56 protein-coding genes and 1 pseudogene (2 of these 57 cut by a window edge) are annotated in these 57671 nt (G+C 55.5%); 31 read left to right on the top strand and 26 right to left on the bottom strand.

Features of this window, described 5'->3' with window-relative positions; translation table 11 throughout:
* The 4 genes and pseudogenes from ACYVHB_RS22260 to ACYVHB_RS22245 all read right to left on the bottom strand — a co-directional run.
* Positions 1-280, bottom strand: a pseudogene (locus ACYVHB_RS22260) (putative sulfate exporter family transporter) (its annotated part extends 314 nt beyond the left edge of the window); the annotation flags it as partial.
* 90 nt (positions 281-370) lie between these two features.
* Positions 371-1687, bottom strand: a complete 1317-nt coding sequence (locus ACYVHB_RS22255) for an APC family permease (protein ID WP_461054005.1) — start codon at positions 1685-1687, stop codon at positions 371-373.
* 151 nt (positions 1688-1838) lie between these two features.
* The gene (locus ACYVHB_RS22250; RefSeq protein ID WP_461054081.1) at positions 1839-2228 is read right to left on the bottom strand and encodes a molybdopterin-binding protein; all 390 of its coding nucleotides are present in this window, start codon (positions 2226-2228) and stop codon (positions 1839-1841) included.
* A 339-nt stretch (positions 2229-2567) separates the two neighbouring features.
* The gene (locus ACYVHB_RS22245) at positions 2568-3122 is read right to left on the bottom strand and encodes a TspO/MBR family protein (protein ID WP_461054004.1); all 555 of its coding nucleotides are present in this window, start codon (positions 3120-3122) and stop codon (positions 2568-2570) included.
* A 118-nt stretch (positions 3123-3240) separates the two neighbouring features.
* Between ACYVHB_RS22245 and ACYVHB_RS22240 the strand changes: the two genes are divergently transcribed.
* The 5 genes from ACYVHB_RS22240 to ACYVHB_RS22220 all read left to right on the top strand — a co-directional run bounded on the left by ACYVHB_RS22240 (position 3241) and on the right by ACYVHB_RS22220 (position 5876).
* Complete coding sequence (locus tag ACYVHB_RS22240) at positions 3241-3894, top strand: MarR family winged helix-turn-helix transcriptional regulator (RefSeq protein WP_461054003.1); 654 nt, start codon at positions 3241-3243, stop codon at positions 3892-3894.
* Positions 3895-4065: 171 nt separating this feature from the next.
* Positions 4066-4536, top strand: a complete 471-nt coding sequence (locus ACYVHB_RS22235) for a hypothetical protein (protein WP_461054002.1) — start codon at positions 4066-4068, stop codon at positions 4534-4536.
* On the top strand, positions 4533-4745 hold the full coding sequence (locus ACYVHB_RS22230) for a hypothetical protein (RefSeq protein ID WP_461054001.1): 213 nt from the start codon (positions 4533-4535) through the stop codon (positions 4743-4745). Before ACYVHB_RS22235 ends, ACYVHB_RS22230 begins: the two co-directional genes overlap by 4 nt.
* Before the next feature lie 39 nt (positions 4746-4784).
* Entirely contained in the window at positions 4785-5231 is a 447-nt protein-coding gene (locus ACYVHB_RS22225) for an alpha/beta hydrolase (RefSeq protein WP_461054000.1), read from the top strand.
* Between the two features lie 15 nt (positions 5232-5246).
* Positions 5247-5876: a hypothetical protein gene (locus ACYVHB_RS22220; protein WP_461053999.1), complete on the top strand. Its 630-nt coding sequence runs from the start codon at positions 5247-5249 to the stop codon at positions 5874-5876.
* A gap of 148 nt (positions 5877-6024) precedes the next feature.
* On the opposite strand, the gene ACYVHB_RS22215 is transcribed toward ACYVHB_RS22220, so the two are convergent.
* From ACYVHB_RS22215 to ACYVHB_RS22185, 7 genes are all read right to left on the bottom strand, one after another.
* Complete coding sequence (locus ACYVHB_RS22215; protein WP_461053998.1) at positions 6025-7065, bottom strand: alpha/beta fold hydrolase; 1041 nt, start codon at positions 7063-7065, stop codon at positions 6025-6027.
* Entirely contained in the window at positions 7062-8099 is a 1038-nt protein-coding gene (locus tag ACYVHB_RS22210; protein WP_461053997.1) for an alpha/beta fold hydrolase, read from the bottom strand. Before ACYVHB_RS22210 ends, ACYVHB_RS22215 begins: the two co-directional genes overlap by 4 nt.
* Entirely contained in the window at positions 8096-8740 is a 645-nt protein-coding gene (locus ACYVHB_RS22205; RefSeq protein ID WP_461053996.1) for a hypothetical protein, read from the bottom strand. Before ACYVHB_RS22205 ends, ACYVHB_RS22210 begins: the two co-directional genes overlap by 4 nt.
* A 79-nt stretch (positions 8741-8819) precedes the next feature.
* A complete protein-coding gene (locus ACYVHB_RS22200; protein ID WP_461053995.1) occupies positions 8820-9956 on the bottom strand; it encodes a helix-turn-helix domain-containing protein in 1137 nt (378 codons plus the stop codon).
* 181 nt (positions 9957-10137) lie between these two features.
* Complete coding sequence (locus tag ACYVHB_RS22195) at positions 10138-10968, bottom strand: oxidoreductase (RefSeq protein WP_461053994.1); 831 nt, start codon at positions 10966-10968, stop codon at positions 10138-10140.
* Between the two features lie 82 nt (positions 10969-11050).
* Positions 11051-11404 carry a SnoaL-like domain-containing protein gene (locus ACYVHB_RS22190; protein ID WP_461053993.1) on the bottom strand — a complete coding sequence of 118 codons (354 nt, stop codon included), beginning with the start codon at positions 11402-11404 and terminating at the stop codon, positions 11051-11053.
* Positions 11405-11476: 72 nt separating this feature from the next.
* A complete protein-coding gene (locus ACYVHB_RS22185) occupies positions 11477-12379 on the bottom strand; it encodes an AraC family transcriptional regulator (RefSeq protein WP_461053992.1) in 903 nt (300 codons plus the stop codon).
* Between the two features lie 306 nt (positions 12380-12685).
* Between ACYVHB_RS22185 and ACYVHB_RS22180 the strand changes: the two genes are divergently transcribed.
* Complete coding sequence (locus ACYVHB_RS22180; RefSeq protein WP_461053991.1) at positions 12686-13186, top strand: Rrf2 family transcriptional regulator; 501 nt, start codon at positions 12686-12688, stop codon at positions 13184-13186.
* Positions 13187-13249: 63 nt separating this feature from the next.
* Positions 13250-14197, top strand: a complete 948-nt coding sequence (locus ACYVHB_RS22175) for a zinc-binding dehydrogenase (protein WP_461053990.1) — start codon at positions 13250-13252, stop codon at positions 14195-14197.
* Between the two features lie 28 nt (positions 14198-14225).
* On the opposite strand, the gene ACYVHB_RS22170 is transcribed toward ACYVHB_RS22175, so the two are convergent.
* Genes ACYVHB_RS22170 through ACYVHB_RS22150 form a run of 5 tightly spaced genes read right to left on the bottom strand, consistent with a single transcriptional unit; the run spans position 14226 to position 21204 of the window.
* The gene (locus ACYVHB_RS22170; protein WP_461053989.1) at positions 14226-14762 is read right to left on the bottom strand and encodes a hypothetical protein; all 537 of its coding nucleotides are present in this window, start codon (positions 14760-14762) and stop codon (positions 14226-14228) included.
* 32 nt (positions 14763-14794) lie between these two features.
* Positions 14795-15433, bottom strand: coding sequence for a response regulator (locus ACYVHB_RS22165; RefSeq protein WP_461053988.1), 639 nt, complete (start codon positions 15431-15433; stop codon positions 14795-14797).
* Entirely contained in the window at positions 15409-17292 is a 1884-nt protein-coding gene (locus ACYVHB_RS22160; RefSeq protein ID WP_461053987.1) for a sensor histidine kinase, read from the bottom strand. Before ACYVHB_RS22160 ends, ACYVHB_RS22165 begins: the two co-directional genes overlap by 25 nt.
* Before the next feature lie 50 nt (positions 17293-17342).
* The gene (locus ACYVHB_RS22155; protein ID WP_461053986.1) at positions 17343-19286 is read right to left on the bottom strand and encodes a sensor histidine kinase; all 1944 of its coding nucleotides are present in this window, start codon (positions 19284-19286) and stop codon (positions 17343-17345) included.
* A 1-nt stretch (position 19287) separates the two neighbouring features.
* Complete coding sequence (locus ACYVHB_RS22150) at positions 19288-21204, bottom strand: sensor histidine kinase (RefSeq protein ID WP_461053985.1); 1917 nt, start codon at positions 21202-21204, stop codon at positions 19288-19290.
* A 262-nt stretch (positions 21205-21466) separates the two neighbouring features.
* Between ACYVHB_RS22150 and ACYVHB_RS22145 the strand changes: the two genes are divergently transcribed.
* Positions 21467-22042 carry a DUF4142 domain-containing protein gene (locus ACYVHB_RS22145; RefSeq protein ID WP_461053984.1) on the top strand — a complete coding sequence of 192 codons (576 nt, stop codon included), beginning with the start codon at positions 21467-21469 and terminating at the stop codon, positions 22040-22042.
* Between the two features lie 146 nt (positions 22043-22188).
* Here the strand turns inward: ACYVHB_RS22145 and dnaK are convergent, their stop codons facing one another.
* The 3 genes from dnaK to ACYVHB_RS22130 all read right to left on the bottom strand — a co-directional run bounded on the left by dnaK (position 22189) and on the right by ACYVHB_RS22130 (position 25518).
* Positions 22189-24120: a molecular chaperone DnaK gene (dnaK, locus tag ACYVHB_RS22140; RefSeq protein WP_461053983.1), complete on the bottom strand. Its 1932-nt coding sequence runs from the start codon at positions 24118-24120 to the stop codon at positions 22189-22191.
* A gap of 308 nt (positions 24121-24428) precedes the next feature.
* Complete coding sequence (locus tag ACYVHB_RS22135; protein WP_461053982.1) at positions 24429-25025, bottom strand: superoxide dismutase family protein; 597 nt, start codon at positions 25023-25025, stop codon at positions 24429-24431.
* Between the two features lie 34 nt (positions 25026-25059).
* Positions 25060-25518: a hypothetical protein gene (locus ACYVHB_RS22130; RefSeq protein ID WP_461053981.1), complete on the bottom strand. Its 459-nt coding sequence runs from the start codon at positions 25516-25518 to the stop codon at positions 25060-25062.
* A gap of 123 nt (positions 25519-25641) precedes the next feature.
* On the opposite strand from ACYVHB_RS22130, the gene ACYVHB_RS22125 reads away from it, so the two are divergent.
* The 7 genes from ACYVHB_RS22125 to ACYVHB_RS22095 all read left to right on the top strand — a co-directional run bounded on the left by ACYVHB_RS22125 (position 25642) and on the right by ACYVHB_RS22095 (position 34143).
* Positions 25642-26082 carry a nuclease A inhibitor family protein gene (locus ACYVHB_RS22125; RefSeq protein WP_461053980.1) on the top strand — a complete coding sequence of 147 codons (441 nt, stop codon included), beginning with the start codon at positions 25642-25644 and terminating at the stop codon, positions 26080-26082.
* Positions 26083-26304: 222 nt separating this feature from the next.
* Positions 26305-29949, top strand: a complete 3645-nt coding sequence (locus ACYVHB_RS22120) for a metallophosphoesterase (RefSeq protein WP_461053979.1) — start codon at positions 26305-26307, stop codon at positions 29947-29949.
* Between the two features lie 172 nt (positions 29950-30121).
* Complete coding sequence (locus tag ACYVHB_RS22115; protein WP_461053978.1) at positions 30122-30949, top strand: LamG domain-containing protein; 828 nt, start codon at positions 30122-30124, stop codon at positions 30947-30949.
* Positions 30946-31395, top strand: a complete 450-nt coding sequence (locus tag ACYVHB_RS22110) for a hypothetical protein (RefSeq protein ID WP_461053977.1) — start codon at positions 30946-30948, stop codon at positions 31393-31395. The genes ACYVHB_RS22115 and ACYVHB_RS22110 overlap by 4 nt, the downstream gene beginning before the upstream one ends.
* Positions 31359-31706 (top strand): hypothetical protein, encoded by a 348-nt coding sequence (locus ACYVHB_RS22105; protein ID WP_461053976.1) that lies wholly within the window; start codon positions 31359-31361, stop codon positions 31704-31706. The genes ACYVHB_RS22110 and ACYVHB_RS22105 overlap by 37 nt, the downstream gene beginning before the upstream one ends.
* Before the next feature lie 10 nt (positions 31707-31716).
* Entirely contained in the window at positions 31717-32841 is a 1125-nt protein-coding gene (locus tag ACYVHB_RS22100; RefSeq protein ID WP_461053975.1) for a caspase family protein, read from the top strand.
* Between the two features lie 3 nt (positions 32842-32844).
* Entirely contained in the window at positions 32845-34143 is a 1299-nt protein-coding gene (locus ACYVHB_RS22095) for a caspase family protein (RefSeq protein ID WP_461053974.1), read from the top strand.
* A gap of 22 nt (positions 34144-34165) precedes the next feature.
* Here ACYVHB_RS22095 and ACYVHB_RS22090 read toward each other — a convergent pair whose 3' ends face one another.
* Positions 34166-37897: a metallophosphoesterase gene (locus tag ACYVHB_RS22090; RefSeq protein WP_461053973.1), complete on the bottom strand. Its 3732-nt coding sequence runs from the start codon at positions 37895-37897 to the stop codon at positions 34166-34168.
* A gap of 214 nt (positions 37898-38111) precedes the next feature.
* Between ACYVHB_RS22090 and ACYVHB_RS22085 the strand changes: the two genes are divergently transcribed.
* From ACYVHB_RS22085 to ACYVHB_RS22070, 4 genes are all read left to right on the top strand, one after another.
* Complete coding sequence (locus ACYVHB_RS22085) at positions 38112-39164, top strand: hypothetical protein (RefSeq protein WP_461053972.1); 1053 nt, start codon at positions 38112-38114, stop codon at positions 39162-39164.
* Between the two features lie 76 nt (positions 39165-39240).
* Entirely contained in the window at positions 39241-40137 is an 897-nt protein-coding gene (locus ACYVHB_RS22080) for a hypothetical protein (RefSeq protein WP_461053971.1), read from the top strand.
* A gap of 88 nt (positions 40138-40225) precedes the next feature.
* Entirely contained in the window at positions 40226-40687 is a 462-nt protein-coding gene (locus tag ACYVHB_RS22075; protein WP_461053970.1) for a hypothetical protein, read from the top strand.
* A 4-nt stretch (positions 40688-40691) separates the two neighbouring features.
* Positions 40692-41195, top strand: a complete 504-nt coding sequence (locus ACYVHB_RS22070; protein WP_461053969.1) for a CsgE family curli-type amyloid fiber assembly protein — start codon at positions 40692-40694, stop codon at positions 41193-41195.
* 21 nt (positions 41196-41216) lie between these two features.
* Here ACYVHB_RS22070 and ACYVHB_RS22065 read toward each other — a convergent pair whose 3' ends face one another.
* Entirely contained in the window at positions 41217-43295 is a 2079-nt protein-coding gene (locus ACYVHB_RS22065) for a PKD domain-containing protein (protein WP_461053968.1), read from the bottom strand.
* 238 nt (positions 43296-43533) lie between these two features.
* On the opposite strand from ACYVHB_RS22065, the gene ACYVHB_RS22060 reads away from it, so the two are divergent.
* From ACYVHB_RS22060 to ACYVHB_RS22050, 3 genes are read left to right on the top strand one after another with little or no spacing between them, the layout of a single operon-like run.
* Complete coding sequence (locus tag ACYVHB_RS22060; RefSeq protein WP_461053967.1) at positions 43534-43971, top strand: curli production assembly/transport component CsgF; 438 nt, start codon at positions 43534-43536, stop codon at positions 43969-43971.
* A 49-nt stretch (positions 43972-44020) separates the two neighbouring features.
* The gene (locus ACYVHB_RS22055) at positions 44021-45436 is read left to right on the top strand and encodes a CsgG/HfaB family protein (RefSeq protein ID WP_461053966.1); all 1416 of its coding nucleotides are present in this window, start codon (positions 44021-44023) and stop codon (positions 45434-45436) included.
* A gap of 36 nt (positions 45437-45472) precedes the next feature.
* Positions 45473-46981 carry a carboxypeptidase regulatory-like domain-containing protein gene (locus ACYVHB_RS22050; protein WP_461053965.1) on the top strand — a complete coding sequence of 503 codons (1509 nt, stop codon included), beginning with the start codon at positions 45473-45475 and terminating at the stop codon, positions 46979-46981.
* Between the two features lie 148 nt (positions 46982-47129).
* Here the strand turns inward: ACYVHB_RS22050 and ACYVHB_RS22045 are convergent, their stop codons facing one another.
* The 3 genes from ACYVHB_RS22045 to ACYVHB_RS22035 are packed head-to-tail and all read right to left on the bottom strand — an operon-like array spanning position 47130 to position 49470.
* Positions 47130-47972, bottom strand: a complete 843-nt coding sequence (locus tag ACYVHB_RS22045; RefSeq protein WP_461053964.1) for a C1 family peptidase — start codon at positions 47970-47972, stop codon at positions 47130-47132.
* Entirely contained in the window at positions 47969-48784 is an 816-nt protein-coding gene (locus tag ACYVHB_RS22040) for a hypothetical protein (RefSeq protein ID WP_461053963.1), read from the bottom strand. The genes ACYVHB_RS22045 and ACYVHB_RS22040 overlap by 4 nt, the downstream gene beginning before the upstream one ends.
* 2 nt (positions 48785-48786) lie before the next feature.
* Positions 48787-49470, bottom strand: coding sequence for an RNA polymerase sigma factor (locus tag ACYVHB_RS22035; RefSeq protein WP_461053962.1), 684 nt, complete (start codon positions 49468-49470; stop codon positions 48787-48789).
* A gap of 225 nt (positions 49471-49695) precedes the next feature.
* On the opposite strand from ACYVHB_RS22035, the gene ACYVHB_RS22030 reads away from it, so the two are divergent.
* The 5 genes from ACYVHB_RS22030 (at position 49696) to ACYVHB_RS22010 (ending at position 53708) form a co-directional block, all read left to right on the top strand.
* Positions 49696-50577 (top strand): sterol desaturase family protein, encoded by an 882-nt coding sequence (locus ACYVHB_RS22030; RefSeq protein WP_461053961.1) that lies wholly within the window; start codon positions 49696-49698, stop codon positions 50575-50577.
* Between the two features lie 207 nt (positions 50578-50784).
* Complete coding sequence (locus ACYVHB_RS22025; protein WP_461053960.1) at positions 50785-51204, top strand: hypothetical protein; 420 nt, start codon at positions 50785-50787, stop codon at positions 51202-51204.
* A gap of 307 nt (positions 51205-51511) precedes the next feature.
* The gene (locus ACYVHB_RS22020; RefSeq protein ID WP_461053959.1) at positions 51512-52294 is read left to right on the top strand and encodes a DUF3667 domain-containing protein; all 783 of its coding nucleotides are present in this window, start codon (positions 51512-51514) and stop codon (positions 52292-52294) included.
* A 263-nt stretch (positions 52295-52557) separates the two neighbouring features.
* The gene (locus tag ACYVHB_RS22015; protein WP_461053958.1) at positions 52558-52797 is read left to right on the top strand and encodes a hypothetical protein; all 240 of its coding nucleotides are present in this window, start codon (positions 52558-52560) and stop codon (positions 52795-52797) included.
* A gap of 62 nt (positions 52798-52859) precedes the next feature.
* Positions 52860-53708 (top strand): ThuA domain-containing protein, encoded by an 849-nt coding sequence (locus tag ACYVHB_RS22010; RefSeq protein WP_461053957.1) that lies wholly within the window; start codon positions 52860-52862, stop codon positions 53706-53708.
* A 127-nt stretch (positions 53709-53835) separates the two neighbouring features.
* On the opposite strand, the gene ACYVHB_RS22005 is transcribed toward ACYVHB_RS22010, so the two are convergent.
* The gene (locus tag ACYVHB_RS22005; RefSeq protein WP_461053956.1) at positions 53836-54162 is read right to left on the bottom strand and encodes a GNAT family N-acetyltransferase; all 327 of its coding nucleotides are present in this window, start codon (positions 54160-54162) and stop codon (positions 53836-53838) included.
* A 99-nt stretch (positions 54163-54261) separates the two neighbouring features.
* On the opposite strand from ACYVHB_RS22005, the gene ACYVHB_RS22000 reads away from it, so the two are divergent.
* The 4 genes from ACYVHB_RS22000 (at position 54262) to ACYVHB_RS21985 (ending at position 57452) form a co-directional block, all read left to right on the top strand.
* Entirely contained in the window at positions 54262-55215 is a 954-nt protein-coding gene (locus tag ACYVHB_RS22000; protein ID WP_461053955.1) for a helix-turn-helix transcriptional regulator, read from the top strand.
* 170 nt (positions 55216-55385) lie between these two features.
* Positions 55386-55799, top strand: coding sequence for a DUF3224 domain-containing protein (locus ACYVHB_RS21995; protein WP_461053954.1), 414 nt, complete (start codon positions 55386-55388; stop codon positions 55797-55799).
* 4 nt (positions 55800-55803) lie between these two features.
* Positions 55804-56181, top strand: coding sequence for a VOC family protein (locus ACYVHB_RS21990; RefSeq protein WP_461053953.1), 378 nt, complete (start codon positions 55804-55806; stop codon positions 56179-56181).
* A 155-nt stretch (positions 56182-56336) separates the two neighbouring features.
* On the top strand, positions 56337-57452 hold the full coding sequence (locus tag ACYVHB_RS21985; protein WP_461053952.1) for an alpha/beta hydrolase: 1116 nt from the start codon (positions 56337-56339) through the stop codon (positions 57450-57452).
* 128 nt (positions 57453-57580) lie between these two features.
* Here the strand turns inward: ACYVHB_RS21985 and ACYVHB_RS21980 are convergent, their stop codons facing one another.
* Positions 57581-57671: the final stretch of an HD domain-containing protein gene (locus tag ACYVHB_RS21980; RefSeq protein WP_461053951.1), read on the bottom strand. The gene runs 539 nt beyond the window's last position; the window shows 91 of its 630 coding nt (coding positions 540-630); the start codon falls outside the window, past its right edge — the gene reads right to left on this strand; the stop codon is at positions 57581-57583.

Raw genomic sequence — 57671 nt, 5'->3', positions numbered from 1 at the left:
GAACGGGTTTACCGCTGACCCACGTCCCCAGCAGGGCAACCGCGTAGGTGAAGGCAAATTGCCCGGCAATGGCCGTCAGATTGGCCCCAGTGAAGACTTTTGTGAGTAATTCATCGGCGTTTTTCCAACCGAAAGCGGGCGTCGGGATAAGTACGCCCGTCAGGGAAACGGCAATGATGAGTAAGCCAAGTACCACCACGGTCCAGTCTTCGGTGAGGGCCGGGCGGTGTTTGGGGGCTGCCAATTGAGGGTGGTCTGTGGGGGTTGTGCTGGGAGTCATAAACGAGTCAACCGTTAGGCGTCAGTTAAGGGTAAAGATACGTTTTTTTGGCGGTCGCGCCGGGCGACGCAGCCCGCGTCGGGGGAGAGATCAGTCGGGAACGGGCTGCGTTTGGGGCTGACTGGGCGTTCGGTTCGGCGGCTTGATCCAGTAGGTGGCTCCGCCCGCCAGCACAATGCCCACGCCAATCAGACTTTCGACGGGCCGGTCGCTGATGATGAAGCCCAGTACACCTAAACTAAAGACAATGTACGTCCATTGGAGATAAGGCCGCCACGGACTCGGAAAATCATCGGGTCGACGCGGAGTGCGCAGTAAACTCGCCACGGCCAGCGTTCCCAGCAGTTGCAACACGAACGAAGTGCAGAGCAGCACCTGTTCGAGCGTACCCGAAAACAGGAGCAGCAGCGTCACGCCCACCTGTAGCCAGATGGCCCGCACTGGAATCTGGTGCGGGTTCAGCCGACAGAAAAACTGCCAGAGCGGAAAATCAGCGGCCATCCGGCTCGTGACCCGCGCCCCAATCCAGACGTATGAACTCATGGTGGCGACCAACTGAAGGGCGATGCCTGCGCTGACCCACTTCCCCACCGACGGGCCAAACCGATTTCCGAACGCAATGACGGCCACGTCGGCCTGATTGCGGAGCTGTTCAGCACCGGCAAACCGTAGGAAAACAAGCTGCAGGGCTACGTACAACAGCGTCACCACGCCCGTACCGAATAGCAGTGCCCTCGGCAGATTCCGGCGCGGGTCGCGGATTTCGGCCACGATGTAGGCAGCCGCGTTCCAGCCCGTGTAGGCGTAAGTCACGTAGAGCAGCGATACAGCAAAGCCCGACGTAGCGATTTCGTCCAGTCCGTCGGCGGTGAGCCGAAGCGCGTTCGGCACGGCGGGCGCCACCGCGAAGCCAACGGCCAGCACCAACCCCACAAACGCGATTTTGAGCAGGGTTGCTCCGTTCTGAAACCGGCTGCTGTGCCGTAGCGTCAGAGAATGAACTAAGCCAATTGCCAGCACGAGGGCTACCGTCAGCCAGCGGCCCTGCGTTAGACCAAAGGGCTTTAGGTACACTTCCATGGCTTTGCCCGCAATGGCCACCGGAGCCGCAAACCCGCCCACCAGCGACACCCAGGCCGATAGATACCCCAAAAATGGGTGCAGGCCGCGCGAAATAAATATGTAATCACCCCCGTTTTCGTCGCGGTAATGGGTACCCAGTTCGGCTAAGGTAAACGCGCCAATCAGGGCCAGTACCCCGCCCAGTACCCACAGCAGCAGAATCGACCAGGTGTTCTGGACGGCCGCCAACTGAAAGCCGACGCTCGTGAACACGCCCGTGCCGACCATGTTGGCAATAACCAGCGAGGTGGCGGTGCGCCAGCCGATTTTATGGGACTTGTTCATTCGATGGGGTAACAGCAGGCCAATTAACCACGCAGTGCTGAGAAGAATTTCGTGTTTCGTTGATACTATACGTTCTATTTTCTCACCCCGAATCACGCCTATTTTTTGTTTTTTACCTAACGACACCGGCCGAATTAGCGGTCAAATACGTTCATCGGCCGTTTTCCGGGCGGTTCAGTACGCGTCCGTCGGATTTTATCTGCCAGACGGTAATCGGATTCAGATGGTAGCCCCCCGTGTCGGCTCCCCGCGCGTCGATGAGTTGGGCAAACGTGGGCTGCACGTAGCCCGTTTCGTCGGTAACACGGCTCATAATTTCTCCGCCCCGTTCCAGTGCCACAGGTGCCGAAATCGCACGTGTGGCACTGGAACGGGGCGGCTCCTGCAACTCGGCTCGCTGCCAGCTTTTGCCCGCGTCGGTGCTAACCTCAACGCGTGACACCTTGCCGCGTCCGCTCCAGGCCAGCCCACGAATCTCGATCCAGCCGCGTTCCACCTGCGCCGGATACGCCGGAAACGTGATGATGCTCCGGGCGTCGATGTCGAAACTAAACTGCCGAATGCGGCCGCCTTTGATACCTTCGCTGTATTTTGACGTTTCCTCGCGGGTTTGCCAGGGAAATAAACCGGGATTTAATTTTATCTGGAAAACAACCGGTTTATCCGTTACTGACGTAGCTTAAGTCGTAACTATAATTCCGCAAGACAGTCGAATAGTGTCATCCGGTTTCTGTAAGAAACGGAGTGAAGCCGTAACCAAACCGGTTCGCCCCGGAGCGGTTTCAGCTTAACCGTGCGTTCAACCCGGCGGTGGTCGCTTACCGATAATCTGTTGGTAAGCGACCACCGCCGGGTAGTCAGTCAACGGGTGACCCTTGCTTCACTGACCCAGAAAAGGTCCAATACCAAAGAACACGTCCCGGTTGTAGAGGGCCACGTAGGCCGACACGTAAGTAGCCAGTATCAGCCACAAAAACCGGGGCAGAATATTGAGCGCAGCAACGCGGTCGATGCGGTAGCTAACGAACAGGCTGAGTCCCGTAGCAATCAGGCCAAGGGCGGTATCGACTGCCCCCAAAATCGGACTCTTCAAGCCAAAATAGAGCAGGGTAAAAATAGCAAACAGCACCCAGTTCACGGCTTCTAAGCGGATAAACGCGCTTCGACCCGGCGTGGTGGTGGGCCGGTTGGCAATGCGCCACAGGGCATACAGCGAGGTAGCATTGTTGAAAAGCCAGGCGGGCGCAAAAGCCCAGTCGGGCGGAGCAAGGGCGGGTTGAACAAAGTTGTTGTAGAAGGCTTCTTCGCCATTGTAGCCCGCCGGAGCCGCGCTGATTGCATTGGCAATCACAAAAATAAGAGCTGCGTGCCACCACCGGAATGGTTGCCCACTAACCCGATCAGCAGCCGCTACTTGTGTTCCAGACTGATTCATAAAAGCTGTGTTTAAATAGTAAATACTTATTTATCAATCACAATAACTATTTAAAAACAGTAAATGTTTTAAGGAAACTCAAGTTTATTATTTTTACATAGCTTTTCAATCAGTCCGTATGAGTAGCCAGTTACTCGTTGCCTTAGTAAACCAGTGGGCCGCCTACGAACAGCAGCAAGCCAGCCCGTCGCTGCGTGATTTTTGCCTGTGGTACCTCACTAACCAACCGCTTGCGTTACCCGACCAGGCCGACATTTTTGACGAAACGCCCATCAATGGCCTGCTCGGAAAACTGATGGGCCGGGTGAGCCAGTACGACCATTTGTATACGAAAAAAGCCCTGAGTGAACTGGGCTTCAGCAACGTGGACGACATGATGTACATGCACATGATTCACTACCTGAAGGAACCCCGCAAGGCCGAGCTTATTAACTCGATGCTGTCCGAATTTCCATCGGGCATCGAAATCATCCGGCGGCTCCTTCGGCAGTCGCTCATTGCCGAACTACCCGACGAAACGGACAAACGCTCCAGTCGGGTTCGGTTAACCGAGGCTGGTGAACAGTTGCTGCTGGCGAGTTACGCGCTGTTGCACCAGGCAGGCGAAATGACGTACGACCTACTGTCGGAGCCAGAAAAATTATTACTGGTGCATCTGCTGGGTCGTCTGGACGATTTTCACGTTTCTCACCACAAGCGGGTCCGGGCCGAATCATTCAAAAACGCTTACGAGCAATTGATGAGCGAATTGCAACGGCCTACCGGTCGATGACAAAGGAATGACCCACGATCCAGACCGGATGAGTCGCCCGTATTTATAAACCCACCAACAATGCTGACTATCTACGGAATGGCGATTGCCAACGCGCTGTTTTTGGCGTTCCTGCTCGTTGCTCGATACAGAAATACAAACCCGACCGCCAACCGCTAGCTGGCCGGGTTTGTGCTGACGGTGGCGGGTCTGATGGCCGATGACTTTCGGGATACGGCAGGCGTTCAGGCAGGTACGTTCTTAGCGGTTTTTGGGTTTTCCAATGCGTTTCTGCTGGCCGTGGGGCCTTGTCTGTATTTCAGCGTACTGAGTTTTACGCAGGTCCGGTATCGTTTCCGGCTCCGGCATGGGCTGCATTTTCTGCCCTGGCTGGCGAATGGACTGGTGCTACTGATTTGCGGGTGGACCATCGACGTCGACAATCTCATTACCATCACCCCCCAAACGGCCCGGTTGTTCTGGCTGCTGGAGTCGTTCAGCTATGTAGCCCTGGTGCAGAATGTGGTCTACCTGGTGGTCATGCTCCGCCGATTAGCCGACCACAATCGGAATATCCGGCTCTTTTCCTCGGCTACCGACCTAATTGATCTACGCTGGTTGCAGCGGTTCATCGTCGGCGTTTCGGTGATGCTGCTCGTTTGATCTGGGCAAAAGCCGACGTGGGGCCGTATCAGAATCTTCGGGGCTACATTAGTCAGAGCGAGGGCGTCAATGCCCAGATGTTCTACGACCCGGTCAGCAAAGCCGGCGCGATTGTGCTGGTTAACCAGGATTTTACGAAGCCGGAAGATGCCGAAAGTCTTCTCGGCGTCATCACCAACCTGCTGAATGTAGCCCAGAATGCTCCGTAAACTATTCATAGGCAGCCACTCACCTCAACCACCAAGCGCATGAGAAAAGTTTGTTTCACGGCCGTAGCGTGGCTGATTGCCTGTCTGGCGGGGTGCCAACCGGAGGCCGTTACCCGCAGCGAAACCGCTGACGAGACCTTTTACGTACAAAACGCCGGAGCCGCCATGCGGGTCAGTGTCAAAGGCAACACAGCGAGCAACACGTTTATGATTGTCGTACACGGCGGACCGGGCGGCTCGGCGTATTTTTACCGAACCGATGCCATGAAGACGATTGTCGAATCGGAGTTTGCCGTGGTGTATTGGGATCAGCGCTCGGCCGGGGCGTCGCAGGGGAGAGCCATCGGCACGTTGACCCTGATTCAATACGCCGATGATCTGAAGAAGGTCATTCAAACCCTGACCCACCGCTACGGAGCATCGGCGCGGGTCTTTATCATGGGTCACAGTTGGGGCGGGTTGCTAACGTCGGCCTTTCTGAGGTAGGGCGATAACCAGCGTTTGGTAAAGGGGTGGTTGTTTGTTAACGCGTCGCATAATTATCCGCTCAACGATGAACTGACCCGGCGAAAGCTGCTCCAATACGGCCGACAGCAACTTATTCTGGACCGCAACCCGGAGCCGTGGCAACGGATGGTGAATTTCAGCAGCGGGATAGCACCTCCGTATACGCTCCGTCAATCGCAGCAACTGAACGAATACGCCTACACGGCCATGTCGCTCATCGACGGCTTCACCCCCTTGAATGAGGACGATGTTGTGCGAAAAAATCTACTTGCCGAGCGCATCCCGTTCACGTCCGCTTTTTCTAATCTGATCGCGACTGGCCGCAGCCAATTACCCGCTTCGTTAGTGAACGTGGCCTTCTCATCGGCGTTGAGCCGGGTGACGGTTCCGGTGCTGGTGTGCCAGTGGTGCCTACGATTTTGTGTGCCCAAAAGAACTGGGCGACGACCTGCTGGCCCACATCGGTTCAACGAAGAAACAGCAACTTGTTTTCACCCATACCGGACACAATCTGGAAGAGCAGGAAGCGTATTGCCGGGCTATCGCAACCTTCATCCGAACAAACCAGTGACGCCCATTCCAACCATTATGCGACTCACTCGACTACTACTCACCCTGCTGTGACGCGGTGTTGGTGAAATATGTGAGGTCGCGCAGGAATTGGCTATGGTCATAGTGACCACCCCGAAGGAGACGACTATTCCCTGTTGTTCTACGACCAGCACGGCAGCTACACTGTCGCATCGCCAGTCATTGGCTGGGCGTTTGCCCCTTACCGGGCTGCCACAAATGCCCGCCAGTTGGCCCAGTAGCGGTCTGGCTCCTGCAAAAACGCGTTGTGACCACTCCGTTCCAGTAGCACTTTTCTCTTGATTGTGGACGCAACGGTTGCCAGCAGGCTGTCGGCCACGGCGGGCGGGGCGATAAAATCGTACTTACCCCACAGTAGCAGCAGTGGCACCCGAATTTTGGCAACTTTCTGCGCGTAGGACTTGTCGTAGGCCTGCCGCTCAACGCCATTCCAGCCGTTAGCCACCAAATTCAGCCCAAGTGCGGTTAAGGGTGCGTTGTTGGCGCTGGCTTCGCTTCTGAACACATTGATGGTGTTGAACTCGACGCGCGCAACGGTATCAATCAGGTATTCGGCATCGCCCAGCAGTTCATTCAGTTTCTGTGATACCGCGTAGTTGCCGGTGGGGTCGTTGGTCCGGCAATACTCCACAATCGCCCGCCAGCGGGCCACGTTCCGGCCCAGCAAAAGCTGTTCGGCACCAATGCGGATAGCCATGCGGATGATCTCGCGGTCCATGAGGTTGAAGTCGTGAGGACCATCCGAGTTGATCCAGCCCGCCACCAGCCGCTGGTTGTCCCCGGTGGTCAGGAAAGCGGTGGCGATGAGTCCGCCCCAGCTCTCGCTGTAGAGGATAATCTTTTTGGTGGAGCCGTAGCGGTGCTTTAACACGGCAATGGTTTTGCCAATGCTTCCGGCGATGTCGTCGATGCGGTAGCCAATCCGGTTCCCCTGCGAGGCTCCGGCCATGGGCTGGTCGAGGTAGGCTACGGTATAGGTCGGCTCCACCAACTGCTGCATTTGAGCGAGATGACTTAAGTAGTAGGACGACCCACCGGGACCGCCATGCACGGTTAGAATGATCTTGTCGGACTGCGTATTGCCCCGCACCTGAACCCGCAGGCTCGACCCGGCCTGCTCAACGTAGAATGTTTCATTGGTTCCGGTTGTCACCGAAATTTGCTCCGGCTGGCAACCCCAGCCGAGCCACAAAGCGATACTAAACAGAGCGTGTTTTTTCATTTGTTTTCCTGCATAAACGACACGAAAGCCTGGCAGTAGGCGGTCTGTTCTTCCAAATTATGACCCGTATTCAGGAAAAGAAGCCTGCGTTTTTTTGTTGATCGAATGCGGTTGAACAGGTCATCGCCCAGGCCGGGCGGGCAAATAAAATCGTACTGCCCCCCACAAATCAGTACCGGGAGGGTCACATTCCCCAGCCGGGACGAATAATCAAGATTCCGGGCCTGTTTATCTAACTTGTTCGTCGCAATCAGATTGACGAACGACGACGTGAAGGGAGGGTACTCATCAGTCGGCGGAAATATCTTGTTGTAAAACACCTTGTCTTCGTCCAATGGCGTAAAACCTTCTATTAATGTCAGCGCATTGCCCGCCAGCAGATTGAGCTTGTCGGCGGTCGGTTCATCGGCGGGCAGAATCACCGTTTTGCAGTAATCGACAATGGGTTTCCACTCCGGTACGTTGCGATTACGGGCAAGTTCGGCGATCCCGAACCGGATGAGCATGTCTTTGGTCAGGCTGTCGTTGAGCCGGTAGTTGTGCGAGGCATTAACGAACAACCAGCCGTTGACTAACTGCTGATTTCCCGGCTTCGTCACGAACTCGGTGGTGACGATACCCCCCCAGCTTTGTCCCATGATAAACAAACTCGTCGCTTGTCCGTAGCGGGTTTTAAGCACCTGAATTACCCGCTTCAGATCATCCCCGAATTGAGGAATCGTGAGCGCAGCGCCATTCCTCCCGCCCTGCGACGCGCCCGAGTTGCGCTGATCCCAATACGCCACCGCGTACTGCGATTCAATGATTCGTATTACCTCCGGCGTCCGGTACAGGTACGAATTCCCGCCCGGCCCGCCGTGCACAATGAGCAGGATGACCCGGCTGGCAGTATTGCCCCGAACGTTGACCCGCATGGCCGAACCGGCCTGCTCGACGTAGAACGTCTCGTTTGCTGCCGTTATGGTTGAAATTTGCTCGGTCTGGCAAGCCATTGCGCCCCATAGCAGGAATAATATCGACCCGTAGCGTATCATTTTGTGCTTGTTTTTGACCGGATGGCAAAGACCGTCAGCGATGGCAGTTTGTAGGTTAGCCCCAGTTCCAGCGTTGGCCGGACGTACACGAAACTGTTGTAAGGCAGCATCGTGAGCAGGCTTGCCCGCAGAAACGTCGTTACGGGCCGTGACTTCTTTACGGAAAAATCGAACCCCACTCCGCCCCCTACCGTGACCAGCGCGTAGCTGTATCCCGCTGCCTTTCGGATGGACACGTCGCCATTGTCGGCAACGCGGTAAGTGGTGCCACCCAGAAACGTACGGCTGAAACTCAGGCCGGGCGAAAACTCGGTGAACCAGCCCGTTGGTTTGGTCCGGCGTCGTTGCCACTCGGCAGTGAGGTACACGTTATCATGAAAATCCGGGTGGTGGTAGAACCCCAGATTGACAACGGCAAACCGGTCTTTGCGCACGTAGGCCTGTCGGTTCGGTTTCCAGCGGAGCCGTTGCTTCACGGGAAGGGCCAGCCCAACCTTCGCGCCGGGGTAGCTGACCGAACCGGCGTACGAGAGCCTGACTTCGGCCTTCGGCAACGCACCGGAAGCGGGGGGCGGGGTTTGCGCTAAGCTGGCCAGCGGCAGGATGCACAGGCACAGCGTGTTGAATGGGAACCGAATCATGGGGACAAATCGGGTGGTTGATGCCGCAAAAGTGCCCCATTCTACCGGTCCATCTGTTCCGATTTATCGAAGCGAACACCTATTCGGGCAAAAAACGCTGCCCCGTGCTTCGGTAGGCGGTGGGCGACAGACCCGTGCTGGCTTTGAAGGTGGTGTTAAAAACCGTCTTCGAGTTAAACCCCGCTTCGTAGGCAATGCCAACCATGCTCAGGTGAGCGTAGGCGGGGTCGGTCAGCAGCCGTTTGCTTTCCTCAACCCGGTAGGTGTTGACGAATTGGTAGAAGTTCATGCCTAAGCCCGTGTTAATGAGCGCCGACAGGTCATGGGTCGACAGGTTCATCATTCCGGCCAACTGGGGCAGATTCAGTGTATTGTCCAGGTACGGTTTGCGGGTCACCATCAACTGCGTGAGTTGCTCTTTCAGCCCGTCAGCCTGGGGAATCACCTTGAGTGGCTTCTGCTCGATAATGGCTGCGATGTCGTTGATAGCCTGGGGCGGATAGGGGTAGATAGCCGTTTGCTGGGTGGCATAATAGCCGATGTAGTAAGCCCCGGCCAGATAACCGATGGTGGCGATCTGCGAAGTCAGGGGATTGGGATACACCCCCTCGGTTAGCCAGACTAGCAGCAGCAACAGGACCCCGATCAGCACGTTCAGCAGCCAGTGCAGGTCGACCGTCTCGACGGAAGCGCTGATCTGACGGATAGTTCGCTGATGAGTGAGCAACTGATTGAACGACAGACCCCAGTACGTAAACAACTGAAGAAACAGGACGGCGATGAACAGTAGTTCGTACCAGGGGCCGTACGGATAGGGAGCCTCGTTCGTTAACCGACTGACTACCTGTTGCTTCGCCGTCGCGTCAGCTACGTACAGGGGCGAATTGAGCAGGACGAAAAGCAGGCTGGGCAAAAAATGGATGCCCGTTCCGACGTTTAGTTTCAGATTGGGATTGGTGAAATGGCGTATCGCTACGTACAGGCACGGAGCCACCGAAAAAACCACCCAGTCGAATGCCCCGAACAAGTGCGGCAACCGGCCATACAACTGCGCACGGGACAGCACGTCTTCGGCGAGCAACAGGCCCACCAACGCCAGAAAAAGACCTAACCACCGGTTAGCAGCGGTATTTTGGGTGCGGCTTTTGGCAAAAACCAAAAAACTCACCATCAGGAAACTGCCGCACGTGAGTGCCACTAAAGCCGTAGTAATCATCGCGGTGGGAGCCAGACCGGCTTAATCGTTCCACTCATTGATCAAGCTCGAATGTACCCGTATGGAACGAACGAAACCACCGAATGCGTACGGCCCCCTTTTTACTATGAACCACACGACCCGTCAGCCCCACAAACCCGATGCGCATCGGGTTTGTGGGGTTGCTGTTTCTTAGCTATGGTTAATACACCGCCCGTTCGGCCCGTTCGCTACCGGCGTCTAAGTCGGTTTGAATGCTGTCGATTTTTGCCCGGATGGTGGCGAGGGCTATTTTTCCCAGGGGTAGTCGCAGCGGTGGGTTGTCCGCGTTCGCGAGGTCGACGATGAATTGGGCGGCTTTAATTGGGTCGCCTTCCTGCTTGCCGTCAACGCCTTTGATTCGCTCCCGGAATACCCCGGCAGTCGCCTGATAATCGTCAATGACCGTGCGGGCCAGCCCAAATCCAGACCCGGCAAACTTGGTTCGGAAGGGACCCGGCTCCACAATCGTTACCCGAATGCCGAGGGGAGCCACTTCCTGCGCCAGCGCTTCGCTGAACCCTTCCAGCGCAAATTTGCTGGCGCTGTAAATGCCGAAACCAGCGAACGCTTTTACCCCGCTGTGGGACGAAATTTGGATAATATGTCCGCTGCGCTGCTGCCGGAAGTGGGGTAAAAAAGTCTGCGTCAGTTTTAATGCCCCAAAGAAATTAGCGTCAAAAACGGCTCTTGCTTCGGCCATACTGGTTTCCTCGATGGCCCCTGCAAAACCCACCCCGGCGTTGTTCACCAACACATCGATCCGGCCGAACCGGTCGATGACTTTCCCGACTACGTCGTCAATCTGCTCCTCGCGGGTTACGTCCAAGGCGTAAGCAAACGCGTTGGCTGGGGCGGTGGCGTTAAACCCATCAGCCTGGTGCTGATGCCGGAATGTACCCAGCACAATAGCGTCTTTTTCCAGCAGAGCCTGCGCCATCGCCTGACCCAGACCACTGGAGATGCCCGTGATAAACCATATTTTCTGTTCCATGCTGTTGTTTCTATTTGAGCAGGACTCGTCATTACGGGCAAAGCCGGTGGTGACAAGCCCTGCTTATTAGCGAATGAGGGACTTAGGCAAAATACCGTTCGCGAATGATTTTGCCGTCCTGCCAATCCTGGATGGCAACTTCCACCACCTTCAAAACCCCGCCCGTGTTGTCGAGGTCAATAGACCAGACAATAAAGCTGCGGTTGCCCTTTACCACCTTAGCCACGGCGCTGAAATCCCGTACCTGTAAAATGGTCGCGAGCTGTTGGTGACCCGTCTTTTCGATCAGATCTTTTCCCTGGTGAGTTACCCCATCCAGATCGGTTTTTTCAATGTCGTCGTGGTAAAACTTCTCGAAGGCATCCATTGGCTTTCCTTCGGCAACCAGCGCGATTATCTCATCCACTGCGGTTGCAATTTGTGCTTCCGTCATCATACAGTTTGTGCGTTTATCGTACGATGCAAAAGTGCGGCAGCGCGGGGCGGGGCGGTTAACACGAAACCGTGTTTATTCGGTAGGATTCGGAGACTGACCCTTGGCAATGGTCTGCGCCGATGCTTTAAACGCCATGGGGGCCATGCCTACTTCGGCTTTGAAGAGTTTGGCGAAGTAGGAGCCGTCGAAGTAGTTAAGTTGCGCGGCCACTTCCGAAACGGTTTGGTCAGTAAAGGTCAATAACCGTTTGGCTTCCAGCATACTACGCGCCCGAATAGCGTCGGTAGCGGTTTTTCCGGTTACCCGTTTGGTCACGTAGTTTAAGTGGTGCTGCGTGACGTTGAGCCAGGCTGCGTACTCGCCGACGGTGCGGTTTTCTGCGAAATGCGTGTCGACCAGCTTTTTGAAATTTTTATAGACAATCAGGTATTTTTTGGAAACAGGGTGCTCGTTTTTGGTATCGACTGACCGTTGAACCTGCTGGAGCAGAATGTGCAGTAGCGACTGGCAAATGGTTGGCGAACAATCGACCCGGCGGTGTTCGGCAAACAGCAGGTCGATGGTGTGTTTGATTTCGGAGTAGCTTTTCGGGTCGGGCTGAATGCAGGCGTTGGCGTAGAAATTATCCAGAAAGCTCAGTTCAAACAGCTTGTCGGGGTTGTTGTGATTGAGCAGAAAGAAGTCGGCCGTAAACATAATCGTGCCGCCCGTTACGGGTTTCCATTCTTCAAAGTAATGCAGTTGACCGGGTGAAATAAAGAACAAGGAATGGGCCTGAATTTCGTATCCTTTGTAGTCAATCACCTGCCGACTTTCCCCGGCTTCGATCCAGATAATTTCGTAGAACGTATGCTTATGCAGATCGTCGACGTCGGGTTCGTCCATCAGTTCAAACCGGGTAATTTCAAATTCCGTTTTGCTGGTTGGCTGATTGATGAAATGGCCAATGGAATAGGCAGGAAAAAGCGCTGTCACCGTGTCGACTGTTGATACGTGGAGAATTGCTTACTCAGCAAACGAATGAACGGCAGCCCGGCACCCTCTGGCAGGTTGCTTCTATCAGGCAGTTACCCGATTGCGTACAAAGGTATGGCCCGGCAGCGGAAGGCTGGTCGTGCCGGGCGGCTTTCCTGAGACGGTTGTAAGCCATATTGTTCATGCCCTGCCTACTCCGTCAGCTAATCCACAAAATGAGCAGGCAGACTACATTTCTGAAAATCGGACTGTAATTGAAACTTATTTTGTTACAATTCGCTTCCTGCCTTAGTTAGACGATTTACCATGAGCGGCAACTTCCTGACGGCGATTCACATTATGACGTATTTGGCTTATCCGGGCAATGCAGGCGCTCCCGCTGGCCACATCACGTCGTTTGTGAGCTACGCGGGCGGCACCGAAAAGCTGGTCACGTCCGACGAAATTGCCGGTGTGCTCAGCACCAATTCAGTGGTGATCCGGCGGCTGGTGCGCCAACTGCGGGATGCGGGCTTGGTGGTTTCGCTGCGCGGTAAAACCGGTGGTTATCACCTAAGTAAGGCCGCTGCTGCAATCACCCTGCTCGACGTATTTCTGGCTATTGAAGGCGACAAGGTCGATTTTTTTGCCCTGGCGAACCGCGACGACCGACCCGGCTGTAGCCCCATCGCCAACAGCATTCAGCAAACATTACACCCCATTTTTGCCCAGTCGCTGACCGCCCTGAAGCTGGACTTAGCCAGCTACTCCATTCAATCCGTGCTCGATACGTCCCTAACCCGGTTAGGCATGTCTGACTGCCAATGAAAATTTTGCCTTTTTTTACCTTTTAATGTAACAAAAATAGTTTCAATTTAATCAGATAAACGCATGAAAGCCATTCAGTTTTCCGAAACCGGCGCAGCCGATGTATTACAGCTTGTTGACCTGCCCACGCCCCGGCCACAAGCGGGTGAAGTGCTGATTAAAGTGGCCGCAGCGGGCGTTAATTACGCCGACATTCAACAACGCAAAGGGAATTACTTTGTGACGGTACCGCTGCCATTCGTGACTGGCTATGAGGTGGCGGGCGTTATCGAAGCCGTTGGTACCGACGTAACGCACCTGCAACCGGGTCAGCGGGTGATGGCCATGCTCCAGAACGGCGGGTATGCCGAATACGCAATCGCGCAGGCGGCCCAGGCGATTCCGGTGCCGGATGGGTTGGGCGATGCGGAAGCAACCGCGCTGCTGGTGCAGGGCATGACGGCCGTGGGACTGCTGCGCACGGGGCACTACGAATCGGTATTGGTGCTGGCCGCTGCCGGGGGCGTGGGATCGATGCTGGTGCAGTTGGCCAAAAACCAGGGTAAGCGGGTGATTGCCGCCGTGGGCAGCGACGCTAAAAAAGCCCAGGCGATTGACTTCGGGGCCGATGCCGCCGTGAGTTACGCCGATGCCGACTGGGTGCAGCAGGTGCGCGATGCCACCAACGGGGAGGGAGTATCGGCGGCTTTCGACGCCGTTGGTGGAGCCGTTGGCGTGGCTGCTCTGCAAACGCTCGGCGCGGGCGGAACGGGTGTGCTGTACGGCGCGGCCAGTGGCGAGCCCACCATGCTGGCCGGGCAGCAACTCATTGGCCAGACGCAGGTTGTGCGGGGGTACACGCTCTTTGCCGACGTAGCTAAGTTTAGCGACTACGCGGGCGAGCTGTTTGGTTACCTACAGGCGGGTAAGCTGAAGCTGCCGGTGCAAACGTATCCGTTCGCGGAGGTGCAAACTGCCCACCGTGACGTGGAATCGCGCCGAACCCAGGGCAAAGTAGCGTTGGTCTTTTAGGTACCGTTGCCTGGACAAGGGGCGATGGCTACGCGGTCGGTCTGGGCAGGAGCCGTCGGACCAGGCCCGCCAGTACCAGCGCGAGTAGCAGGCCTGCCACTACCCACTTCAGCAATTTAGCGACCTCGCACACCATCGCCACGAGCTGCGACTGGTCGGGGTAGGTGTTCAGCAACGTGACAATCATGGCGTTCTCCAGCAGATCGAGCAGCAGGGCGGCTACCGGAAGCAGTTGAATGCGGTGCAGGGCCGGGGCCGTGCGGTAAAGCATCGTGAGCAACACGGCAAACAGCAGCGAATAAATAAGCGGGTACGCCACGTCGAGGGTCATTTCGGTCGTGGCGTAATAGGCCCGCCCCGCCGGTCCGTAATCGGCGACCATCCGCAGCGTCCGCTCAGGGTTGATGCCGAACGTCAGGTCAATTGGACCGAGCGCTTTACCCGCGAGAGCGTTCATCCGCTGTTCAGCCTGGGGCAGCAAATAGCCTGCGAACAGACCGTATAAGGCCAGTAAAAATATCAGAACGCGCCAGTTGGCAATGCGGTCGAGGAGGTTTGAAAACATGGGTCGGGAACGTTTAGGGTTTAGGGTTGCTATCAGGCCAGGCCGTGCTCCAGTGCGAACTTAACGAGGTCAGCGGGTTTGCTGATGCCCAGTTTGAGGTTGATGTTGTTGCGGTGCGTTTTCACCGTCGCGATGCTCAAAAACAGCTTTTCGGCCATTTCTTCGTTCGTCATACTCTGCCCAACCAGGCCAATAATTTCAAGTTCACGCTTAGTGAGCTGAAACTGCTTCATGAACGAATCGTCGGCGTGGGGGTTTGCGCTGGCGCGCTGCGTCAGCTTCGGGTCGTAGTATTTTTTGTCGGCCTGGACGGTTTCAATCGCGGTAATCACTTCGTCGACCCCTGAGTTTTTCAGGATGTACCCGTGAACACCCATCTTTTTGCAATCGTCCACAAACGTACGGTCGTTGTACATCGTCAACATAATGATTCGGACGTCCGGGGCGCGTTTGAGCAGTTCGGCAGCCACGTCTAAGCCGTTGGTGTGCGGCATATTGATGTCGAGCAGGATGACGTGAGGACGCAGCCGGTTCACGGCATCGAACACGTCTTTGCCGCTGAACACCTGCCCCACAATGTGCAGGTCATCTTCGGCGGAGAGCATCATTTTTATGCCGTCGTTGAACAACTGGTGGTCGTCGGCAATCAGGATTTTTGTTGGTGTTTCCATTCGTCAGGTTCGTGGTAAGGAATTTCGACAACGGCCGTTACGCCCGTTTTCGTCGTATCAACGGCCAATGTCCCGTTTAAAAACTGAACTTTAGACGTCAGGTTGTTGTAAGCGGGCGTCCGGGGGGCGTCGTCCTCGGCCATCAGGCTCAGGTGATCATGGTTGTAGATGAGCTGAACCGTGGCCTGGGTGGCGGTTGAATTCTTCAGAATATCGTTGAGCAGCTCGGCCGCTATCCGGAAAATCTGCACTTCGGTGGCTGCGCTCAGCCGCCGTTCGGTGCCAACCACGACGTAGTCAACCGCAACGTCGCTCGTGTGGGCCACTTTGTCAATGGTTTCGGCCAGCGACTGGGACAGCCCCAACTGCGCAAAATTCTTGGGCATCAGGTTGTGCGAGACCGTGCGCAGATTCTCCACCGACCGGTCGAGCAGGGTACGGGCTTCAGTCAGCGCCGGAAACCGCTCCTTAACGTCGGGCTTTCGCAGGACGCTCGACACGTAACCAATGGCCGTGGACAGCATGGCTCCCACGTCGTCGTAGAGGTCTTCAGCAATCCGGTTGCGCTCCACTTCGAGGGCGTCGATAATCTTCCGGGATTGCTCCTGTTCGCTTTGGTGGAGCGCCGTCAGCAGCGTTTCGTTTTGCTGGCGGTAGGTTTGAAACCAGAAAAACAGGATACCCGACGACAGGATGAGCAGATCGAACAGGAAATTGATGACGATAACGACGTAGCTGTCGATTTGAAAGAGCGGCTCCTGACCCCGCGTGAACGCCAGATTGATGAAGAAAACGATCAGGTACCCAACGAGTTGAACCGAAAACGTGAAGGTGTAGAACAGCACCACATTTTCGCGCTGGCGGATGCGCTCGAAGATGGACCAGAACGCCAGCCCGATGCAAACGACGATCAGGGCCAGCGTCGTGTTGAACGTCCACCGGAAATGGCTCTGCGGAAATACGTCCGCCATGCGCAGCCCAATGGTCAGCACCAGCAGGGCCAGAACACCGTATTTGAAGACCTGCACCGCCCTAAATGCCCGGCTTTGTGCGGCCTTCTGACCAATGAACTGCTGCATAAACTGCAACTGGGCGAGCATGATGAGCCAGCCCGACAGCAGTTGCGAATCGAATCGGTTGAAGGCCGGACTGCCAGGCCAGAGATACTGAAAGCCCAGCCCGGACTGCGTCGAAATATGAAACGCAATGGCGAGGATCAGGGCACTGAACCAGAAATAAACCGTGTCCCGCGTGGCTAAGAACGCCACCATGTTGACAAGCAGAATCAGCAGGCTGAACCCGGCCAGCAGTCCCCAGAGCAAATACCGGTTGCGGTCGGTGGTTTCAAAGGCTGGGGCGTCCCATACCCGCACCCGGACGCCCAGCACCTCGTGCCGCTTGGCGACCATGACAAACACGTCCGTGGGCGTTTTGGCGTCGAGGGCAACGGGAAAAATCCAGTTGTACCCCGGAAAAGCCCGCGACCAAAACGGCAGGGCGTCGCCCGTAATCGTTTGCCGGACAACGCGCCCACGGGCTACCTGATAGCACCACAGGTTATTGATGCGCGGGTTGTCGATCTCCACGAAAGCGGTTTGGGGCGTTCTGGCATTCAGGCGCAGGCGGAGCCAGTGGTGCGAAGCCGTGTAGCCCCGGTTCAGCAAAGTGCCGTCCAGCGGCTTAAAACGGTCCAGCGCCACCACCTGCCCCATGGTGAGCCGGGCGGTCGTGTCCTCGTAGTGCGCGATGTAGTTACCCGGCGAGCGGCTTTCACCCGCTGACACCCAGTACGTTTTCTGGGCGTGAACCGGGCAAACCGTGAGCACGAGGGCAACGACTATGGACAAAAAAGATCTCAACGGCAGTGGGGTTTGGACAAAAGTAGCGCCACGGAATGCGTGGACACATACTAACTTGTTTGTATTTTATGGGCGATCCAAACGGATATGGTGGTGCCGTGTGCGCCTGAATCAATGGTTACGTCGGCACCCAGGTCCTGCGCCCTGGCGTACAGATTTTGCACCCCAATGCCGCCCCCACTTCCTCCCCTACTCGCGGTGAAGCCTTTGCCATTGTCGCTGACGAGGAGCGAAACAAAATCGGGGTCGCACGTCAGAGTCACCTGCGTCTGCGTAGCCTGGGCGTGTTTGAGCACGTTGTTAATCAGCTCCGTACCAATGCGGTAAACGTGCATTTCCTCCGCAACGGAAAGAAACGATTTGGGGCCGGTCACTGTGAAATCGAACCGCACCGACTGACTCCCATTAAGCTGCTCAACCAGTTCGGACAGGGAAGCCGATAAGCCTTTTTCGGCGAACTCGACGGGCAGGGCGTTCCGGGCAATTCGGTCTAAATCGGTACCGACTTTGTGAATCAGCCGGACCGAATCGGCCAGCCGGTCCAGCGAATGCGTGTCACGCCGGGCCATCCAGCCGGGGGCCAACGGTTGGCCGGACGGCTGTCTGGAGGGTCCCGGACTGGATGGTCCATTCAGTAGCTGCCGGGCTTCGGTCAGCCGTTGGCCCACGTCAGACAGCAGCCGGTCGTGGATGTGCTGGCGCTCGGATTCGAGCACGTCAATAATTTTCTGATTGGTTTCCTGCTGGGTTTGGGCTAAGCTGATGCGCAGCCGCTGGGTTTCGATAATTGACTGTCGGTAGCGGTAAGCCAGCAGGTAGGCAAAAACCAGCAAATCAACGAAAAATACCATGATTGTAATCAGATACCCATCAATCAAAACATAACTGTCGGGTTGATTTCGCAGTAGGTTCTGAACAATATTGACGAAATGGAGGACCAGTTGGATCAGGAGTCCCCCGGCGTAGAGCCGCTTCAATGCTTCGCCCGACCTGAACCCCGTAACGACTACCCACACAAGCAAAATCACCACTACGTTAACCAACGTGGCATGAACGCGCATAATCACGTAAGCCGTTTCGGAATACTGCCGGGATATACCGGTCAATTGCAGGATGATAAGGGTTAGAAACCCCACCCAGAACACGTACTTCATCACCTGCGTGGCCCGGAAAAGCCGGTTGTTCGCCTGGCGCAGATTCAGAAAGTACTGCTGAAATTGAAACATGGCGGGCAGGTACAGCCAGACTGCCTGAATGATAGGGTCGGGTCCATTGAGGGCCGGTATGTTCGGCCACAAATATTGAAAGGCCAGCCCCGAGTCGGCAAGCTGCCGCAACAGCAGGGCCGTCACGTAAACGGCGTACCACAGGTAGACCCGGTCGGTGGTGGTGACCCAGAAAATCAGGTTGAGCAAGACCACCAGCACGACCACACCCGCAAAAATCCCCCACAGCAAATACTCCCGCTGCTCTTTGTCTTCAAAGTCGGTGGTGAGCCAGAGGTTGATTTCAGTCGCCAGGTTCTCGTGCCGTTTGTCGAGCCGGAGGTAGTAGTCGGTGGGATGGCGAGCGTCGGGCAGTAGTGGAAACGCAAACGTTTTGGTTGGAATCAGGCGCTGGCCGAACGGCAACCAGTTTCCCGTTTTGCTGAGCGACGTCAGCCTGCCATTTCGCACCGTTGCGAATTCGACGGCGTGGAGACTGTGGTTGCGGATGTCGAGCGTAAACTCCCGGGGGCGGCCCGTAGGTTGCAGCCGAAACCGAAACCAGTGAATCGACTCGGTATACCCGAAATTGTGCCGACGATTCGGAACCGGCCTGAATCCATCGGCCCGAATAGCGGCTCCGAGCGTTGCGCGTCCGGTGGCATCCTCCCAATGAAACAGGGACAGTGACTGCGGGCTGATGGGCTGAACGGATTTGGTGTGATACCAGGCCAGGCCCCAGATGGCCAGCACCACCAGCACAAACAACCAGAGTAGATTGCGGACCATATCAGGATTGGAGAATGGGCACGCTCAGCATCACTGAGTTGCCCTGCTCGTTGGTGTCAATCAGCAGATCGGCCTTCAGGTATTCGGCTTTGATCCGCAGGTTCTGCCAGCCCGCATCGGCCCCGTTGTGGGTAGCTGCGGGTGGGCCGTTGTCTTCAACGGTCAGGTTAAGCTGGTCGGGGTGGTAGAGTAGCTGCACGGTCGCTTCGGTGGCCCCGCCCCGTTTCTGGACGTTGCGCACCAGTTCGGTCGTTATGCTGAAAATCAGCATTTCGGTCTGTTCACCCAGTCGTTTCACCTGGCCTGCGCTCACAAAGTCGAACTGAGTGCGCCCGCCCGACATTTTCCGGATGGTTTCTTCAATGGCTTTTGCCAGGCCGATCTGCTCAAACTGTTTCGGCATCAACTGGTGCGATAACGTGCGCAGTTCGTCGGCGGCCTCGTCGAGCAGCGTCTGCGAACGGAGCAGCGGAGCCGAGAATTCGGCCCGGCTCAGCACCGACAGATAGCCCTTCGCCGTAGCGAGCGTGGCCCCCACGTCGTCGTGCAGGTCCTGGGCGAGCCGCCGTCGTTCATCCTGTAGCGAGTCGATTACCTGACGCTGGGCGCTTTGCCGACTTTCGAGCAGGTCCAGTTCCAGTTGTTGGTTGTTCTGCCGCGAGTGGGTGTAGCGATAGGCCAGTCCGTACGAGAAAAACGCCATGTCGGTCAGCATCGTCAGGCCGAGCACCACGTAGGTTTCCACCTCAAAGGGCAGCGGCCACCCCTGCGCCTGACAAAAATTCATGATAGCCACGACTAAATAGCCCGTAAACTGCACCGCCAGCGCGTAGCCGTAGTAGCGCACCATAGGTTCTTTTTCGTGCCTGCGTTCGTACAAACTGATGACAGTCAGCACCACAATTACCGGCACAAGGCATGAGGTTGTCAGCGACACGATCCAGTACATGTATTGCTCGCGACCCGGCAACGCCAGTAAATTAGCCAGAATGACCGCTGCGAGGGCTACTGCGATAATTCCTTTGAAGGCATTGACCCATCGAAACACGCGGCTGTTCCGGTGGTTCTGGTGGATAAAGCATTGCATGAACGCAATTTGGGCCAGCGCAGCCGCCCACACGTAGAGGTACACGAACCAAAACTCATTCAGGCGCGGCAGCGTGGGCCACAGGTACTGAAAGCTCAGCCCGGCATCGGTGAACAGGTGCATGGTCAGCAAATGCAGGTACAGGCTGTACCACAGGTAAATCCAGTCGCGGAGGGCCAGCAGCATAACGATGCTCAGCAGCGCCATAATGCAAATAACGCCGATGAACATGCCCCACCGAATGTACTCGGCACGGTCGGCCGCCAGAAACGCCGGGCGGTGCCAGAGCCGCACGAAAAACGACAGCACGGCGTGGGGCTGGTGCAGACGAATGTAATACCGGGACTGATCGCCCGCCGGTAGCTGAATCGGAAAAACGGAGTGATTGTTGACGAACGGCCGCTGCTGAAAGGAAAACCGGTCGCCGGTACGACCCAGTGAGCGAACAGCACCCGCCCGCACTACAAACAGTTCCACCTCATCGATGCTGGCATACTCGATTTCGAGCATCAGGTCGGCCCGCTGAATGGTTTCCAGATCGAACGAGAGCCAGTGGACGGAGGAGGTGTTATAGCCAAAATCCTGCCGGATGGTGCGGCTAACCGACGGCCGAAAACGGTCAGTGCCGCCCAGGCCGGTGCCGCGGAGACGGATAACCTCGTTAATACCGAGTTGCCCGGTCGAATCTTCGAGGTGATAGAGCGAACCAAGGAGCGACACCTCACCGGACGCTTCCCCCGACGCACCGACCAGCAGCGACGGGTGGATTGGTTGCGCCCCGGCCCAGTGGGCTATCCAGATCAATAGCCAGCAACACCCGTAGCGGATCATGGATTGAGGAAGGTTAAGGCGGCTGGTTTGTGCAACAGCCCATATGACCCGTTGACAAACAGCCACTTATCGGTGGGGTGATTGTCAGGGATGCGTCAAAAGAAACGCATTTCCCCGAAAAATACAAACAAACGGTTGGTACGGCGTGTCCGCCCGGTGAACCGGTTTAGAATGAGCCATACGCTAAAGTAGAGCCGTTCCGAAAACTTAGGGCGCTGCCGGTAGTTGTACCCGGTAACTACGCAACGAAACTAAGTATACCATGAAGAAAATGAGTTTGGTGCTGGCAATCGCCGTGGCATCGCTGGTCTTCCAGGCCTGCAACGAGAATAAAAAAGACGGCACCGACAGTGTCGAGAACGCGAATGACGCCAACGACGTAAAGGAACAGAAGGGCACCGGGGCCGAAGACGACGATGGTGACTTCGCCGTGAAAGCGGCCAATGGAGGCATGCTCGAAATGGAAGTGGCCCGGCTGGCCCGCGAAAAAGCGCAGAGCAGCGAGGTGAAGGAGTTTGCGGCCATGATAATGACCGATCACCAGAAAGCCAACGAGGAACTGAAAGCATTGGCCGGGCGCAAAAACATTACCCTCCCCGCCCGCTTAGGTGACGACGAACAAAAACAAGTGGACGAGCTGGCTAAATTGTCGGGCACCGAGTTCGACAAGAAGTACGTGGAACTGATGGTGGACGATCACGAGAAAGACGTGAAGCTGTTCAAGGAAGCCGCCGACGATAGCGACGACGCCGATCTGAAAGCGTTCGCGGCCAAGCAACTGCCGACCTTGCAAAAGCACTTAGAGCGGATCACCACGATTGACAAGAATATGGATTGACATTATCAGGTCCCACCGTTGAAACGGTGGGCTGATAAACGCCGGGGCTGCGTGGCTCCGGCGTTCTTGTTTTGACAGCAATGACTGATCCAGCAAAAAAGCCCCTGCCGTTACGAGCAGGGGCTTTCGATACGAATCTATTCCAATTACTTCACTTCTTCATACGGCACGTCCGAGACGTTGTCGCCCGCTGGCTGGCCTTGCCCATTGCCGGGGTTAGCGTTGCCACCGTCGAAACCGGCACCGTCCATCGGGTTGGCACCATCGGCACCCGTGGCGTTGTACATTTCGGTTGAGGCCGTGGCCCAGGCTGCGTTCAACGCTTCCAGCGCCGTGTCGATGGCGGCTGCATCGCGCGAGCCGTGGGCCGTGCGCAGGGTAACGAGGGCGTCTTCAATGGCCGTTTTGTTGACCGGACTCAGCTTGTCGCCGTACTCCTTAAGTTGCTTCTCGGTCTGAAAAATCATCGAGTCGGCCGCGTTGACTTTCTCAATGGTCTCGCGCTCGGCTTTGTCCGATGCTTCGTTGGCTTTGGCTTCTTCGCGCATCCGGTTGATTTCGGCGTCGGTCAGGCCGCTCGATGCCTCGATGCGGATTTTCTGCTCTTTGCCGGTGCCTTTGTCCTTGGCCGTCACGTTCAGGATACCGTTGGCGTCCACGTCAAAGGTCACTTCGATTTGGGGCACACCACGCGGAGCGGGCGGAATGTCGGACAGGATAAACCGGCCCAACTGACGGTTTTGCTGCGCCATTGGCCGCTCACCCTGCAAAATATTGATTTCCACGCTCGGCTGATTGTCCGACGCCGTCGAATACGTTTCTACTTTCTTGCTCGGAATCGTTGTGTTGGCTTCCACCATCTTGGTAAACACGCCACCCATTGTTTCGATACCCAGCGACAGCGGGATAACGTCCAGCAACAGTACGTCTTTCACCTCACCCGTCAGTACACCACCCTGAATGGCAGCCCCAACCGCCACGGCTTCGTCGGGGTTAACGGCTTTCGAGGGCTTGCGGCCAAACAGTTTCTCTACTTCGTCCTGTACCTTCGGAATCCGGGTCGAACCCCCCACCAGAATCACTTCGTCGATCTGGTTAGCCGACAAACCGGAGTTCTTCAACGCCCGGCGGCACGGCTCCAAACTCCGCTGAATCAGCGAATCGGCCAACTGCTCGAACTTAGCCCGGCTCAACGAGCGGACCAAGTGCTTGGGGATGCCATTCACCGGCATGATGTACGGCAGGTTGATCTCGGTCGAGTTGGAACTCGACAGTTCAACTTTGGCTTTTTCGGCGGCTTCTTTCAGGCGTTGCAGGGCCATGGGGTCCTGGCGCAGGTCGATAGCTTCGTCCTTTTTGAATTCATCAGCTAACCAGTCGATGATGACCTGGTCGAAGTCGTCGCCCCCGAGGTGCGTATCGCCGTCGGTTGCTTTCACTTCAAACACGCCGTCGCCCAGTTCCAGAATCGAAATGTCGAACGTACCACCACCGAGGTCAAATACGGCGATTTTCTGATCTTTCTCCGTCTTGTCCAGGCCGTACGCTAAGGCGGCAGCGGTCGGCTCGTTGATGATCCGCTTCACGTCGAGACCGGCAATGGCACCAGCTTCTTTGGTAGCCTGACGCTCGGCATCGTTAAAGTAGGCGGGCACCGTGATGACGGCTTCCGTTACAGTTTGGCCGAGGTAATCTTCGGCGGTTTGCTTCATCTTTTGCAGAATCAGCGCCGACAGTTCCTGCGGGGTATATTGCCGGTCGCCAATGCGGACGCGGGGCGTGCTGTTGGGGCCGTTCTCCACGTCGTAGGCGACGTTTTTGATTTCGTTCGTTACCTCGCTGTAGCGTTTACCCATGAACCGCTTGATCGAGGAAATCGTATTTTTCGGGTTGGTGATGGCCTGGCGTTTGGCAGGTGCTCCGACTTTACGTTCGCCGTTGCCGTTGTCCATAAACGCGACGACCGAGGGAGTCGTCCGTGCTCCTTCCGAATTGGGGATCACTACCGGCTCGTTACCTTCCATCACGGCCACGCACGAGTTCGTGGTGCCTAAGTCAATACCAATTATTTTTCCCATGATTACTCTACTGAATTATGGTTAAGTTTCTTTATTCGCTGTGATTATAAATTGACAGACATGACCTCTCTATCAATCCAGATGCCAGCCGGAACATTGCGCATTTTCTGTGACAGATTGACAGACAAAACTGACTAAACGACCCATTTATAGCCCACGATCCACCAATTAATGACAGCTTGTTTACCGAACTGGTTTTATCAACTCACGGGATTAGTTGTTAGATAGGCTTTAACGAACGAAAGGACGAGCGCTGGCCCGTCCTTCGGTAAAAAAATCAACCACGAAGAATTGTGTTCGCAAACTGTTTACTTACGATTCAACACACCTCCGGCAATGCGCCCGCCCGTGTTTCCGGCCGGGTCGGTCACGTAGTCATCGGTATTGGCGTGAATAATGAGCGAAGAGCCGTTGCCGTCAAGCAGCGTATTCGCTCCGTCGGTCAGTGTGACCCGGTCGGTAGTCGTCAACAGTGTTCCCTTCCCCTGCGCGTCCACCTCGATGTTTTGCAAGTCACCGGCGTGGGTACCCTGTGGGTTGGCGAATCCGTGTTTTCTGGCCGCTGGGTTATAATGTTCACCCGACGAGGAGAACGGCGGGGATGCTTTGGGGTCAGCCACGCCAACTTCGTGAAAGTGGATACCGTGCGGGCCACGGGGTAAACCGCTTACCGTCAAATTAATGGTAACCTCACCGCTGGCGGCCTGCGTTAACACCGCCGAACCAACAGGAGAACCGCTGGTATTAACTAAATCCACCGTAGCCGTAGCAACTACTGTCGTCGGCGACTGCGGATTATGGTCCGCACAGCCCAACAGCCCGGCGAACAGGAGCGCAACCCCACTCCATACGTAAAAGGTACGCCGTCGACCTTCAGCCGTAATCGTAGTAAACTGGTTATTCATTCCTTTAATTAATCGCATAACGTTGAACAACTAATTAACGCCCACCAAACAGGCCACCCAGCATACCACCGAGGCCACCACCCGACTGCTGACCACCACCGCCCAACGCACTCATCAGGCTACCGGCGTCAACGCTCGAATCGTTTGGGTCATTGGCTTTGTTCATCAACTTACCGAGCACCATCGGCACCAGCGCACCAGCAATGGACATGGCCACCTGGGGTGAGATGCCTAATTTGCTCATCAGGTCCTGCTGAACATTCTGCTGAACGCCCTGCGTAGCGGGGTGACTGTCGATGCTGCCGCCCTGCCCCGTGACCATACCCAGCAAACTACCCAGCCCACCGCCCTGCGCCTGTTGGCCCAAGCCATTCATGATGCTGCCAGTGACCGTTTGCATAACGGTGTCGTTCTGGTCGTTCGGAATAGCTGGGTTGTTAATCACCGACTGTCCGGCATTCTGCTGTACTAAATTCATTAAGGTTTCAAACATGATCGTAAAGGTTTTATTAGTTTAGTGAATGCGGATGATTGCCAGCCGCCCAAAATTAACGAAGACGCCCGCGCCTACTTCCCTGCCAATCGGTTAATTTGGTCGCGAATTCATCACATGCTTATGACGAACGAAGAACCCAAACCCAGCGATCCGGCATCAGAAAGCAGGCCGTTCCCCGATCACATAAACCCGCTGCTCGCTGGTTTGTTTTACCCCAGCGAGTCCGACGAACCCATTGAACCGGTGACGTGCTACCTCAACCAGGCCGAGCTGTTAACTGATAGTCAACTTAAAGACTGGCTCATGCTGCCCCCGTCGACGTACGTTGATGAAAGGCCGGAGAACGAATTCTGGGAGCCCGTTATCACGGAGCAGGACTGGCATGGCGACGAGGACAGATCCATTACGGCCCGGTTTCAACAACTCAAAGAGATGCTGGACAACGAACTGACCGGGCGTCAGGTGTTCTACGTTGGCGAAACGGAAATCGACGTTTATCTGCTTGGTCGACGGGCTGACGGGGAACGGGTGGGCATCAAAACGATGATTGTGCAAACGTAGCCAGCTTCGGATGGACCGTACTGATTGCTGGTGTCACGCCGGTGAAGACTTCCTGAGTCTTCACCGGCGTATTTTTTTGCCCGGCTACTGATAACCTTTTCTTTTTCGCGGGATACATGAGGGCGATGGCGGCAGCCGGACACCAGCTACCCAGCGCCCGGTGTTCGACCGGGCAACCCAACCGCACAGTCTATCCAATCAATTCCGTAAACCACAATCCCCATGAAGACGTCTTTATTTTTTATGATTACCTGCCTGCTGCTGGGCCGCGAAGTTTCCGCCCAGGGCAGTCCGCAGAACCTGATTGCATCAGGCGATTCTTGGTCATTTCTGGATATGGGGGCTGCTCCCAGTGCCACAAACTGGACCGGAAGCAGCCCTTCGCCGACGGGATGGCGGCAGGGTCCCTCGCCTTTAGGCTACGGCAACGATGGGGAGCGCACCGTGGTTGGTTACGGTCCTTCGCCAACCAACAAATACGTCACCACGTACTTCCACAAAACCATCGCCATCCCGGACACGTCGGGCTTGTTTACGTTACGCTACAAACGCGACGACGGCATCATCATCTACGTGAACGGCACCGAAGTCAAGCGCGAATACCTGCCGACGGGCGCGGTTACCAACACGACGCTGGCTACCACCGTGCCCGAGGCCGAAGAACCCCTCTGGAAGACAATGACCGTACCGACCCGATTTTTCCGGCCGGGCACCAACGTTATTGCGGCCGAAGTACATCAGGCCTCGCTCACCAGTTCTGATATGCGCTTCGATCTGGAATTGTTTCGGACGAGTGCACTGCTCATTTCGTCTGCGTCCCCGACCATCGAACGGGGCCCTTACCTGCAAATGGGCACCTCAACCGCGATGACCCTCCGCTGGAGCACGAACGTGGCCACTGAAGGTCGGGTGGTTTGCCAGTCACCGGCGGGCGTGGTGAAAGCCAGCACGTGGCAACCCACGCAACCGCTGCTGCTGAACGACCCCAGCACACCAGCCCGAACCATCCACAGCGACAGCGTCACGGTGGAAGGGCTCGACCCCGATACGCCCTACTCCTACACCATCCAGGCCCGCCAGTCGGCCAACGCCCCCGTTTTTTCCTTGCAGGGCGGGCCTGACAACCGCTTCAGAACGGCACCGTCGACCGGTGCCCTGAGTGGGCCACAACCCCTGATTACGTCGGGCGATCCGTCGTGGTGGTTTCTGGCGACGGGCGCGGCTCCCCGCTCCAGTACCTGGAACGGGAGCGGCTTTTTCAACGATGGGGATGAGGATGCGGGCTGGCAGCAGGGAGCGTCGCCCTTAGGCTACGGTGGAGACGGCGAACGAACGCTGGTCAGTTACGGTCCCTCGGCTACCACCAAATTCACCACCACTTACTTCCGCAAAACGCTCCTCCTGACCGACCCAGCCGGAACCTTCATGCTGCGCTACAAACGCGACGACGGCATCATCATCTACGTGAACGGCACCGAAGTCAAACGTGAATACCTGCCTGCGGGCGCGGTTACCAACACGACGCTGGCAACCACCGTGCCCGAAGCCGAAGAATCCCTCTGGAAAACAATATCCCTACCGGCCGGGCTGTGGCGGGCGGGCGCCAACGTCATTGCCGCTGAGGTTCATCAGGCCTCGCTGAGCAGTTCCGACATGCGCTTCGATCTGGAATTGTTTCGGACGGCTCCGTCAGTGAGTCTCACTACCCGGCCGATCCGCATCTGGGCGCTGGGCGATTTTGGTATCATTCCCACAACGGGCTACAACCGCCACCTTAAAGTCCGGGACGCGTTTACTAATTACCTGAGCCGAAACGCCATCGACCACTTAGATATGTGGCTGTGGTTAGGCGACAATGCCTACGGCTGGGGAACGGCGCAGCAGTACCAGAAAAACGTTTTCGACGTGTATGATTCGCGCTTAGACCCAAGCCAGCGGATCATGAAACAAACGCCCATTTACGCTACGCCCGGCAACCACGATTACAAGGACAAATCGCCCACTGTCCCCGGCCTGAGCCAGGACCCGAACGATCCCCTGACGCGCCAGACGCACAAAATTCACTACTACGACGTGGTCAATAACTACACGAAGGGCGACTACAGCGGGGTGGCTTCGGGCCGGGAAGAATACTACTCGTATGATTACGGCAATATTCACGTCGTAAGTCTGGACACGTACGGATTCGAGTGCGAGAAACAGCCCGACGGCACCTACACCTGCCCCAACGGCTACACCATTCTCGATACCGACCCCGACCCGGCCCGCAACGGGGAACCCAGGAGCGCTCAGGTCCGGTGGCTGAAGCGCGATCTGGAAAAGGCCCAACAGGATAGCCGCATCAAATGGATTATTGTCATCACCCATTATCCGTTCTATTCGATGGGCACCAAAGATTCCGACAAGGATGTGGAGATCAAACCGCTACGCGAGAAGTTTCTGAGGTTCCTCGAGCAGTATAAGGTCGATATGGTGATGACGGGACACAGTCACGTCTACGAACGCTCGAAGCCCATCCGGGGGCAGTATGGAACGGAAAGCGAATACATCGCCGATAGCCTGCGGTTCCTGGCCCCGTCGGCTCCCGCCATTGATGCCCCCGGCTGGTATGCCTGCTCGTCAGCTTCGCTGGCCAATTCGATGATCTACTTCAAGAAATCTACCGACCCCGCCAACTACCCCATTCACGTCGTCAGCGGATCGGGGGGAGCCATGGGCGGTAAGCAGATCAAGAACGATCCGGCTAACCCAAAAGCAGGCTGGCCCCACGAGGTGATGCAGCAATCCTACGATAAGGGCGGGTCGATGTACTTAGAGATAACCGGCAATCGGCTCGATGCGAAGTTTATCACCGAAGACAGCGAGGTGGGCGATCACTTCACCATCATCAAGGACTCCGACGGCTTCCAGATTCCGGTCACCAACGGCACCACCCACACCCCCGACTGCGAATGCACCGAGGGCACCAAACCAGCCGCAGCCGCCTACACCCACTACGTCAGGCGCAACCCAACCGGCAACCCGGACCTGCTGCTGTCGATCAAAAAAAACGGGGCCACCATCGGAAAAGTTGGCGATGGCACGTTCGATCTTCAGCTAAAAGGCAGGCCGGGGGCCACGCGCATCGACGCTGCCACCGAACCGGCCGACTACGTCAAAGCCAGCATGATGGTCATGAACCGGCACTGGACGCTGCGGGCCACCCACGAGCTTCCCCCGGCGGCGGCCGCTTCCGTCCGGCACTACTGGAACCGGTCGGACTACAATGAATTCACGAACATTTACTACGGCCCCTGGCAGGCCAATTATGATTACATGTTTGAGACGATTGTTATCAATGACGATGGTGGCCAGACCGTGCGCTACGAGCGTGACCCGACCATCGACCGGCACCGGACCATTCCGAAGGCACCGGATTACAAAGCAACGGGAGCTTGGATCTACAAACATGGGGCGGTGGCATCGTCGTCGACGTTTAAATTTGGGTTGCCGAACCCCAGTTTCCCCCGGTTCCAATCCAGCGAATTCGTTGTCGGGCGGCTCCGGCACACGGGCGGAACCATCGGCGGTATCCTCTCGCCGTACACGTCCGGCAACGCCCGCCTTGCCGCCGAAGGAACCGCCAATTCGGACGAACGGACCGTGTCGGCTTATCCCAACCCCACCCTCGACGGAAAGGTGTTCTTCTCCCCCGCCATGCCCTACCAATCGTATGTGCTGACGGATTTGCAGGGTAACGTGCTCAAACAAGCGACGACAGCGGGCAGCTTAGCCGAACTCGATCTGTCCGCCCTGCAAACGGGGCTGTACGTGCTGGTAAGCCGGGGAGAATACGGAATCAGTCGATTTAAACTCATCCGAAACTAATGCCAGCGGGTTTCCGCGCCCAATCAGTCACCAATGGTACACAGCACGTTGGCGACTGATTGGGTGCAGATACAGTGACCTTTAACGAAATAATTGACTTATTTCAAGAATAAATCCGTTTTTTAGGTTACATTTCGCGCCGTCTAAATAAATTATACCCATTCAACCGTCCATGAACCGATCTACACCAGCTCCCCGATGGACCCGATACGCGGGCTGGCTCGTTGGCATTGGCTTATTGGCGGGCTGCGATGCCTGGGATTTGCCCCACCTGCCCGGTCGGGTTCAGCCCGTCGACACAACCCGTACCAATACCCTGACGACTGGTTTGATTGCGTATTACGCCTTCAGCGGTACGACGCTCGATGCCAGCGGCAATAACCTGAACGGCCTGATGATAAACGGCGCATCGTACGGTGCCGACCGCAGCGCCGGTAGTCGGTCGGCCCTGCTGCTGGATGGCGTCGATGATTATTTTGAGGTGCCCGACAACAGCCAGCTCCGGCCGGATGCCCTCTCGGTCAGCCTTTGGATCAGACCCCAGCGCGTAACCTCCACCAGTCACCTCTACAACAAATCCGTTTGGTCAGACCATATAAACCAGCAATACAGTGCCTTTATCCGCCCCGCCCAACCCACCAGTTCCGGCAACCCCGGCTGCGAAATCTGGGCGGACGTGAATCAGGACGGGCTGTGCAGTATTGAGCAGCCCATTCAACAGCCAATCAGCTACTACGACCCGACCTACGAAATGAATCGCTGGTACCACATCGTTACCGTCTTCTCGGGAAAGACCGGCAAGCTCTACGTCAACGGCGACCTGAAACGGTCCGAACCGGACCTACCCGCCAATGCCTTCGATAAGTGCGCGGGCGGCAATCTCCGCTTCGGGGCGCAGGCCAGTTTCGACGTCAATTACTTCGACGGGTCGATGGACGAAATACGACTCTACAACCGACCCCTGACCGATGTTGAGGTCAAGGCACTTTATAAACTATGAATAGCGTGATACGCTACGTTACTGGTTTCGCTGGGATGCTGCTGCTCCTCGTCGGTCTGGCGAAGGCCCAGCCGGGGGCAGTCGTTTCCAACGTACGGGCGGAGGTGGACAGCCAGCGGATAAAGATTAACTATGACCTCGTTGGTATCGGCGCGGCAGACTCGGTTTATGTTCAGGTCGAAAGCCGCAGCGCGGGCACCCTACCGGCAAACTCCGTCACGGGCGACGTTGGCCGGGTCGTATCGCCCGGTACGGCCAAAACGATTTATTGGGACTATAGATTAGATGGCGTATCCATCACCGACGACATCCGGGCGACCGTGCTGGTGAAGCAGGGCGCCACCCCCCCCGGCGGACTGCCGGGAGCGGTGGCGCTACCTACGCGCTGCTGTCGGCGCTGGCACCCGGCGTGGGAACGATCTTTGTGCAGCCTAATCAAAAAGTAGGCGTTCGTCCATTGATTACGGTCGCCTACGGAGGGCTGCTGGTGTACGGTCTCGCGCAGCGAAGCCAGTCCAAGAAGCAGTATGCCGTGTACGAAAGCGAACGGCAGGAAGCGGATTATGTCGAAGCCAACCAACGGCATCACCGGTATTTGGTAGCCGTGCGGACAGCGGCTGTCGTGTGGGCCGCCGACGTGGTTTATACCTACCTGACGGGCCGGAAAAATGACAGATTACGGTCGAATACGGCCCGGCGGGTCGCTGTCCGCTACGAAAATAACACACCAACGGTTGGCATTCAACTGAGTTTCTGATAAAATCGCCATGAAAAACGGGTTACTCCTGCTCCTGTTCTGGTTCCCGGCCGTTGGCATCGCCACCGGGCAACCGGCCACGACGGTATCGGCCCACAGCGACTGGGTATTGCCCAAAACGCCCACCGCTGCTGCCCCCGTCATCGCCTGGCGGACGCCCCTCTCCACCCGGCAAACCGCCCTGACGGGTCTGTATCGCCTGACGATCTGCATTCAGTCGGCTAGTCCGGTTACGCGGCTCGTTTTTGTGCAGAACGGCACCGAAATCCCCGGCGGGCAGCGCGGGTTCAAACGAATCGCCTGTGGGCAGGAAGTATCGGAAGAGATCCGGTTGGTCAGTGGCCCCAATGAATTAGTGGTGAAAGCGACCAATGCGGTCGGCACAACCACCTCGGAACCGCGTTTCATTACCGGCCTGTCGGAGAAGGGACCCGTTGCCACCATCCCGACCGGACCGAAACGACTGGCCCTGATTATGGCCAACGCGGCTTATGGCAAATACCCGCTGAAAAACCCGCTCAACGACGGACGGGCCGTGAAAACGCACTTGGAAAACCTCGGCTTTGTGGTCACGTACGGCGAGAACCTGCCGCTGCGGACCATGAAAACGATGATCGACGCCTTTATGACCAGCCTCGGCAACGATAACGTGGGACTGATCTATTACGCCGGGCACGGGCTGATGGTCAACGGCGAAAACTACGTGCAGCCCGTTGATGCCGACCCAACCACCGAGCCGGACGTTGAATACGAGTGCTACCCGCTGCGTCGGCTCATTGCCCGGATGGAACAGGTGAATGGCAAAGGAGCCAACATCCTGTTCTGGGATGCCTGCCGCAACAACCCCTACCGCTCGTGGCGACGGAGCGCGGGCGATCCGGTGTTTGCCCCCATGCAACCGGCGGTCGGTACGCTGATCGTGTACGCCACCGAACCGGGCAAACCCGCCTACGACGGGGGCGACGGGGCCAACAGCCTCTTCACCGGCGAACTGATCCGGCACATTGACCAGCCCAACGTCGACATTTTTGATCTGGTCGACCGCATCGACCGGGGCCTCGAAGAACGGGGCATCCGGCAGCCCCCCTACATTGAAGGACGGCTGCGGGGTAAGTTTTTCTTTAAGCCGCAATAGGCCATGAGACCGTTTTTGTACCCGGCCATTCGGGGGCTGCTGCGACTCATCGGGCGGCTACTGGTGCCGGTCGGTATGGGGCTGGTGACTTTCGGTGGCCGGGCGCAGACGCTGCACGCCATCATGGTGGCCGACACCAAAGACCCGGTGCTGGCGCGGGCCTGCGCGTATGACGTGGCGGTGGTCCACCGGCAATTGGTTCAGGTGTCGGCGGCCATCGGCTACCGGTTAAATGAACAGCTTATTTCGCAAGCCGATTTTGGCCGCAAACAGCTCGACAAAGCACTCCAGTCCGTATCGCCCCAGCCCAACGATATTCTGCTGTTTTATTACAGCGGTCACGGCTATAATTTAAATGGCCGCGCTGACCGGTTTCCGATACTGATGCTGGATAAGAAAGCGGGGAGCACCCACCAGAACCCGGGTTTGCTGGCCATTCATACGCTGCTGAAACGCAAAAAAGCGCGGCTGTGCATCACCCTCGGCGACTGTTGCAACACCATCGCCAGCACCATTCGGGGCCAGCCCACGAAGCGGGTATTGCCCAAACCGCTGATGCTGACCAACGATTCGTTGAATGCCGCCTACCGAAACCTGTTTCTGAACGTCTCCGGCGACGCGCTGATTGCCAGCAGCGCTCCCCCACAACGGGCACTCGCCCACCCCGATTCGGGCAGTTTTTACACCCGCGCGTTCGACGAAGCCTTAGACGTGGCCCGCCAGCATCCTGGCCTGTCGTGGGCGTCGTTGCTCGGAGATGCGCAGACCCGGCTCACCCGCCACGCGGCCACGCGCACCAAACGATCCATCTACGACCTCAACATCGTACCCAGCAAGAATCCGGTCAGCGTACTCACGGCCCTTACCGTGGCGCTCCGCACCGACCGGGGCCATCAGAATGTTGAATACCGGGCCGGGGACCAGATGCAGATCGAGGTGAAGGCCAACCGTTCCTGTCACCTGCGGCTGGTTTACCTGCTGGCCGATGGCACCAGGACCCTGCTGGAAAATGACTTCGTGGTTAAACCCGGTCAGGAAAATAAGTACGTCCGAATAGCACCGGCGGAATCGTTTATCTGCGCGGCCCCGTTCGGAACCGAGCACTTGCTGGTTTATGCCGCCGAAGCCCCTTTTTGCCCACTACCCACCACCCCAAACCCGTCGCTTTACGTCCGAAACGAAGGCGGCTATTCCGTAATCGTCGGGTCGCAGTCGGCCCTGGCCGAAGCGGTCAAATGCACGATCACCCCAACAAGCGTCGCCGAAGACCGGATCCAGATCACGACGCGGGCCAACCAGTAAGCCATGAACGGGCGGGGCAGGCTCAATTTTTCAGTATCCTGAACTGGCGAATTTTAGTCCGCGACTCACTCGTCAGTAGATACAAGCCTGACGGGTACTGGGATATATCCAGGTGTTCAAGCCGGCCTGCCTGCTTCACCTGTTTCAGGAGCCTGCCCTGCAAATCCGTCAGTTGGTACGAGTCATACAGCAGGGCAGGGCGAAAAAACACCCGGCCAAGAGTCGATGGATTGGGATAAAGGGTAGTCGGGGTTTCGTCAGGGGTCGGGGTTTCCAGGGATTCGGTCTGCGGTGTTGATAGAGAGACTGCCCAGCTCTGTCGGCCAGCAAGGCCCCCGCCCCCTTTCAGTCGGCCAACGGTAAATTCGACCGAATTTTGCCAGTACTCGGCGATGGGCCGCCAGCCGGACGCAGGATACAGCCAAAGTCCGGTAGCGCTCAGGCTGGTTGCCTTAGGCAGGTTGGCATGACCACCGCTGGCCGGGTCAGCGGAGTATGACGTGGTGGCATCATTGTTCACCTTAAAAACCTTCATGTCGAGGTGGTTTCCCCCGGCCGCCGGATTCAAATGACTAACGCCCCCCGGTCCCGGCCTGAACGGCCCGCCGACGTTATAGCTATAGGGAGGTCTGAACCCCCGGAACCCCCACAAGTCGAATTCGTGGTAATAAAACCGAACGGGTACGGGATTGGTGAGTTCGTGGGTCGGCGTTAGTGTCCAGTGGCGATTGACGACCACCCAATCAGTATCGGTCACGTAATTGGCGGTGCCGTTCCGGTTGACCTGCGTAGCGCCCGCAGTTCCTTTCACCTGTAAAGTAAAGGTGCCATCCCCCACCCTGCCGATACTTACTTTGGAACCGTTGGGGTTGGTCAGTTTCTTAATCGACAACAGCAGGTTATTGCTGCCCGATGGGGTACGCTCCACGTAATGCGTGTAGCCCGAGGCATCGTCGCACTCACAATCGGCCTTGTGGACGGCGCCGTCGGTTTCGTGAACGGTGAAGGGCGCGTGTGTACTCGCTTTAACGATGCTGAACTGATCCTTTATTGTCCCGTCCTGGGCAATGAATTTCGCGTCCAGCCGGTCGCCTTCGATCTCCATGTACATAGACCCCCCATCATCCTGGGTGTTTTGCATCGCCGGATGATTGATATTGTCAGGCGCCCGTTCGATGCCACCGCCCGACCCATTGACCACGTGAACGATGTAGTTGGGCGCGCTGGCACTTTTGGCATAAACGTAGGATGAATCGGAAGCCGAACAATCATACAACCCGCTGGCTTGTATGCCAGCCGCCAGCGGGGCGGCCATGGTGGTTCGGTTGAAGGTGGTCGACAGGCCCGTGTGGGTCCGAATTGGCCACGAACGCTCGTAGACGTGGCTGTGACCGGCCAAGACCAGGTCTACCCGGTAGTTTTCCAGCACGGGCAGCAGTTTCTGCCGAACGGCGAATATCTCTTCATCGCGCACCGCCTGCGTTACCGGATCGGTTGACCGAACATCGGAATCATGCGATCCTTTGGTATAGGGCGGATAATGCAAAAAGACGATAATCCACTGGATTTTGGCATTGCTCTGGGCCAGCGCCAGGTCCTCCTTCAACCAGGCCAGCTGCCTGCTGGCCGGATCAAATATCCCGTACGGGCAGGTGAAGGTGCTATTGGCGTTTTTAACGCACTCCTCGTAGCCATAGGTGTCCAAACTGACAAAATGAATGTTCGCGTGGTCGAAGGAATAGTATTCTTCTTTTCGGGAATGACGGCCGGCCGCATCGCCCGCCGTCATGGCATTGACGACAGCGTAGTAATGATTGAGACGGTGATCTTTTCGGGCATCACCGTAGGCCCCCGTGGTCGGATTCCTATCCTGATTATTTCGGTACTCGTGGTTGCCGGGCGTGGCAAAAATGGGCGTTTGTTTCATAATCCACTGCGGAGAATCCCCCCGGTCAATATCCTTGCGGCCGTCGTACACATCGAATACCGACTGTTGAAACTCCCAGTCCCGCCCCCAGTCGTAGGCATTGTCGCCTAACCACAACCACAGATCAACGTAGGTATCGGCTCCGTTCGCTTTTACGTACCTGTTGAACGCATCCCGAACGTTAATTTGATCCTTATCCGGGTTACGATACTGATCGGGCTTATTACCAAAATCCCCCAACACCCACAGGCGTGTTTTCTTCTGACTGCCGATCACTGGCGCGGTTACAAAGTAATTAGCCGCGTCGCCCTGCCAAAAGCTACCACTTTGAATCGTGTACGAATACGGCGTATCCGGCTCCAGATTGGTTAGTGTCACGCTGACGTTGTGGATGGTGGTTGGGGGATTGGGGTCGCCCGCTTCAAAGGTGAGCGCCGTGGATGACTGCCAGGCCGTGGTTACCGGACTCCCGGCCGACGTCTTCGGCTTATACAGTACCCGTCCATCCGAAGCGGTATTGGTACTCCATCGGATCGTCATGCTTCGTTTGCCCGGTGCAATGACCAGCGCCGGATCATCCGAGTACCGTTGCAGATAGGGCCCCAGAGCGAGGGCAATGCTCGCGCCCGCGGTTCGCCAAAGTTCCAGATCAAACCGAATGTCAGAACTGGGTAAACTTTGATGAATCTCGACCGCGAGGACGTTCTCCCCTTCGTGCAGATAAGGGACGTTGTTCAGCGTCTGCCAATCTTCCTCCACGTCGTTAACGGTGGCGTGGGTGCCGTAGGTGATGACGGCGGGCAGGGCAGGCAAATTGTGCCGTTTGACTTCGCGGCCGTTGACGTAGATGACAATGCCATCGTCCAGCTTATACCGCATAAAAAAGGAGCCGGTGGCGTCGGCTAACGTAACCTTCAGTCTAAAATACGTAGTCGTATCCTTGTTAACACACGTAAAGCTGGTGGGACATTGTTTCACTAAGGTTCCTTTTCGGGTTCCGCCGGTTTCCAATCCCGTCTCCGGCCCGTCGGGATAGCCAAGTGGTGAAGGGCCTGAGGACCAGCCCGTTTCGTCGAACAGGCCGCCATCGGAGCAGGTCGGACAGCCTTTCCAGGTCGGCGGGGGAGCCGCTGTGGCAACGTAGTATTTCCAGGATTGCCCGGTTTTTACGAACGTTTGGCTGGACGGGGCCTGCGGGGGTGGAGCCGCGTTGGTCAGGGTACGGACGATCGCCGAAATAGACCGCTGGAAGGCCGTGGTGCGCCATAGCTCGACGTCAAAACGGATATCGGAACTACCGGCTGAACTTTGATGGATCTCAGCCGCAATGACGTTGTCACCCGCTTTCAACAGCCCGTTCGGTACATCCACGGTTTTCCAAAGCGGTTCCTCCTGTTCCGACACCGTTGTTGCCAGTGTCGAGTTGGTGATGGCGGCCGTTGGCAGATTTTCCCGTTTCACCTCCTGCCCGTTGATGTAGAGCACGATGCCATCATCGCGCTTGTAGCGAAAAGAGAAAGAGCCGGCAGCGTCGGCAATACGGAGCGTTTTTCGGAAATAGGTGGTAATGTATTTACTACTGGGGTTGGGGCCGTAGGGTACGGTTGTGACTTCCCCGTCGCCCCCGTATCCCAGTGGCGAAGCCCCTTCGATCCAGTTGGCATCATCGAAGGCGTCGGCTCCCCGCCAGTTTATCGAAGCAGGAGTCTCTCCGGTGGCAAAGTATTTCCAACTGTCTCCTGATTTGATCAGAGTCTCCTTATTGGTTTGTGCCATTGCCCCCGCACACAGCAGCAGGGTAGTCATCGCGAGTAGCAGTGGGCTCATAGTCATGTGGATTTTAATAAAATATCTTTGAATAATTAAATAAATGTACTGATTTATTCATATACAGCCTTACCTACTGCTGATTATCTCCATTTTTTGGCTCTCGTTATCAATCGGCTCACATTTTTTATCCCGCCCTGTTAACCTTTCCCCATAGTTGTGATACACAGAGGAGACAAACTCACAGTCAGTTCACCTTAATCAGTTTTAAATCATGAAAAAGCTCATTTTATCCGCATTCGCGGCCGCTACCGTTTGCAGCGTCTACGCCCAGTCGAACACCCTGTCGCTCAATCAGCGTGGCGACGGAAACCAGGCACCCGTTACGCAGCGGGGAAGCAATAACGCCTTGTCATTAAGCCAGACGGGCAACGGGAACGGTACGGTTTATGGCCTCGACATTGTACAGGCGGGTACCAGAAACGCGGGTACCGTCAGCATGACTGGCGATAATAATCTGGTTTCTTTTGGACAGAGTGGCTCACAAAACACCAGCAATCTGGCCATCACCGGGAATGGCAATACGGCTTCATTGCAGACCTGGAGCGTCGGTAATCACGTATCTGTGACGCAGATAGGCAATGCGAACACGGCGTCGACCAGCAGTTTTATTTCCAGCGGGAATCAGTTCAGCATAGACCAGAACGGCGACGGTAACAGTGCCAGTGCGGTATCGAGTTGGGGCGGTAACCATCAGGTTTCGATCTCGCAGGCTGGCAATAACAACCAGAGTTACGTCCGGGCGTCGGGCTACGATGGCTCTGCTTCTCTTTACGACAGCTACAATAGCCAGGTTACCATCGATCAGGTTGGCAATGGCAACGTCGGCAATGCGAATATTCAATACAGTTCGGATAATCAGGTCACGATCAGCCAGGTTGGCAATGACAATAGCGCCCGCACGAACCACACGGGCGGTATGAATCCGGGCTATGGTGACTCGAACAAGGCGACTATCTCGCAAACCGGCGACGCCAACCAGACCGTGATTGACCAGCCCGGCAACTCTAACCAGACCAGTATGACCCAATTGGGGACTGCCAACGAAGCTCGGCTTATCCAATCGGGTTCGTTGAATACGGCCACCGTCTTTCAGGAGGGTATTGGCAACGTATTGACCGGTCTGGACTCATCCAACTACGCTGCACAGTACGGGGGCAGTGGCAATTCGCTCACCCTCACCCAGACCGGCGATGGCAATGTGCTCCGCTTCGGGCAGTCGGGCAACAATAACACCGCTACCGTTACGCAGGAACAGTTGCCATAGGCGGTGAATCCGCCCCTGAAAATTGCCCGCACAGGCCATCAATCACTTTCAGTTCACACTAATTTTTCTATCAATCATGAAAATATTCATTCTATCCGCATTCGCGGCCGCTACCGTTTGCAGCGTCTACGCCCAGTCAAATACCCTGTCGCTCAGTCAGAGTGGCAACGGAAACGATGCTCCGGTTACGCAACGGGGCAGTGCCAATGCAGGCGCCATTACCGTAGCGGGTGATAATAACACGTCCACCTTTGAGCAGTCCGGGGACCGTCTGCGGGGCCGCCTATCAATCGTGGGCAGTCGGAATAACGCGTTTGTCCAGGCGGATCATTACCTGAACGAGACTTCGGTCGCGCAGGTTGGCAACGACAATACGGGGGTCGCCCTGTCGACGTTCCGCAGCGATCACAACCAGGTTACCCTTTCTCAGATCGGGGACGGCAATACCGGCTTTGCCTACGCAACCGACCACAGTGATAACAACCAGATCAGGCTCACCCAAAGTGGAAGTAACAATACGGGTGAGGCTTATTCGGCCTACCGAAGCGCGCACAACCGGGTCAGCCTCAGTCAAACCGGAGACGGTAACACCGGTTTTGCCGCTGCATCGAACAGCGACAGGAACCAAATCAGCCTTGTCCAGACAGGCGATCATAACGCGGGCTACGTTTCGGCGAATGATGGCAGCAGTAACCAGGGCAGCATCAGTCAGACGGGGTCGGATAACTCGGCAGCACTGTCGCAGGTAGGCTATTCCAATGGGGCATCGGTCACGCAGGAGGGGAATAACAACATACTAACGAATCTGGAGCCAGTACCTGGGGAACGCATCCGCATTCGTTACATTGGTGCTGTTCAGCAGGGGTACGGCAACGCGCTGACCTTAACGCAAACCGGCGATGGCAACGTGCTGCATTTTAACCAGTCGGGCAACGGCAACACGGCGACCGTTACGCAGGGAGTTTCATTCTAAGCCCGACAAGCCCGTTCGTTCGTCCGCTTACGAACGGGCTTTCACCCCCGACTCGTCTTTTCTACGGCATCCAAAATCCCCAATCATCATGATACGGCTCATTTTTACGCTGATGATTACCCTACCATGTGCTGCCCTCCCGTGGGTCGCTTCGGCCCAGTCGGAGGTGTATTTCCAGCAACCGCCGACCGACCGAAATCTGGCCGGGCTGACGTCCGGCGAACTGACCATCGTGCAGACAGGGCAACTCAACCAACTCCGCTATGGGGAAGCCGGGACCGGCAATACGGTTCGCCTGTCGCAGCAGGGTACCAATAATGCGCTGGACCTGGAGGTAACCGGCACCGGAAACCAGTATGATTTTGCGCAGCAGGGCGACAACAACGTGGCGCAGTGGCGAACCGGGCACCAAAACAACGACCACCTGGAGGTGCTGCAACGGGGCAACAACAATCAACTGATTCAGGAGGGCAGTGTCCCGGCCGCGGGCGTACCGATGCGCATTGAGCAAACGGGCGGTATGCAACTACTCCTCAAAAACGGCTATTAATCCCATGAACTACGCAAGATTACTCGTCAATATCCTGTTATTGGCCCTGCTACCGTATTGGGCATTCGCGCAGGCCCCTGAGGTCGGCGACGAGTTAGATCTCGAAGGAATACTGGTAGAAAGCGCGATGGGCGAGACCAATGGCACCAGTCTGATTCTGGATAATTCCCGCACTAAAGTCGGCAGGGACTTTTACGACCTGTTCTACAAACACTGGTCTGTGCCAACCCAGGCCGATAGCACGCAGCGACGCAACGCCGGGCCAACCGACTCATCCGGCGACGTAGTGATCATGATTGAAGAAATCCCCTCGCCCGGCACAGCCAACCAGATTCTGATCAGCATCGACGACCAGCCCGTCTGGCAGCAGTTTGTACAGGGACGCTACGAGTTGCTTGAAGCAGACGCGCACGATGCCGTAGACATCGTCCGGCAGTACCTAACGGCGTATCAGGAAACGCAGCAGCCACTCGGCACCCAGGACCAAAAAGGTTCCGGTGTACATTGATGGTAAAGAGCATTCTCCCACTTATTTTATTTTGATGAGCCAATAATCCCAAAATCGTTCATGGCTATTCTCCGTTTTATCCCCGGATGCAGGAGAATCCGACTCCCCACCCACCAGAAAACCCCCATCCGCAGTAGCAATTATAGAGCGTAGATAGTCGGACTCTGCTCCACCAAAGGTCTTATCCCATTGCTTAACTCCACTACCATTGATCTTGATGAGCCAATAATCGCCAAATCCCTTGCTATTCTCCGTTTTATCCCCGGATGCAGAAGAGCCCGAATCTCCACCCACCAGCCCCCCCCCGTCCGCGGTAGCAACCATAGAGCGTAAATAATCAAAACCCGGCCCCCCAAAGGTCTTATCCCATTGCTTAACTCCACTACCATTGATCTTGATGAGCCAACAATCATTAAATCCCTTGCCTTCTTCCATTTTATCCCCGGATGCAGGGGAATCCGAAGACCCACCCACCCAAAAACCCCCGTCCGAAGTGGCAACTATAGAGGATAAATTATCATTACCCGACCCCCCAAAGGTCTTATCCCACTGCTTAACTCCACTACCATTGATCTTGATGAGCCAATAATCAGTAGTTAAACTGTTATTTCCTCGACGATTCTCCGTTTTATCCCCGGATGCAGAGGATTGCGACTCCCCACCCACCAAAAAACCCCCATCCGCCGTGGCAACTATTGAGTGTAAATTATCATCGCTCGACCCACCAAAGGTCTTATCCCATTGCTTAACCCCATTCACATTGATCTTGATGAGCCAATAATCGCCAGCTCCCTTGCCATCCTCCGTTTTATCCCCGGATGCAGGAGATTGCGAATACCCACCCACCAAAAAACCTCCGTCCGCAGTAGCAACTATAGAGGATAAATTATCATTACCCGACCCCCCAAAGGTCTTATCCCATTGCTTAACCCCATTCACATTGATCTTGATGAGCCAATAATCGTTACCTCCCTTGCTATCCGCAGTTTTATCCCCGGATGCAGGGGAATCTGAAGTCCCGCCCACCAAAAAACCCCCATCCGAAGTGGCAACTATTCCAGAGGGGAAATAATCATTACTTGACCCCCCAAAGGTCTTGTCCCATTGCTTAACCCCATTCGCATTGATCTTGATCAGCCAATAGTCGTTACCTCCCCTGCTATCCGCAGTTTTATCCCCGGATACAGAAGAATTCGAATACCCACTCAGCAAAAATCCCCCCTCCGGAGTGGCAACTATAGAGTATAAAGCATCAAAATTCGACCCCCCAAAGGTCTTATCCCAAAACTTGGTGACAACATATACTTTAGTCGTTACAGGCTGCGTTTTGGTGGCTGTTTTGCCGTTTCCCGTCGCGGTTAACACCACCTGAAACGTACCACCTTTTGTGTACTGATGGCGGGGGCTGGCCTCCGTAGAACTGCCCCCATCGCCAAAATCCCATTGATACGTATCGGCATTGGTTGACTTGTTGGTGAAAGCCACTTCGCAGGGAATCGTGCACTCGCCACCGGTAAACGTAAAGTCGGCTACGGGTGGAGGAATTTGGATTGAAACGTCTTTACTGAGCATACTGCTACCCCTTGGTCCCGTAGCAATTAATTTAATGGCGTATATTTTTCCCTGCGTGTAGGTATGTTGGGGGTTATGTTCGGTAGAGGTCTGCCCGTCGCCAAAGTCCCACTGGTAACTCGTCGCGTTCTGCGATTGATTGGTTAGGGTTACGGCGCACGGAGCCGTGCATCCCTCACCTGCAACGCTGAACTGAGCAACGGCTGCGGCAGGAGGAGCCTGAATAGTAATGATTTGGGTAACCTGGTTGCTGCCCCCCGCTCCTTTCGCCGTCAGTTTTACCGTATAGCTACCGGCCACCGTATACGTATGCTTCGGGTTCTGCTCACTGGACGATTGTCCATCGGCAAAATCCCAATAATAACTGGTCGCGTCTTTGGATGCATTCGTAAACGTCACCTCGCAGGGAGCGGTACAGTTATTATTCTGTACAGAAAAAGCGGGCAGGGGTTCAGGCTCAGGTTCCTTTTCCTTACGACATTGGCTTAAACTCAGTAATAAAAGCAAGTAGGTAGGGAGACATTTCATGGCTGTGGTGGGGAATAAGATGAAACTATTTTAAGAATAAGTTAAATAAAACTACTTTATATTTTGCAATATTCCAAGAAGTAATTTAAAAATTAGTTTAACAAGGGCGTGGTACGTCAGCCGGCCGCATTCCGATTTATGCCCTAATCCGGGAAACTCAAATTTTATAAAAAAGGCCTGTTAACCTTCCGCATATCTCGAGATATACAATCAGAACACCCTTTACTTCTGACTGTATATGAAAACGCTATTCATCATCGCATCCCTGCTGCTCCCCGCCGGACTGTACCCGCTTCGGGCGCAGGCGCTTACCTACCGGCCCAACAACCCGGCTTTCGGGGGCAACACCTTCAACTACCAGTGGTTGCTCAGCTCAGCCCAGGCGCAGGACACCCATAAAGACCCGGCGGCCAAAACTACATCCGCAGCGAGCGGCCTCGGCGGGTCATCCAACGGCTCGTCGCTCCAGAGTTTCTCCGACAACCTACAGCGTCAATTACTCAGCCGACTATCGCAGAACATTCTCAACAAGCAGTTTGGCGAGGATGGTCTGCAGGAAGGCACCTTCACCTTCGGCGACATGCAGGTGGTGATCAGCAATGCCGCCGAGGGAGTCGTCATCCGCATTACCGATGGCAAAGGCGGGGAAAGCGCCATCACAGTACCTTACCTCTGAGTCTGTTCATCCCGTTTATCACCTCCGTCTCCCTTAACGCTCGTTCGCCATGAATCATTTATCGACAAAAATCGGCATCACCCTGTTGACGGTCACCGGCACCGTATGGTTGCTGACCGGTTGCAGCGCCTACCTTCACCAACCAACGCGCACCCAATCGGCCCGCTTAGGTGAAGAAACCACTCTCACGGCCGGGCTGCGCCAACTGCCCGCTCCCCACGAGAAAATAGTAGCCGCCGTCTACAAATTCCGGGATCAGACCGGCCAGTATAAACAAACCGAAACCGGCGCGGGCTTCTCGACGGCCGTGTCGCAGGGAACCACCAACATCCTGCTGAAGGCGCTGGAAGAAAGCGGCTGGTTCGTGCCTATCGAGCGCGAAAACGTCAGCAACCTGCTCAACGAGCGCAAAATCATCCGCTCCAGCCTGTCGCAGTACAAGAGCGAGGCCGAAAATCTGCCGCCCCTGTTGTTCGCGGGCATTATTCTGGAAGGCGGTATCGTTTCCTACGATGCCAACACCATTACTGGGGGGGCGGGGCTGCGGTTCTTCGGCACCGGCGGCTCCAACCAGTACCGGCAGGACCGGGTAACGGTGTATCTGCGGGCCGTGGCCACCAAATCGGGGAAGATTCTCAAAACGGTTTACACCTCCAAAACCATTCTGTCGCAGGCGGTCGATGCCGGGATGTTCCGGTACGTGCGCTTCAAACGCCTGCTCGAAATAGAAACCGGCTACGCCACCAACGAGCCCGCCCAGATGGCCGTTACGGAAGCCATTGAAAAGGCGGTTCAGTCGCTGGTGCTCGAAGGCATTCAGGATAACCTCTGGGCCGTTGACGATAAAGCCGCTGGGCAGGCGCAGACGATGCTGACGGCCTATGCCCGCGAGAAAGAGGAGATGAGCCAAACCGACGTCTACGGGGGTCGTAACACCGTCGAACCGTCGCGGCTGACGGTTCAGCCCTACGTGTCGGCCTGGCGGTATCACGGCGATATTGCCAGCCGGGGCTTCCGAACGGGCTACGGGCTGGCCGCTGATGTGTACCTCTCCAAAAATTTCGGCATTCAGGTGAACGCGGGTGTTGGAGCGCTCGCCAGCGGTCAGAAATTCAGTTGTCCGGTCAGTCTTTTACAGGGCAACCTCATCTACCGCACCCTCCCCTTCCAGCGCATCACGCCACTGGTATACGCGGGCGTCGGGGTTGTGATGTGCCGCACCGGAACCTCACCAATCGACGTTCGTGGCCAGCAATACGTATTGCTGAACGGCGGTATCGGTGCCGAGTACGCCATTAACCACGTTTTCGGACTCCGAACCACGCTGGAATACCATCAACCCATGACCGACGCCTTAGACAAAATCGTGTCCGGCCGCTACAACGATTATTACCTGCGCGGTTCCGTGGGCCTGGCTTTCTACGTCGGGCGTTCGGTCCGGCAACACGCCCCGCTTCACCGCTAATTCATCGATCTCACTAAACCCTTACCGCCTGCACTCATGAAACGTCTACTCCATTTTCTCCCGCTGCTGCTGATCGGCCTTGGGGGATGCAACGAAGATCTGCTGGTCGAACCCCAGCAATACGGGTCCATCAGCGGCCAGGTGCTGAGCAAAAAGGATGGCATCCCGGTTAACAAAGCCGCCGTTCGGTTAAGCCCGTCGGGCAGAACGGTGCAAACCGACACGACCGGTCGCTTCCGCTTCGACACGGTTTTGGTGGGTAAGTACACGATCCAGGCGTCTAAAGAAGCGTTTCGCGACGAACTGACGACGGTTGAGGTGGCGAGTACCTATGGGTCGGCCACGGTTATGTACCTGGTAAACGACAACCCGCCCCCCACGGAACCCCGGCTACTCACCCCGGCGGTGAGTGTCAGTGCCGTATCGACCATGGCCGTGTTGACGTGGCAGTCCAACGACCCGAATAAAGACCCACTGACGTACGAGGTTGTTATCCTGCGCGAAGGAAGCACCACGCCCATGCAAACGGTTACGGGCCTAAAAGCCGATTCACTCGTGTTGACCGGACTGGATTACGGAACCACCTATTATTGGCAGGTAACCGTCTCGGACGGCGTGAATTCGATAACCGGCAAAACGTGGAGTTTTCGGACGGTTCCGTTCCCCGATGTTGCCTACGTGTTTACGCGGAAGGTGGACGGGCGCTACCAGATTTTCGCAGCCATTGGTGGGGGCAACGCCATTGCGTTGACGCATACCGGCAGCAACTGGCGACCCGTGGTCAGCCCCAACGGGAAGCAGATCGCGTTTATGTCAAACGCCGGGACCGACGTTCATCTCTTCGTTATGAACCACGACGGTAGCCACCCACGCCGGGTAACTACCGTACCAATGGCTGGCTTGGTACCTTCGGACCTTTCGTTCTGCTGGTCGCCCGATGGTACGCAACTCCTGTATCCCAGCCATAATAAACTGTATGTCGTGCAGGCCGATGGGTCGGGTAATGGCCTGCGGATGGTTTCCCAGGCACCCGCCGGGCGCTTCTTCGCCGGGTGCGACTGGACACCGCAGGGCAACCGGATCATTGCCCGCACCACCGGCTCCAGCATCTACGACAATCGGTTTGTGGTTATGTCGCCCCAGGGCAAGGACACAATTACGGTGTTGACGCAGGTGGGCGGACGGATGGGGAATCCCGTTTTTTCGACAACTGGGGAAAAAATCTTGTTCTCCTATGACAAAATTCCGTTTCAGAACGCGCAGGGACGTCAGTTGAACGCGCTGATCGCTTTGCTAACGCTTGGCGAAAAGCAACCCCAGGATGTGATGACCTTTGGCACTGATACCCGGTCAACTAAACCAGTGGGCACCAACGATCTTGATCCCCGTTTTTCACCAGATGGTGCGAAGATCACCTTCACTAATACCAGCAACACCGGCACGGGTGAAGGTACCGTAATGACGATTGATTTCGACGGAAAAACCGGCCAAAACCGCACGGTGCTAATTAAAGCGGCAGAAATGCCCTGCTGGCGCTCGATGTAGTCATTTTAAGTAAGTGTACAGGAGAACGAGGGAAGACCGGAAAAAGCGCAGCCGCCTGGCCGCGCTTTTTTTATTGGAAAGACCAGTTGCCCAAACGAGTTGCCGACCGTTGCGCAGCGTCCACGGGGCAACTGGGCAATTGTCCCCGCTACGGCGGGCTGATGGCGTAGCCGTAGCGAGTGAATCGGGCTAAATCCCGGTAGCGAATCCAGCAAAACCCGCCGTCGGCCCACGCACTGCCGAAGCTATTGACCACCCGGAAACTCCCCCCGTATCGGCCGTCGTCGTACCCGATCAGGCATACCGCATGGCCCCGCAGTTCGTTGCTTAGTGGATTTTCGCTCCGGTTTGGTTTCCAGACGCGCCCTGCCGAATAAAAAGAAGCCGGAACTACCATCCCAATCACCACCGGACTCCCACTGGCCAGCGCCCTCCGGAGGTTGGCTATTTTTTTCTGTGCATCGTCCCCTACGCTGAACAGCCGCTCATACGCCCCGATTCGGTACTGGGCGGCAACAGCGTCGAACCCGTCGGTTTTTTGGCTACAGGCCGGGTAGGGAAAGCGGTTTACCGGCACAGCCCCCGTACCCCGTAGCACATCGAGGGCTTTGGACAGATACACCCCCTGGGTACAGGCGTAGTCACCGCCGGTTTTAGCCTTTTCGTAGAGGTAACTCGGCGAGAAAGCCAGTTGACCAATTGCCGTTTTGTCAGTGATTTGTCGGGTTTTAGCTTCGATGATCGTTCGAAAATAATAGCCGCACGCAAAGCCAACGCAGGTGCTATACGTTCCCTGCGCCCGCACCGCCGGGCAAAACGGTTCGTACGAAATGCGGGAAGGGATTTTTTCCTTATACACTACGCCTGGGTACGGCAACTGCTCATAGGCCTGGTCATCAAGCAGCATACCGGGGTTATCAGTCATCTGGGCCACGACTGGGAAAGTCATCGCCAGTACCAACAAACCGGTGAGCCACGGGCGGTTCATCATGGTTCGGATGGGTTGGTCGACAACTGACGGAGGAGTTGGGTAGCTTCCCGCTGATAGGGGTGCCCGTTCAGCCCGGCTATCTGCTCCGCTAACGCACGGGCTTTCTGACGCTGGTTTGTTTTCAGGTACGCCAACGCCAGGTACCACTGCGCACTGGCGCTCCAATGCCCCGGCGCTGACTGGATCAGCACGCTCAGCTTGTCAATGGCTGCCTGCGTGTCGGGCCGCTGGAGCGCCTGGACGGCTTCCCGCAACCGAACCGAATCAGAACTGGCCGATTCGGTTTGGGGAGCAGCCGCCCGGTCGGGGTCGGGGGCCAGCACGGGTGCCAGTTTAAGGTCGGGCGAGAAGAAGGTGTCAAACGTGCGGGCGTTCTGCGTCAGTTGTACGCGCTCGGTCTGCTGATTTTGGTAGATGACCCACCCAAAACCAAGTACGATCACCAAGACGGCGGCCATCGCAAAATAAGCCCACTGTTCGCGGAATACGGTACGTTTCAGTTTCGCGGTTGGGGGTGGCGTAACGTAAGTTGGCTCAACGTGAGTTGGTAGTGGCTGACCGGCAGACGGCACCGACGATTCGTCCCGGCTGGTGAGCAGGCCCCGCCGATTCAGGTCCGTATGCATAGCCCTGAACTGCTCTTTCTGCGCCATGAACGCAAGGCCCTGCTTGATTTCCCGCTGAATCGCTACCTCATTACGCAGGTTCGCATCTTGCTGCATTCGGGTCTCGAAACGAGCCTTCTCTGCGGCCGTCAATTGACCGGACAGGTACGCGCCAATCTGTTCCAGCAGTTCATCCGATAACGCCATAATTAATCTCGTTTATACTGGATATACAGGGTCTTCATTCGCTGGGCACACCGGAACCGCTTCACTTTGGCGGAGTTTTCCTGTAGGCCGATCCGGGCGCCACACTCACTCAATGACTTCTCCTCGACGTAGAAACAGCGAAGCATCGTCTGGCAGTCAGCACTCACTTCGGCAAACGCCCGCCCGACGGCGTCCCAATCGGCGTCGACAGCACCCCAAATGGCATCGCGCTCCAGCATGTCCGGCTCGGTAGCAGTAATGGATTCCGGGTCAGCCTCGTCACTGCTGAGAAAGGCGGAGGACGACGGAGCCGATTCGATGACCAACGATTGGGTCGTATCGGCCACGTTCGGGTTGGCAGCCCCGTGTCGGGCCTGGTTTTTTTTCAGGAACGTGGCCCACCGATTCCGGCAGACGGTGAAGACGTAGGCCGTTACGGGTTTTCCCTGAAACGCGTATTTTCCGTTCTTCACGTTGACCGCAAATTCAGCCAGACCATCCTGCAAAATATCCAGCGCATCGTCGGGGTCGATGGCGCTGCGCTGGCAGGCGTAAGGAATGAAGATCCGGTGTGTTTTCATGTACAAACATTCCCACGCCTGCCGGTAGTCCGCCCGCAGGGCTTCGTAAAACGCGAGGTTATCCTGGTCGAACCGCTGGCAGGGGTTATCGGGGTGGGTTGTCATACGAACCGGGTTTCATAGCGAATAGCGGGATGGCATAGGTAGTCATTTTATTTATCTTCGCAGCACACCATACGTTATCAACCGGCGTGCTGCTTTCCTGGAATGACAGCAACACGAGCTGATTTTTGGTAACGCACAAAGCGATGGTACGACAGACTGCCAACGTTAATTGTGGCAGACATCAGCGCCTAATCTGTTTATATTTGCACAATACGTAGAAAAACCATGAAAGACCTCATTCAGTACGCCATCCCCGGCTTCATCATCCTGCTGGTTGCGGAAGTGATTATAACGGCTCGTGAGCAGAAAGACTATTACGATGCCAGGGACACGGCCGGTAGTTTAGCGATGGGCATCGGCAACGTGGTTGTTGGGTTTGTGGGCAAAGCGATTGTGTTTGGGGCGTATTCGCTCGTGTACCAGTTCCGGCTGTTCACCGTCGACATAACGCACTGGTGGGCGTGGGTGGTGCTGTTCTTCGCCGACGACTTCAGCTACTACTGGTTCCACCGCATCAGCCACGGCAGCCGCTATTTCTGGGCCTCGCACGTGGTGCATCACTCGTCGCAGAAGTACAACCTCGGCACGGCCCTGCGCCAAACCTGGACGGGCAGCCTGACGGGGGCATGGGTGTTCTGGATCTGGCTACCGCTGATTGGCTTTCACCCGGCGGCCGTGATGACCATGCAGGCCATCAGTTTGCTTTACCAGTTCTGGATTCACACCGAGCACATCAACAAACTCCCCGCCCCCATCGAATTCATCTTTAACACGCCCTCCCACCACCGGGTGCATCACGGGTCCAACCTGGCGTATTTAGACAAAAACCACGCGGGTGTCCTCATCATCTGGGATCGGCTATTCGGCACGTTCGAACCGGAGCGCGACCGGCCAACCTACGGCCTGACCACCAACCTAAACTCGCACAACCCAGTCAAAATCGCCTTCCACGAGTGGACCGCCATCGGCCGCGACCTACGCCGGGCGGGATCGCTGCGCAACGCAATGGGTTACCTGTTCGGACCACCGGGCTGGAGCCACGACGGAAGCCGGAAAACGACGAAACAATTGCGGGGAGAAAGGAAGGATACGACCAAAGCTGCTTAGTCAACGCCCCGACAGGCCAAGTTTAGGTTTGTGGGCCAGCGTCCGGGCGACAGGCCGAACGCTCCGATAGTCAGACTTGATAAGGATCGGTGGACAAAAGCTTGAAAAGTGTGTTGTTGAGCTTCGCGCTCTGGCGTAAACAGATTTAATATTGTGGTAAAATGAAAAGAGTTTTTTTTGTAGGAAAACTGTAAAAACTGTATCGTTATGAGAAGGATCGTTTTGTTCTTTGTTCTTGTCAACACCTTTTTTGCCTGCAAAGAAGATGCTGACGAAGTGGTAATGCCTGATATTGCTGGTGTTTATCAAATCAATACTCTTCAAAACCAGCAAGGCGAAACTCTTACTTTCCCAACACTTGCATCTGACGGGAGAGTTACGATTACTTCTGAATTGGAAATAACAAAAGTTGATGAGTTTCAAATCAATATTATTAGAAGGGGAGTTGCAACAGGGACGCCATACACTGACCCTCTGGGCTTGTTTGATATTCGAAAAGGCGAGGGAGAATACATCGTTTACAAAGACGGCCTGTACATTGGTAGCATAAACAGTAGCAAACTGTACTTGAATTTTGCAGGACGAAGCCGAAACACAATGATTGCTACAATTCGAGCAAGCAAATAAGCAGTAAGTGCGTTCGTAGTGCGCTTTCTGTTGGCTGTCACCGGCTTTGCGGCAGGCAACAGAAAGCGTTTTTTGCTCATTAGGCGGGTTCCGGTCTACAGACCAAACGCCTTGGTTAGGCCGGTTTCGGTTTGCGGGGCAGCGTCTTTGCGACAGGGCGAACGTCTCGATAGACAAGGCCCGAAATAAATACAGTAACACAAAATGCGAACCGGGCCGCCGGTGCGGTGCGTATTTTGTGTTGAAAGTACGGCAACCGGTGAGTTAGTTGCTATATTGAGAAAATTACTATGCCATAAAATCATCAATGACAAAATACTGCCAAAACTGCAATTCAGAATTAAACGGAAACTTTTGTAGCCATTGTGGGCAAAGCGCCAATACACATAGGCTAAACGTTCACTTTTTATGGCACGACATCCAACACGGATTATTACATATTGACAAAGGCATTTTGTATACAACAAGAGAATTATTTACGAGGCCTGGGCATTCTATTCGAGAGTTTTTACAAGGTAAGCGAGTTAAACATTTTAAACCCATTTCGTTAGTCTTAATTCTTGCAGGTATTTATGGTTTGTTATCACATTATTTTGACATCAACTTTTTAACCAATAATTTCCAAGTAACAGGAAGTAGCGAAAAATTTAATCAAACTAAGGTTACAATTGATAAAGCAATTGAATGGATTTATCAACATTATTCAATTTTAGCATTAATCCAAATCCCATTCTTTTCTATTGGGACGTATCTTTGCTTTAAGAAAATCGGATATAATTTTGTTGAGCATTTAGTTGTCAATGCTTTCATAGCAGGACAAAAATTAATAATTCATATTGTAGGTTTGCCTTTTGACTATTTTTCTAATAATACCTCTAATTCAAAAGCAACAGAGGGTATCTCATTTGCAGCCAAGCTTAGTATTACAGATTTAATTGGATATGCAATAACATTTTGGACACTTTCTCAATTATTTAAGGAATTGAGTTTTCTACAAAGAATTGGGAGAACTTTATTAAGTTTATTTATCACGGGTATAATAATATTTTCTATAGTTTTACTATTAGTTGGTAGATCAATAATGGGGTGATACAAAGTAAAAGAAATACAGCAGTCAACATGGTATAATTGGCTTATTTTTGGGAACCTCTGTAAATTTTGAACTGTATTCTGCTCAAAATATTTTGTCATTAAGTAGTGTTTTTGCTGACTTGGGTTGCAGCGTGTTTGCAATGACTGTTTCTGGAGCAGTTTCTGCTTGGATGTTGGGTGATTTGAAAGCAAAATAGAATCAACTAATTGAGTCCTTACCTTTGCTGTGTGAAATACTGGAACGTACAAATTAACTCTCAAATGAAACAATTATCCGAAATGAGCTTAGTTAAACTCAAAAGTCAGGAGAAACAGCAGACGACGGTATTGGGTGCTTTTATTGGTTTAATTCTCATTATGGCAGTTGCTGGTGTGATCTCAACTTTTCAGAGAGGTTTCACGGTATTTACGGTGCTGCCAATCGCTTTTCTCCCCCTGATTACTGTCTTTTCCACTAACTTGAAAAAGACAAAAGCAGAAATCAGATCAAGGAATTTGTAAATAAAGGTCATCTAAGCAGATAAGGCTACTCAACGTAGTCACGTCTATCTTAATGGACTTCTATGAAAAAGTTGGTAAAAATTGTCCTTTATAGCGTATTAGGACTGGTCATACTACTCGTCGTTACGGGCGGCCTGTTTATCTACAAAGTCAAAAACGGATTCCCCGTCAGTTACGAAACCAACCGCCCAGCGATTAGTTTCCCAGTTAATAAACCGGCAATTCTGCTGTTTTCGAAAACGACCGGCTTTCGTCATGGTGAATCCATCGACGCGTCAAAACCGGTGTTTCGGCAACTGGCTCAACGCTACGGCTGGTTTGTCTACGAAACCGAAGAGGGGGGCGTGTTCAACCCGGAGCAGTTGACGCAATTCAACGCTGTTGTTTTCAATAACTCCACCGGGCGGGTACTTAACGACGAGCAACAGCAGGCACTTGGTCAGTACGTCGAAGCGGGCGGAGCACTGATGGGTATTCACGGCTCCGGCGACGATTCGCACCATTGGTCCTGGTACGAAACGAATTTGATGGGGGCTAAATTTTCGCATCATCCGCTCAACCCGCAGTTACAGCAGGCAACTGTATACGTCGACACCAACACCAACTCAACGCTGACACGTCAGCTCCCGGCATCGTGGACGCACACCGATGAATGGTACGTATTTTTTACGCAGCCCAAAGGTGCCCGGATAGTATCGTACATCGACGGGAACAAGATTATCCCCGGCGGTAACGTACTGTTCATCAAGGACAAAAACTTCGGCATGGGTAAATACCATCCGGTTGCCTGGTACCGGACGATTAGGCAGGGTAAGACATTTTATACGTCGATGGGCCACAATGCCGCCGTCTGGAAAGACGCTAATTTCGTCCGGCTGTTGGAAAATGCGCTTCGCTGGACAATCAACTAATTACCTTAAGTTGGGGGCCTGTTGCCGTTCGTACGCTCTGCGTGAAAGAGTTCAGCCAGTTCATCCAATTGTGCGTCTCCACCCACTACATCATAATTATCGGTATCCAGACGAGCATTCGCCATCTTTAGAAATCACTCGCGTTGTACGCCGTTGAGACGACCCGGTTCCAGTCGGGGTGGCGTTTGATGTAGACGGCGACGAATGGGCAGAGCGGGACGATTTTGAGGTTGTTGCGCTCCACGTACTCCAGCACACCCGCCAGCAAATGCGAACCAACGCCCTGCCCTTCCAAGCTGGGGTCTACTTCGGTGTGGGTCAGCGCGAGTGTTTCGTCGTCTACCTGTTGATAGTCGACGATGGAGAGTTTGCCATCGGTTTTCAGTTCGAACCGGTGGTGGTGCTGATTGTGAGTGACGGGGGCGTCGTTCGCCGGGGGGCCGGTCTGGTTCATAGCGTTTCTACATTGTGTACCGCTATCTACCCCAAAGCGGCTGGACTTGTTCACTGATTGGCTTATTTTCGCGAAACGTTAACCCTGACCGCCCTCGCCATGAACCGACTCGACCGCCTGACCGCCATTCTGATTCATCTCCAAACCAAGCGGGTTGTGCGGGCGCAGGAAATAGCCGACCGGTTTGCCATCAGCCTGCGGACGGTGTACCGCGACGTGCGGTCGCTGGAAGAAGCGGGCGTTCCCATCGGGGCCGAAGCGGGCGTGGGCTACTTCCTGACCGACTACCACCTGCCGCCGGTCATGTTCAGCAATGCCGAAGCCAGTGCCTTAGTGTTTGGGTCCAAGCTGGTAGAAAAATGGGGCGACGAATCGGTGCAGACGGCGTTTGAGTCGGCCCTGTTCAAGATTAAGTCGGTGCTGAAGCGGAAAGATCAGGAACATTTGGACGACCTCAGCCCGCAGGTGGCGGTCCATAAACCCAAGACCCGCGAACCTTACGTGGGTGGTTTGCTCAACGACATGCAGCAGGCCATTGCCCGCCACCACGTGCTCGACCTGTGCTACCAGGCTGGATACACCGATACCGAAACCCGGCGCGAGGTGGAACCCGTTGGCCTGTATCATTACGGCATGACCTGGCACCTGATCGCCTTCTGCCGAACCCGCCAGGATTACCGCGACTTCCGGATTGACCGCATCCGCGAACTGACCAACACGAGTCAGCCATTTGCCCGGCGTGACCGGCTGACGCTGCGCGAATACCTCGACCGGGTACGGGCGACCAATATGCCGCTGGTGAACGTCACTATTTCGTTCACGAAAATGGCGGCCCGGTTCGTTCAGCAGGATCGGTATGGCTGGGGGTTCGAGCGCGAAGAAGACCTCGGCGACCGCGTCAGGATGTACCTCTGCACCCCCCACCTCGAAGGACTGGGCCGGTGGCTCCTCTCCTATGGCGATGCCGTGATTATTGAATCGCCCCCGGCGCTGCATTCAATGATGCGGAAACTGGCTAACGAAGTACAGACTCATTACAAGAATGATGAATGATAAATCGGTCCGCCGAAGCGGATGAATGCGTTCAGTCAGAAGAAGCATTATTCATCCGCTTCGGCGGACCGATTTATCATTCATCATTCTCCCTACTGACATACTGTTGTCACTGGTTGGGGCTTGCTTTGTGATGTTGTTTTAGCGCACAAAGCAAACCCGAACTGGCTATGAAAATAACCGCCCAACGCACGACCAAAACATGGAACGAGGTTCCCTACGACGAACTCGACGGCACCCCTACGCTCACCCGCTCCTGCGTAACCAACGCGTATGAGGGCGGTATTGAGGGCGAAGGCTGGGAAGAATACCTGATGCTGTGCCGACACGACGATTCGCAAAGCTTCGTCAGCATGGAACGCGTTATCGGCTGCATCGGCGACCGGCGGGGCAGCTTCGTCATGCAGAGCGTGGGTACGTATGGGAACGGGGTGGCACGGGGCCGCCTGACGGTGGTGCCGGACAGCGGCAGCGGTGATCTGACCGGCCTGCGGGGCGAAGGGCAGTTTACACTTCTTCGGGGCAGGTATGCAACGATTACGCTTGACTATGAATGGGTTGACCAGTACATAACTACGCCGTGAACGCATGAAACTGAACGCAGGTATCATCACGAATCGATTGCCCGAAAGTAAACAGTTTTACTGCAACGTATTGCAGTTTGGCGTCACCTTCGAGAACGACTTTTACTTGTTGCTGCACACGCCTGACCACCAGGCCGAGCTAAGTTTTCTGACGCCCAATCACCCCTCGCAGCAACCGCTGTTCCAGCCCGCTTTTGGTGGCAAAGGCGTGTACCTGACTATCGAAGTCCCCGACGTTGACGTGGAGTATGCCCGAATTACGGAACTGGGTATTCCCGTTATTATTCCAATACGCGACGAACCGTGGGGCGACCGGCATTTCGCGATCACCGACCCGAACGGCGTCGGTATTGACATCGTTACCTATGCACCGGCTGACTGATTGCGGGCGAATGGAACAACCGGCCCCGGTCAGATAGTATGTACTGTTTGACTGGGGTTTGTGGTTACTAATGAATAATCCGTTTAGTCAATATTGTAAAACCATAGAGCAGGTTCAATCGTACTACTGTGGTTACATACCACTAAACGTACGTTATGAACCAGTTCCTTACTAAATCAATGCATCATGTGACGCGGTGGAGTGCCGCACTAACGCTGTTAACAGGAATAACGCTGTCGGCCTGTCAGGATCACCGAATTGACCTGCCGGGTCAGGGAATCCAGCCAACGAGTCAGGAGGTTCCGTTCGGGTCCATGATGACCCCTCAGATGCGGGCTGTCATTCAGGAGCTTTTACGGTTAAACCCGGTACCGCTGTACACCCTTTCGACGCAGGAAGCCCGCAGCAAGCCAACGTTTAAGGATGCCGTTAATTCGCTGCTCGACAAAAACGGCATCGCGCTGCCGGTGGCGAAAGTAACCAAGAGCGAACGCGTGATACCGGGAGCCGGTGGCGTACCCATCCGGGTTGTCATCTACACGCCCAACGGCGCATCGGCGGATCGTCCCGTCATTGTATACTATCACGGCGGGGGCTGGGTTATTGGCAGCCCGGAAGTGTATGAGTATTCGACGCTGGCGCTGGCACAGAACACCGGAGCGGTGGTCGTGTCAGTAGATTACCGGCTGGCGCCCGAAAACAAGTTTCCAACGGCGCACGAAGACGCCTACGCAGCCTACAAATGGGTGAAAGAAAACGCAGCGACCATCGGTGGCGATGCGGCTAAGGTAGCCGTGGCGGGCGAAAGTGCCGGGGGCAACATGGCCGTTACGGTGTCGATGATGGCCCGCGACCGCAGACTGGGGTTACCGGTTCATATTCTGTCGGTATTTCCGGTGGCCAACAACGATTTGTTTTCGCCCTCCTACAACCAATATGCCGACGCCGTGCCGCTCAGCCGCCCGTTGGTGCAGTGGTTCGTGGAGCGGTATTTTAACACGCCCGCTGATGGCGACACTCCACTGATTTCACTGACGGACGTGGCTAACCTGAGTGGGTTGCCCCCGACCACCATCATCGGTGCTGAGATTGACCCGCTGCAAAGCGAAGGAATGGCCCTGCGAATCAAACTCGAATCGGTGGGTGTACCGGTCCGATACGAACTGTACCGGGGCGTAACGCACGAATTTTTCGGGATGTACGCCGTGGTGCCCGAAGCCGCCCAGGCGCAGGAACTCGCGGCCGTTCAACTGCGGAACGCATTCCGGTAGCGTTTCCCTCACCGGCAGCGATTCCCCTCACCCCCGTCCCCTCTCCCTTGGGGTGAGGGAGCCTACCAACAAAACAGCCCGGCAATCACTGATTGCCGGGCTGTTTTGTTGAGAAAGCACTGCCATTATCAGCCAAGAACCCGTTGCTTCACGGCGTCGACTTCAACGCCAGCCGCTCGCATTTTCTCCTCGGCTTCCTGCTCGATCAGGTCTTTGAAC

The organism is Spirosoma arcticum (assembly GCF_054779955.1).
Note: the sequence above shows the minus strand (reverse complement) of the source record. Positions and strands in the feature narration are given on the sequence as shown.

Excerpts from the sequence above, each read along its gene's own strand:
- ACYVHB_RS22255 (WP_461054005.1), bottom strand. The coding sequence starts at position 1,687 with ATGAACAAGTCCCATAAAATCGGCTGGCGCACCGCCACCTCGCTGGTT.
- ACYVHB_RS22245 (WP_461054004.1), bottom strand. The coding sequence starts at position 3,122 with ATGAATCAGTCTGGAACACAAGTAGCGGCTGCTGATCGGGTTAGTGGG.
- ACYVHB_RS22240 (WP_461054003.1), top strand. The coding sequence starts at position 3,241 with ATGAGTAGCCAGTTACTCGTTGCCTTAGTAAACCAGTGGGCCGCCTAC.
- ACYVHB_RS22225 (WP_461054000.1), top strand. The coding sequence starts at position 4,785 with ATGAGAAAAGTTTGTTTCACGGCCGTAGCGTGGCTGATTGCCTGTCTG.
- ACYVHB_RS22215 (WP_461053998.1), bottom strand. The coding sequence starts at position 7,065 with ATGAAAAAACACGCTCTGTTTAGTATCGCTTTGTGGCTCGGCTGGGGT.
- ACYVHB_RS22210 (WP_461053997.1), bottom strand. The coding sequence starts at position 8,099 with ATGATACGCTACGGGTCGATATTATTCCTGCTATGGGGCGCAATGGCT.
- ACYVHB_RS22205 (WP_461053996.1), bottom strand. The coding sequence starts at position 8,740 with ATGATTCGGTTCCCATTCAACACGCTGTGCCTGTGCATCCTGCCGCTG.
- ACYVHB_RS22200 (WP_461053995.1), bottom strand. The coding sequence starts at position 9,956 with ATGATTACTACGGCTTTAGTGGCACTCACGTGCGGCAGTTTCCTGATG.
- ACYVHB_RS22195 (WP_461053994.1), bottom strand. The coding sequence starts at position 10,968 with ATGGAACAGAAAATATGGTTTATCACGGGCATCTCCAGTGGTCTGGGT.
- ACYVHB_RS22190 (WP_461053993.1), bottom strand. The coding sequence starts at position 11,404 with ATGATGACGGAAGCACAAATTGCAACCGCAGTGGATGAGATAATCGCG.
- ACYVHB_RS22180 (WP_461053991.1), top strand. The coding sequence starts at position 12,686 with ATGAGCGGCAACTTCCTGACGGCGATTCACATTATGACGTATTTGGCT.
- ACYVHB_RS22175 (WP_461053990.1), top strand. The coding sequence starts at position 13,250 with ATGAAAGCCATTCAGTTTTCCGAAACCGGCGCAGCCGATGTATTACAG.
- ACYVHB_RS22170 (WP_461053989.1), bottom strand. The coding sequence starts at position 14,762 with ATGTTTTCAAACCTCCTCGACCGCATTGCCAACTGGCGCGTTCTGATA.
- ACYVHB_RS22165 (WP_461053988.1), bottom strand. The coding sequence starts at position 15,433 with ATGGAAACACCAACAAAAATCCTGATTGCCGACGACCACCAGTTGTTC.
- ACYVHB_RS22155 (WP_461053986.1), bottom strand. The coding sequence starts at position 19,286 with ATGGTCCGCAATCTACTCTGGTTGTTTGTGCTGGTGGTGCTGGCCATC.
- ACYVHB_RS22150 (WP_461053985.1), bottom strand. The coding sequence starts at position 21,204 with ATGATCCGCTACGGGTGTTGCTGGCTATTGATCTGGATAGCCCACTGG.
- ACYVHB_RS22145 (WP_461053984.1), top strand. The coding sequence starts at position 21,467 with ATGAAGAAAATGAGTTTGGTGCTGGCAATCGCCGTGGCATCGCTGGTC.
- dnaK (WP_461053983.1), bottom strand. The coding sequence starts at position 24,120 with ATGGGAAAAATAATTGGTATTGACTTAGGCACCACGAACTCGTGCGTG.
- ACYVHB_RS22135 (WP_461053982.1), bottom strand. The coding sequence starts at position 25,025 with ATGAATAACCAGTTTACTACGATTACGGCTGAAGGTCGACGGCGTACC.
- ACYVHB_RS22130 (WP_461053981.1), bottom strand. The coding sequence starts at position 25,518 with ATGTTTGAAACCTTAATGAATTTAGTACAGCAGAATGCCGGACAGTCG.
- ACYVHB_RS22125 (WP_461053980.1), top strand. The coding sequence starts at position 25,642 with ATGACGAACGAAGAACCCAAACCCAGCGATCCGGCATCAGAAAGCAGG.
- ACYVHB_RS22120 (WP_461053979.1), top strand. The coding sequence starts at position 26,305 with ATGAAGACGTCTTTATTTTTTATGATTACCTGCCTGCTGCTGGGCCGC.
- ACYVHB_RS22115 (WP_461053978.1), top strand. The coding sequence starts at position 30,122 with ATGAACCGATCTACACCAGCTCCCCGATGGACCCGATACGCGGGCTGG.
- ACYVHB_RS22110 (WP_461053977.1), top strand. The coding sequence starts at position 30,946 with ATGAATAGCGTGATACGCTACGTTACTGGTTTCGCTGGGATGCTGCTG.
- ACYVHB_RS22100 (WP_461053975.1), top strand. The coding sequence starts at position 31,717 with ATGAAAAACGGGTTACTCCTGCTCCTGTTCTGGTTCCCGGCCGTTGGC.
- ACYVHB_RS22095 (WP_461053974.1), top strand. The coding sequence starts at position 32,845 with ATGAGACCGTTTTTGTACCCGGCCATTCGGGGGCTGCTGCGACTCATC.
- ACYVHB_RS22090 (WP_461053973.1), bottom strand. The coding sequence starts at position 37,897 with ATGAGCCCACTGCTACTCGCGATGACTACCCTGCTGCTGTGTGCGGGG.
- ACYVHB_RS22085 (WP_461053972.1), top strand. The coding sequence starts at position 38,112 with ATGAAAAAGCTCATTTTATCCGCATTCGCGGCCGCTACCGTTTGCAGC.
- ACYVHB_RS22080 (WP_461053971.1), top strand. The coding sequence starts at position 39,241 with ATGAAAATATTCATTCTATCCGCATTCGCGGCCGCTACCGTTTGCAGC.
- ACYVHB_RS22075 (WP_461053970.1), top strand. The coding sequence starts at position 40,226 with ATGATACGGCTCATTTTTACGCTGATGATTACCCTACCATGTGCTGCC.
- ACYVHB_RS22070 (WP_461053969.1), top strand. The coding sequence starts at position 40,692 with ATGAACTACGCAAGATTACTCGTCAATATCCTGTTATTGGCCCTGCTA.
- ACYVHB_RS22065 (WP_461053968.1), bottom strand. The coding sequence starts at position 43,295 with ATGAAATGTCTCCCTACCTACTTGCTTTTATTACTGAGTTTAAGCCAA.
- ACYVHB_RS22060 (WP_461053967.1), top strand. The coding sequence starts at position 43,534 with ATGAAAACGCTATTCATCATCGCATCCCTGCTGCTCCCCGCCGGACTG.
- ACYVHB_RS22055 (WP_461053966.1), top strand. The coding sequence starts at position 44,021 with ATGAATCATTTATCGACAAAAATCGGCATCACCCTGTTGACGGTCACC.
- ACYVHB_RS22050 (WP_461053965.1), top strand. The coding sequence starts at position 45,473 with ATGAAACGTCTACTCCATTTTCTCCCGCTGCTGCTGATCGGCCTTGGG.
- ACYVHB_RS22045 (WP_461053964.1), bottom strand. The coding sequence starts at position 47,972 with ATGATGAACCGCCCGTGGCTCACCGGTTTGTTGGTACTGGCGATGACT.
- ACYVHB_RS22040 (WP_461053963.1), bottom strand. The coding sequence starts at position 48,784 with ATGGCGTTATCGGATGAACTGCTGGAACAGATTGGCGCGTACCTGTCC.
- ACYVHB_RS22035 (WP_461053962.1), bottom strand. The coding sequence starts at position 49,470 with ATGACAACCCACCCCGATAACCCCTGCCAGCGGTTCGACCAGGATAAC.
- ACYVHB_RS22030 (WP_461053961.1), top strand. The coding sequence starts at position 49,696 with ATGAAAGACCTCATTCAGTACGCCATCCCCGGCTTCATCATCCTGCTG.
- ACYVHB_RS22025 (WP_461053960.1), top strand. The coding sequence starts at position 50,785 with ATGAGAAGGATCGTTTTGTTCTTTGTTCTTGTCAACACCTTTTTTGCC.
- ACYVHB_RS22020 (WP_461053959.1), top strand. The coding sequence starts at position 51,512 with ATGACAAAATACTGCCAAAACTGCAATTCAGAATTAAACGGAAACTTT.
- ACYVHB_RS22015 (WP_461053958.1), top strand. The coding sequence starts at position 52,558 with ATGAAACAATTATCCGAAATGAGCTTAGTTAAACTCAAAAGTCAGGAG.
- ACYVHB_RS22010 (WP_461053957.1), top strand. The coding sequence starts at position 52,860 with ATGAAAAAGTTGGTAAAAATTGTCCTTTATAGCGTATTAGGACTGGTC.
- ACYVHB_RS22005 (WP_461053956.1), bottom strand. The coding sequence starts at position 54,162 with ATGAACCAGACCGGCCCCCCGGCGAACGACGCCCCCGTCACTCACAAT.
- ACYVHB_RS22000 (WP_461053955.1), top strand. The coding sequence starts at position 54,262 with ATGAACCGACTCGACCGCCTGACCGCCATTCTGATTCATCTCCAAACC.
- ACYVHB_RS21995 (WP_461053954.1), top strand. The coding sequence starts at position 55,386 with ATGAAAATAACCGCCCAACGCACGACCAAAACATGGAACGAGGTTCCC.
- ACYVHB_RS21990 (WP_461053953.1), top strand. The coding sequence starts at position 55,804 with ATGAAACTGAACGCAGGTATCATCACGAATCGATTGCCCGAAAGTAAA.
- ACYVHB_RS21985 (WP_461053952.1), top strand. The coding sequence starts at position 56,337 with ATGAACCAGTTCCTTACTAAATCAATGCATCATGTGACGCGGTGGAGT.